The organism is Zobellia uliginosa (genome assembly GCF_900156625.1).
Classification (GTDB): domain Bacteria; phylum Bacteroidota; class Bacteroidia; order Flavobacteriales; family Flavobacteriaceae; genus Zobellia; species Zobellia uliginosa.
In genome coordinates this window covers 230687-288357 of sequence record NZ_FTOB01000004.1, presented here as the reverse complement: position 1 = coordinate 288357, position 57671 = coordinate 230687, and the positions used below count along the sequence as shown (strand labels likewise).

General features: G+C 45.2%; 37 protein-coding genes and 2 tRNA genes (2 of these 39 running past the window's edge). 20 read left to right on the top strand and 19 right to left on the bottom strand.

The features are described 5' to 3' along the window. Positions 1-107: the final stretch of a 2-amino-4-hydroxy-6-hydroxymethyldihydropteridine diphosphokinase gene (gene folK, locus BW980_RS13715; protein ID WP_076455786.1), read on the top strand. The gene continues 1039 nt to the left of window position 1, outside the view; the window shows 107 of its 1146 coding nt (coding positions 1040-1146); the start codon falls outside the window, past its left edge; it ends in the stop codon at positions 105-107. Here the strand turns inward: folK and BW980_RS13710 are convergent. Further along, positions 104-643: an RNA methyltransferase gene (locus BW980_RS13710; RefSeq protein WP_076455785.1), complete on the bottom strand. Its 540-nt coding sequence runs from the start codon at positions 641-643 to the stop codon at positions 104-106. The two genes, folK and BW980_RS13710, sit on opposite strands and share 4 nt — an antisense overlap. Positions 644-841: 198 nt before the next feature. Between BW980_RS13710 and mutS the strand changes: the two genes are divergently transcribed. The 12 genes from mutS to BW980_RS13650 all read left to right on the top strand — a co-directional run bounded on the left by mutS (position 842) and on the right by BW980_RS13650 (position 10663). After that, complete coding sequence (mutS, locus tag BW980_RS13705; protein WP_076456265.1) at positions 842-3424, top strand: DNA mismatch repair protein MutS; 2583 nt, start codon at positions 842-844, stop codon at positions 3422-3424. A 133-nt stretch (positions 3425-3557) separates the two neighbouring features. Further along, positions 3558-3630, top strand: a tRNA-Gly gene (locus tag BW980_RS13700). Between the two features lie 87 nt (positions 3631-3717). Beyond that, positions 3718-3801: transfer RNA gene (locus tag BW980_RS13695), tRNA-Leu, on the top strand. 315 nt (positions 3802-4116) lie between these two features. Further along, positions 4117-4617 (top strand): sulfatase-like hydrolase/transferase, encoded by a 501-nt coding sequence (locus BW980_RS13690; RefSeq protein WP_076455784.1) that lies wholly within the window; start codon positions 4117-4119, stop codon positions 4615-4617. A 17-nt stretch (positions 4618-4634) separates the two neighbouring features. Continuing rightward, positions 4635-5150 carry a glycoside hydrolase family 97 N-terminal domain-containing protein gene (locus tag BW980_RS13685; RefSeq protein ID WP_076455783.1) on the top strand — a complete coding sequence of 172 codons (516 nt, stop codon included), beginning with the start codon at positions 4635-4637 and terminating at the stop codon, positions 5148-5150. A 2-nt stretch (positions 5151-5152) separates the two neighbouring features. Next, the gene (locus BW980_RS13680) at positions 5153-6415 is read left to right on the top strand and encodes a DUF6786 family protein (RefSeq protein WP_076455782.1); all 1263 of its coding nucleotides are present in this window, start codon (positions 5153-5155) and stop codon (positions 6413-6415) included. Positions 6416-6419: 4 nt separating this feature from the next. Beyond that, positions 6420-6794 (top strand): glycoside hydrolase family protein, encoded by a 375-nt coding sequence (locus tag BW980_RS13675; protein ID WP_076455781.1) that lies wholly within the window; start codon positions 6420-6422, stop codon positions 6792-6794. Further along, complete coding sequence (locus tag BW980_RS22350) at positions 6764-7093, top strand: glycoside hydrolase family protein (protein WP_139327681.1); 330 nt, start codon at positions 6764-6766, stop codon at positions 7091-7093. Before BW980_RS13675 ends, BW980_RS22350 begins: the two co-directional genes overlap by 31 nt. Positions 7094-7623: 530 nt before the next feature. Beyond that, positions 7624-7815, top strand: coding sequence for a hypothetical protein (locus BW980_RS13665; protein ID WP_013993774.1), 192 nt, complete (start codon positions 7624-7626; stop codon positions 7813-7815). A gap of 54 nt (positions 7816-7869) precedes the next feature. Next, a complete protein-coding gene (gene proC, locus BW980_RS13660) occupies positions 7870-8685 on the top strand; it encodes a pyrroline-5-carboxylate reductase (RefSeq protein ID WP_076455779.1) in 816 nt (271 codons plus the stop codon). Further along, positions 8678-9463, top strand: a complete 786-nt coding sequence (gene proB, locus BW980_RS13655; RefSeq protein ID WP_076455778.1) for a glutamate 5-kinase — start codon at positions 8678-8680, stop codon at positions 9461-9463. The genes proC and proB overlap by 8 nt, the downstream gene beginning before the upstream one ends. Continuing rightward, the gene (locus tag BW980_RS13650) at positions 9464-10663 is read left to right on the top strand and encodes a glutamate-5-semialdehyde dehydrogenase (protein ID WP_076455777.1); all 1200 of its coding nucleotides are present in this window, start codon (positions 9464-9466) and stop codon (positions 10661-10663) included. A gap of 46 nt (positions 10664-10709) precedes the next feature. On the opposite strand, the gene BW980_RS13645 is transcribed toward BW980_RS13650, so the two are convergent. Next, on the bottom strand, positions 10710-29315 hold the full coding sequence (locus tag BW980_RS13645) for a malectin domain-containing carbohydrate-binding protein (protein ID WP_076455776.1): 18606 nt from the start codon (positions 29313-29315) through the stop codon (positions 10710-10712). 729 nt (positions 29316-30044) lie between these two features. On the opposite strand from BW980_RS13645, the gene BW980_RS13640 reads away from it, so the two are divergent. The 3 genes from BW980_RS13640 to BW980_RS13630 are packed head-to-tail and all read left to right on the top strand — an operon-like array spanning position 30045 to position 32334. After that, the gene (locus BW980_RS13640) at positions 30045-30344 is read left to right on the top strand and encodes a hypothetical protein (protein WP_076455775.1); all 300 of its coding nucleotides are present in this window, start codon (positions 30045-30047) and stop codon (positions 30342-30344) included. A 50-nt stretch (positions 30345-30394) separates the two neighbouring features. After that, positions 30395-31030: a SanA/YdcF family protein gene (locus BW980_RS13635; RefSeq protein ID WP_076455774.1), complete on the top strand. Its 636-nt coding sequence runs from the start codon at positions 30395-30397 to the stop codon at positions 31028-31030. Between the two features lie 53 nt (positions 31031-31083). After that, the gene (locus tag BW980_RS13630; RefSeq protein ID WP_076455773.1) at positions 31084-32334 is read left to right on the top strand and encodes an NRAMP family divalent metal transporter; all 1251 of its coding nucleotides are present in this window, start codon (positions 31084-31086) and stop codon (positions 32332-32334) included. A 29-nt stretch (positions 32335-32363) separates the two neighbouring features. Here the strand turns inward: BW980_RS13630 and BW980_RS13625 are convergent, their stop codons facing one another. From BW980_RS13625 to BW980_RS13595, 7 genes are all read right to left on the bottom strand, one after another. Further along, positions 32364-34301, bottom strand: coding sequence for an OmpA family protein (locus BW980_RS13625; RefSeq protein WP_076455772.1), 1938 nt, complete (start codon positions 34299-34301; stop codon positions 32364-32366). A 9-nt stretch (positions 34302-34310) separates the two neighbouring features. Then, the gene (locus BW980_RS13620) at positions 34311-35294 is read right to left on the bottom strand and encodes a PorP/SprF family type IX secretion system membrane protein (protein WP_076455771.1); all 984 of its coding nucleotides are present in this window, start codon (positions 35292-35294) and stop codon (positions 34311-34313) included. 8 nt (positions 35295-35302) lie between these two features. Continuing rightward, positions 35303-39007: a T9SS type B sorting domain-containing protein gene (locus BW980_RS13615; RefSeq protein WP_076455770.1), complete on the bottom strand. Its 3705-nt coding sequence runs from the start codon at positions 39005-39007 to the stop codon at positions 35303-35305. Between the two features lie 151 nt (positions 39008-39158). Continuing rightward, the gene (gene fabD / locus BW980_RS13610) at positions 39159-40046 is read right to left on the bottom strand and encodes an ACP S-malonyltransferase (protein WP_076455769.1); all 888 of its coding nucleotides are present in this window, start codon (positions 40044-40046) and stop codon (positions 39159-39161) included. Positions 40047-40116: 70 nt separating this feature from the next. After that, entirely contained in the window at positions 40117-40626 is a 510-nt protein-coding gene (locus tag BW980_RS13605; RefSeq protein WP_076455768.1) for a gamma carbonic anhydrase family protein, read from the bottom strand. 26 nt (positions 40627-40652) lie between these two features. Continuing rightward, positions 40653-41381, bottom strand: coding sequence for a LytR/AlgR family response regulator transcription factor (locus BW980_RS13600; RefSeq protein ID WP_076455767.1), 729 nt, complete (start codon positions 41379-41381; stop codon positions 40653-40655). A gap of 30 nt (positions 41382-41411) precedes the next feature. Next, positions 41412-43367, bottom strand: a complete 1956-nt coding sequence (locus tag BW980_RS13595) for a histidine kinase (RefSeq protein ID WP_076455766.1) — start codon at positions 43365-43367, stop codon at positions 41412-41414. A gap of 246 nt (positions 43368-43613) precedes the next feature. Between BW980_RS13595 and BW980_RS13590 the strand changes: the two genes are divergently transcribed. Beyond that, the gene (locus BW980_RS13590) at positions 43614-44801 is read left to right on the top strand and encodes a vWA domain-containing protein (protein ID WP_076455765.1); all 1188 of its coding nucleotides are present in this window, start codon (positions 43614-43616) and stop codon (positions 44799-44801) included. A gap of 79 nt (positions 44802-44880) precedes the next feature. On the opposite strand, the gene BW980_RS13585 is transcribed toward BW980_RS13590, so the two are convergent. Next, on the bottom strand, positions 44881-45894 hold the full coding sequence (locus tag BW980_RS13585) for a PorP/SprF family type IX secretion system membrane protein (RefSeq protein WP_076456264.1): 1014 nt from the start codon (positions 45892-45894) through the stop codon (positions 44881-44883). A gap of 133 nt (positions 45895-46027) precedes the next feature. Between BW980_RS13585 and BW980_RS13580 the strand changes: the two genes are divergently transcribed. The 3 genes from BW980_RS13580 (at position 46028) to BW980_RS13570 (ending at position 48292) form a co-directional block, all read left to right on the top strand. Next, positions 46028-46942, top strand: coding sequence for a NifU family protein (locus BW980_RS13580; RefSeq protein WP_076455764.1), 915 nt, complete (start codon positions 46028-46030; stop codon positions 46940-46942). Positions 46943-47025: 83 nt separating this feature from the next. After that, entirely contained in the window at positions 47026-47226 is a 201-nt protein-coding gene (locus BW980_RS13575) for a dodecin family protein (protein ID WP_076455763.1), read from the top strand. Positions 47227-47455: 229 nt separating this feature from the next. Next, entirely contained in the window at positions 47456-48292 is an 837-nt protein-coding gene (locus BW980_RS13570; protein ID WP_076455762.1) for a mechanosensitive ion channel family protein, read from the top strand. A 4-nt stretch (positions 48293-48296) separates the two neighbouring features. Here BW980_RS13570 and tsaB read toward each other — a convergent pair whose 3' ends face one another. The 9 genes from tsaB to BW980_RS13525 all read right to left on the bottom strand — a co-directional run. Further along, positions 48297-48971 (bottom strand): tRNA (adenosine(37)-N6)-threonylcarbamoyltransferase complex dimerization subunit type 1 TsaB, encoded by a 675-nt coding sequence (gene tsaB / locus BW980_RS13565; RefSeq protein WP_076455761.1) that lies wholly within the window; start codon positions 48969-48971, stop codon positions 48297-48299. A gap of 96 nt (positions 48972-49067) precedes the next feature. Continuing rightward, entirely contained in the window at positions 49068-50417 is a 1350-nt protein-coding gene (locus tag BW980_RS13560) for a TolC family protein (protein ID WP_076455760.1), read from the bottom strand. 31 nt (positions 50418-50448) lie between these two features. Beyond that, on the bottom strand, positions 50449-51591 hold the full coding sequence (locus BW980_RS13555; RefSeq protein WP_076455759.1) for an efflux RND transporter periplasmic adaptor subunit: 1143 nt from the start codon (positions 51589-51591) through the stop codon (positions 50449-50451). 62 nt (positions 51592-51653) lie between these two features. Then, complete coding sequence (locus BW980_RS13550) at positions 51654-52916, bottom strand: ABC transporter permease (protein ID WP_076455758.1); 1263 nt, start codon at positions 52914-52916, stop codon at positions 51654-51656. Position 52917: 1 nt separating this feature from the next. Next, entirely contained in the window at positions 52918-54147 is a 1230-nt protein-coding gene (locus tag BW980_RS13545) for an ABC transporter permease (RefSeq protein ID WP_076455757.1), read from the bottom strand. Beyond that, a complete protein-coding gene (locus tag BW980_RS13540; RefSeq protein WP_076455756.1) occupies positions 54137-54841 on the bottom strand; it encodes an ABC transporter ATP-binding protein in 705 nt (234 codons plus the stop codon). The genes BW980_RS13545 and BW980_RS13540 overlap by 11 nt, the downstream gene beginning before the upstream one ends. A 110-nt stretch (positions 54842-54951) precedes the next feature. Further along, the gene (locus tag BW980_RS13535; RefSeq protein WP_076455755.1) at positions 54952-56064 is read right to left on the bottom strand and encodes an efflux RND transporter periplasmic adaptor subunit; all 1113 of its coding nucleotides are present in this window, start codon (positions 56062-56064) and stop codon (positions 54952-54954) included. A gap of 63 nt (positions 56065-56127) precedes the next feature. Beyond that, complete coding sequence (locus BW980_RS13530; RefSeq protein WP_076455754.1) at positions 56128-57387, bottom strand: ABC transporter permease; 1260 nt, start codon at positions 57385-57387, stop codon at positions 56128-56130. 33 nt (positions 57388-57420) lie between these two features. Beyond that, positions 57421-57671: the 3' portion of an ABC transporter permease gene (locus BW980_RS13525; protein ID WP_076455753.1), read on the bottom strand. It continues 994 nt past the right edge of the window; 251 of the gene's 1245 nt are visible here — the last part of the coding sequence; its start codon lies beyond the right edge, outside the window; the stop codon is at positions 57421-57423.

The window sequence follows — 57671 nt, the reverse complement described above, 5'->3', positions numbered from 1 at the left end:
ACAACCTGATCATTGAATTGGGCGACCTTGATTTTGTGGAACGCAAAGAAGATTACGACACCATTATTGACAAGATCTCCAAGTTTGCCGTTCACTTGCCGAACTAGGCCTTTAAGGCATTTAGTTTAGACCACAGGTCCCATACCACCACGCCCACACTCACCGAAATATTCAAGGAGTGCTTGGTTCCGTACTGGGGAATCTCCACCACATTGTGACTGGCGTTCACCACCTCTTGCGACACCCCTTTTACTTCGTTCCCGAATACTAGGGCGTACTTTTTATCCGCATCTATTTCAAATGCGTTCAACATTACGGCATTTTCGGCCTGTTCAATAGCCAAGACCGTATACCCATCGGCTTTTAACGCTTCTACAAGCTCCACTGTATTTTCTTTATAGGCCCAATCCACACTTTCGGTAGCCCCAAGGGCCGTTTTTCTGATGTCTTTATGGGGCGGCTGTGCGGTAATACCACAGAGGTATATCTTTTCGACCAAAAAGGCATCGGAAGTTCTAAAGACCGAACCAATATTGTTCAAACTCCTGATATTGTCCAACACAATAACAACAGGGGTTTTATCGGCCTGTTTAAAGGCTTCGACATCTAATCGGTTCAATTCTTCGTTCTTAAGTTTTCGCATACTGTACCTCCGTTAAGGGAGTGTTTTAAAGGTTACCGATCCGGTAAAACGCCGAAGATAAACTTATCCTCAAATATCAACAATGGTTTATCTTCCCTTGAAAAAATAGTACTTTCGTTTTACGGACTTTCGCTGTAAAATTAAACTATTCAGATCGCTTTGGGAAAATCGCAAAAAACAAAAAAGGTTACACCTTTGATGAAACAGTACAACACCATCAAGACCAAGTATCCTGATGCCCTACTATTGTTTCGCGTAGGTGATTTCTATGAGACTTTTGGGGAAGATGCCGTAAGGGCCTCTAAAATTCTGGGCATTATACTCACCCATAGAAACAATGGTGGCGACCGTACCGAATTGGCGGGTTTTCCCCACCATTCGTTAAACACCTATTTACCCAAATTGGTAAAGGCCGGTGAACGCGTCGCAATTTGCGACCAGTTGGAAGACCCCAAAATGACCAAGACCATCGTAAAAAGGGGCGTTACGGAATTGGTTACCCCTGGCGTGGCCATGAACGACGATATTCTAAACGCAAAGTCTAACAACTTCCTTTGTGCCGTTCACTTTGGAAGAAAGCTCTTAGGGGTTTCCTTCGTTGATATTTCCACAGGGGAATTTCTCACTTCCGAAGGAACCGAAGAACAGATCGACAAACTCTTGCAGAACTTTGCCCCGAACGAGGTACTGGTCCCTAAAAAACACAAAAAGGAATTTCTTGAAGTTTTCGGAAATCGGTTCCATACCTTCTACATGGAAGATTGGGTCTTTCAGAACGACTATGCCCAAGAGACCCTTACCAACCATTTCAACACCAGCACCCTAAAAGGCTTCGGCGTTGACCATTTAGGGCACGGCATCATTGCTTCAGGCGTAGTCTTGCACTATCTTTCGGAAACGCAGCACCGGCAGTTGCAACACATCAACAGCCTAAAGCGCATTGCAGAAGAAGAGCATATTTGGATGGATCGTTTTACCATCAAAAACCTAGAGCTCTACCATTCTACCAACCAGAATGCGGTCACCCTTTTAAGCATCATAGACAAGACCTTGTCACCCATGGGCGGACGTATGCTCAAGCGATGGTTGGCACTTCCCTTAAAGAACATCGAAAAGATAAACCGCAGACACCAGGTAGTCTCTTATTTACACGATCATGACGACACCTTGCTAAAAATACAGCAACGGATCAAACAAATGGGCGACCTTGAGCGCCTCATATCAAAGGTGGCGACCGGAAAAGTAAATCCAAAAGAGATCGTACAGCTCAAAAATTCGCTCGAGGCCATCATCCCTATCAAACAACTAACGGCCCAAAGCAATGACGAGGCCCTTCAGCTTATTTCCGATCAATTGCACGCGTGCGATATGCTCCGCAACAAGATCAAGGAAATGATCAACGAAGAGGCTCCTGTACACATCCCTAAGGGCAAGACCATTGCCGATGGCTATTCCGATGAACTTGACGAACTCAGGGGCCTTGCCTTTTCGGGCAAGGACTATTTAGATAAAATGCTCGCCCGCGAAAGCGAACGCACGGGCATTACCTCATTAAAAATTGCCTCGAACAACGTTTTCGGCTACTACATTGAAGTACGGAACACACATAAAGACAAGGTGCCCGAAGAGTGGATCCGCAAACAGACCTTGGTCAATGCCGAGCGCTATATCACCGAAGAGCTAAAAGAATACGAATCAAAGATTCTGGGTGCCGAAGAACGCATTCTTAGCCTCGAACAACAATTGTTTTCGCAATTGGTGGTCTGGGCCCAAGAGTATATTGCCCCAGTACAGAACAACGCACAACAAATAGCCCAACTCGATTGTCTTTGCGGCTTTGCCCAGCTTGCCAAAGAGAACAATTACGCCAAGCCCGTCATTAACGAAACAACCGAAATCAACATCAAGAACGGTAGGCATCCGGTCATAGAAAAACAATTGCCCTTAGGAGAGGCTTACATTGCCAATGATGTGACCCTCAACCGAGACGAACAACAGATCATAATGATCACCGGACCCAATATGAGTGGTAAATCGGCCATACTGAGACAAACGGCCCTGATCGTACTCTTGGCCCAAATGGGCTCTTTTGTGCCGGCAGAAGCCGCCGAAATTGGCTATGTGGACAAAATTTTCACCCGTGTCGGGGCGAGCGACAACATTTCTATGGGCGAATCTACCTTTATGGTTGAAATGAACGAGACCGCCTCTATCTTGAACAACCTATCGGAGCGAAGTCTGGTCTTGCTCGACGAAATCGGAAGGGGCACAAGCACCTATGATGGTATTTCCATTGCCTGGGCCATTAGTGAATACCTACATGAGCATCCGGCACGGGCCAAGACCCTTTTTGCTACACACTATCACGAACTCAACGAAATGGCGACCACCTTTGAGCGCATCAAAAACTACAACGTTTCGGTAAAGGAATTAAAAGACAATGTACTTTTTCTTCGAAAATTGACCGAAGGCGGAAGCGAACATAGTTTCGGAATTCACGTGGCAAAAATGGCCGGAATGCCGTCCCAAGTAATCCGAAAGGCAAACAAAATCCTAAAAAAACTTGAAAAATCGCACTCAAGCGAAGAGCTCACCGATAAATTACAAAGTGCCCAAGACGAGATGCAATTGAGCTTCTTTAATTTAGACGACCCCTTGCTCGAACAGATAAAAGAGGAAATAACCCATCTCGATATCAACACCTTAACACCGGTCGAAGCCCTTATGAAACTCAATGAAATCAAACGATTATTGACCAAAAACAAGCAGGTTAGTTCGTAAATTTCCTACAGCAAAACCATCTGTTTTTTTATTTTTCAGATTTCATAAAAAATTTCTTTGCATTTTAGAGAATTGTATTAAATTTGCATCCGCATCTGTGAAAGATGTCACGTTCTTTACCTTTAATAACTATGCGAAAATAGCTCAGCTGGTAGAGCGCCACCTTGCCAAGGTGGAGGTCGCGGGTTCGAATCCCGTTTTTCGCTCAAAGAGCACAGATTTCATCTGTCTTTTGCTCGACATTATAAACGCTGCTTGTCGGCGTTTTTTTGTTAAAGACTTTACCAATAGCGGCTCGAGTGGTGGAATTGGTAGACACGTTGGACTTAAAATCCAATGGACATTAGTCCGTACGGGTTCAAGTCCCGTCTCGAGTACAGATGAGAAGCCAAGATTAATCGTCTTGGCTTTTTCTTTTTCCGCTTGTTTCAGTTTGAAAAACTTTCCTTCCCACCCATAAAATCTTCGTTAACCAGGAGAAATAAATTGAAACACACTTTCGATATGGGCGATTCCATTTCCCAAGAGCACCCTGCTTAAACACAAAATCACAAATAAAGAAATTGACGTTTATTCAAATTTTCCAAAAATCCAATGCATTATTCCTCCCTTTTTAACCCTAGTACTATATAAGTTTTCTTAAGTTAGTTGACAATATTGAATAATTACAAAAAAACAAACTAACAAAGAAGATGCTCACCAAGCAACCTACCACCCTCCTACTCCTTTTATCCTTTACGTTTATAGCTTGCGGACCCAGTTTCAGTCAAGATAAAAACCAAAAATTCGACCGTCCGAATATCATATACATCCTTGCCGATGATTTGGGCTATGGCGATGTTAAAAGTTTTAATCAAAAAGACAAAATCGCGACACCAAACCCCGATACCATGGCCGCCAATGGCATCAAGTTCACTGACGCACATAGCTCATCCGAAGTGTGGTATCCAACCCCATATGGCATTTTAACGGGGCGCTATAATTGGCGTAGTTCCCTAAAAAGTTTCGTTTTAAGCGGCTATTCAAAATCTTTGATCAAAGACGATATTGGCGAAAGCAAAAACCGAATCGAGAACAATCCTACAAAAGCCCTTAAAAACATAATAATGGACGGGCGGAGTACCCCTAGCACAAAGCACAAGAATGATGGTATGGAGGGCTGGAAGCAAATTGAAGGAATCGTAACCAAGTAACGTATTAAGTCCTGTTTATGAAAAACAAAAAATGGCTTATAAGGGGTTGGATCCTGTTCGTAACAAGCCTAACAAAGGCATGTAAAAAGTCTACCCATACGTTTATCCTAAAATCCCCAGACCAATCCATTGCACTCACACTTGCCAATACCGATGGTCTTTTAAGTTATTCTATCTTCCGGAACGGACAACAAAGGCTTAAAAATTCAGCGTTGTCGATTTTTCCGAATACAAAAGTAAAAGTAATGGAGACCAAGGTTACCTCTTTGACCGATACTTTGACCCCCGTTTGGGGGCAGTTCAGCAAAATTCAAGACACATATAATGAGCTAGGGGCGTCCCTAGATTATGAAGGTGTTCCGGCCACCCTCTATATTCGTGCCTATGACGGTGGCAGTACCTTCCGTTTTGTGACCGATGATTTTCCTATTGCTAAAAAACCTGCCTTTTTCATCGAATACGGACTCTCCGCTACCGACAAAACCTATATGCCGGCTGGGGAACACTACTATAATAAAAACTCAAAACAATAATTATGAATATAACTATCAGCCAACCGTACCTCATCCCCCTACTCCTTATCATGACCATGACCGCCTGTAAATCGGAGAAAAAAGAAACCCAAGCCCCGAAAGCTATAGATACCCTGGCCTTTACTCCTTACGAGGATGATTTAAGCTTTATGAAAACCTATACTCCGATAATAGAACTAACGGATTCATCGGGCAAGGCCAAAGTCGCCCTAGCCCCTAATCTACAAGGTCGGGTAATGACCAGTAGTTCATCAGGACCAAACGGACGAAGTTATGGGTGGATCAACAGGAAACTTTTTGAATCACAAGACACCCTAGAGCACATCAATGCCTTTGGTGGTGAAGAACGTTTTTGGCTAGGCCCCGAAGGCGGGCAATATTCTCTGTTTTTTAAAGAAGGAAATGAATTCAACTTAGAGAACTGGCAAACACCGAGGCTTATAGACTTAGAACCTTTCAATATAAAGAGTAGTGCCCCGAATAAGGTGGTATTTACAAAAAACGCCGCGTTGACCAATTATTCAGGATTTCAATTCGACTTGGGCATTGAACGCGAAATAACAATTTTATCCCCAAAAGAAATACAAAAAGAACTGGGTATAGGTACATTGGGGGAAACTAGGGCCGTGGCCTATAAAACCACAAATACCGTAACCAACACCGGAAAAGAGGACTGGAAAAAAGAATCCGGACTGGTATCGATATGGCTCTTGGGCATGTTCACCCCTTCTCCTAAAACCACCATTGTCATACCCTATATTTCGGGTGATGAAGACCATTTGGGCGCAGTCGTAAACGACACTTACTTTGGCAAAGTCCCGCCAGAACGATTGGTTGTTCGAGAAAATGTCCTCTATTTTAGCGGTGACGGACAGTATCGGAGCAAGATAGGCCTACCTCCCCTTCGCGCAAAAAACATAGCGGGTTCTTATGATACGGAAAACGGAATACTGACCATTTTAAAGTACAACAAACCCGAGGGCATAAGCGATTACGTAAATTCGATGTGGGAAATACAGGAACAACCGTACTCGGGAGATGTAATCAATTCCTATAACGACGGTGCCCCAGCTCCCGGAAAAGCCCCCCTTGGCTCTTTTTACGAACTGGAAACCTCCTCCCCTGCCTTGGCCCTAAAGGCCGGTGAGAATGGAACACATATCCAACACACCTTTCATATCGAAGGGAATGAAAATAGCTTGGCGCCCATAATAAAGCAAGTATTCGGAGTGACCATAGATGACATCAAAAAGGCCTTTAACTAAACCTATGGGAAGAAATCAAAAATCAAATCGCGCAGGGGCCCCAAAAAAAGGGATGCTCTATCCTATCAGCCTTTTAACGACAGCCCTATTTGTATTATCAAGCCGTAAGCAAACCAGTAAAAACGCAATCAAAAAACAAGAAACCGATACCCCCTTAAAATCGGTCCGATTTACCTACCAAGAAGTCAAGGACATTGGAAAAGACTCCCTTTTTAACAGACGCGACAATAGCGATATCATTCAAGTGAATGGCAGGTATTCTGTTCGGTATACCAAAATGGAGAGTCCCCAAACCGCAGGCTATTGGGGTTCTATCCGGTATGCGACTTCCGTAGACAAGGGTCTTACTTGGAAGGAAGAGGGCATGCACTGGGGCTAGGTCGTGAGGGGGAATTTGACAGCCAATCGGTTTTTACCCCCAATAGCTTGACTTGCGACGGGCGGTATCACCTGTATTATACAGGAGTGAAGCCTACCCCCGGAAATAAGGACCACATATTCGAAAACAATTCGGTAAACGATATAACCGCCATCGGACTTGCGGTAGCCGACCATCCGACAGGGCCTTTTAAGAGGGTGGAAAACAATCCCATACATGAAATCTCCCAAACACCGGAAGCCTTTGACAGCTATAGGATCGATGATGCCAAGGTATTAGTAAGGGACGATAAAATATAGCTCTATTATAAAGGGCTGTCCATTACCCATGGCGAGCAAGGGCCTTCAAAAACACAAATGGGCGTAGCTTACGCACAACGACCGGAAGGCCCCTATGTAAAACAACGGACTCCAATCTTTCGCCGATGGGGCAGGGAAAGAACTCCGTTCACACACCGAGCCGGCCCTCGTTCTTTTTTCCTCTTTTACCCCTAAAAATACTTCCTTCAATGCGGTGTTTTTTATCGCTCGTAGTCAGCCCCTCCCCAAACCAGCATGACTTAGTCGGTTTTAAAAGGGATATTTATGTAAGATTGTTTCCTACAAAACAAAAGTCCCTAAAAGTTTTACATTTTTTCAAAACCACCGTATTTATTAAAACTTCAAGCTTAGCATTGTCATATGTTTTCCTATAAAACAACTACACATATATTGAAATAACTTACATTTCAAGTAAGATAAAAATCTATTTAGACTACAATAACAAAATCTTAACACTTCATATTTGTAATAGCTATTCATTATGATATGTTACAAGCTAAATACATTTTATGAGGTTATTATATATCAAAAGAAAAACAAGAACAGAAAAACACTACAGTGAAAAAATGGGGGCCCTGACCACAAGGGTAACTTCTATCAAACGCTACTTTTTGGGGCTGCCCATCAGCACCCTGCAGAAATACCGTAAAACCTATTACGGCAAAATAAAGAACTACGACGACTGTCAACTCTTTATCTAAATACAACCACAAGACTTTACTTAGAAATTCACAAGAACTCCTTAAAACAAATTCATGAAAGTACTAGTAATCGGAGCCGGAAACATGGGATTGACCTATGCCGAAGGCATGTCTAAATCTAAATTGCTCAAAAAAAAGAACATTATGGTGCTAGACAGTTCCGAAGAGAAACTGAAAGAACTAAATGAAATGGCGCATTTCGATGCCTTTAAAAAATTGGAAGAATGTGTGCCCCAAGCAGACATCATCTTTATTGCGGTAAAACCCTACCACGCGAACGCCTTGTTCGAGACCATTAAACCTTTGGTCCACTCCGACCAAATCTTGATTTCCATTATGGCCGGCGTTACCATTGATGCCATTAAAACACATACGGGCCTGAACAAGATCGTTCGCGCCATGCCCAACTTACCGGCCAAAGTTGGCAAGGGACTCACCTCTTACACCTCGTCAAAGGAGGTTTCAAGAATAGAGCTTTTGACCGTGGAAAGCCTGTTAGACACTACGGGAAAGTCCATCAGGGTGAGCGATGAGAACTTTATAGACGCCTCTACGGGCATATCGGGCAGTGGCCCGGCCTATGTTTTCTATTTTATGCAAAGCATGATGGAGGCCGCCCTACAAATGGGCTTTTCGAAAAAAGTATCGAGTGTTTTGGTCAGCGAGACCTTTACCGGTGCCGTTGAGCTCTTCAACCAGAACAACCTTAGCCCTAATTCTTGGATGGACCGTGTGGCCAGTAAAGGAGGCACTACACAGGCGGCCCTAAACTCTATGGACGATAACAATGTCAGCGAACTGATCAAGGAAGCGGCTTTTGCGGCTTTTGAGCGTGCGGTAGAATTAGGCAAAGAGGAGAACTATGCATAAGGAACTCATCGTTATAAAGGTCGGCACCAACGTAATGACCAATAAAGACAATCGTATCGTACGCCCCGTACTCCGCCGGTTGGTAGAACAGATTGCCGAGCTCTATGAGCGCGGCATCATCACCATTTTGGTCTCTTCAGGTTCGGTAATTGCCGGCAAGGAAGTATTGGGCAATTCAAGTATTGAAAACGATACCCAGAGAAGACAGGTATATTCGGCCATCGGTCAACCGCGAATGATGCGCCTTTACTATAATATTTTTCATGATTACGGTATGAAATGTGCCCAAGTACTGCCCACTAAACGCGATTTTAGTCCGGGCGTACATCGCCAGAATATGATCAAGTGTTGTGAAGGCCTGTTAGCCGAAGGGGTCATTCCCATAGCCAATGAAGACGATGCGGTATCCGTTACTATGTCTATGTTTTCAGATAACGACGAGTTGGCCAGTTTGATCGCACAATTGATGAATGCGGATAAGTTGATCATCCTCACCGATATTGACGGACTTTACACTGGCCATCCGAATGCCGAAGACAGTGACCTTATTCCACATGTAGGACCAGAAGACAACTTTGAAGCCTATATCAAAGACAGTAACAAGGCTGCCGGTGAAGGCAGGGGCGGCATGGGCTCAAAACTAGACTATGCGCAGCAGGCGGCCGCCAACAGCATACCCACCTATATTGCCAACGGAAAAAAAGACCGTACGATAATCGATATTATAGACGGAAAAAACGTGGGGACCCGAGTGGCCCTCGAAAAACAGGAAGCATAAATGAAACTAATTGCAACGGATATAAAGAACAAGGTATTGGATTCCATGGTCCGTATTCTGAACGAAAACCGAACGGAACTACTGGAAGCCAACAAAAGAGACCTGGAACTTTTCAACAAAAACGACCAGGCCCTATATGAGCGGCTGATCGTAGACGACAAGAAAATAGAAGAAATGATCGGGGCGGTACAAAAAGTACGTTCGCAAGAGGACCCTGTAGGTAGGGATATTTCTGAGGAAGAATTACCGAACGGCTTAAAAGTGATTAACAAAACGGCGCCTTTTGGCACTATAATGATCATTTATGAATCTCGGCCCGACGTTACGATCGAAGCGGCCGTACTAGCTTTTAAAGCGAACAACAAAATTCTTTTAAAAGGAGGTAAGGAAGCGCTTCACAGCAATACCGTACTTGTCGATTTTTGGCATCGTGCCCTGAAGGAAAACGAACTTTCGACCGACTACATTCAACTGTTGAACCTCAACCGTGAAGAAACCCGGGCCTTCTTGAAAAAGCCCAACCAAAAGCTCGACCTAATCGTCCCCCGGGGAGGTGAGCGGTTGATCGCATTTGTAAAGGAACACGCTAGCTGCGCCGTATTGGTAAGTGGCAGGGGCAATAATTTTTTGTATGTTGACGAGCAGGCCGACTGGGAAATGAGCCTACAGGTCATATTAAATGCTAAAACCGCCAAGATATCGGCGTGTAATGCCTTGGATAAAATCCTTATCCACACCAATATTGAAGATTATTCGCAAAAAATGACGGATCTGGCGCGCATACTAAAAGAAAACGGAGTAAGCCTTTTGGTGGATGAAGGCGCGCAAAAAGTATTGAAGGAGGAAGCTTTAATCCCCGAAGCATCGGTTTGGAAAGAAGAGTTTTTAGCCCTGAAATGTTGCATTGGCACCGTAGAAAAAACCGAGGAGGCCATTGAAACCATCAATAACCACTCCGGAGGACATTCAGCGACCATTATGACACAAAACAAGGAAACCGCCCTACGGTTTATGGAGCAGGTAGATTGTGCTGCCGTCTACCAAAATGCCTCTACCCGTTTTACCGATGGCGGACAAATGGGAGTTGGGGCAGAATTGGCCATTAGCACCGATAAATTGCACCATCGCGGTCCATTGGGACTCAAACAGTTGGTGACCAATAAATATTACGTCTTCGGCGAAGGACAAATAAGGGAATAAAAAAAGGGAGCGATTAAATCGCTCCCTTTTCTTTTTTACTCCATATTTAGCGGTGGTCAACGATCAGTTTACGATCAAATACCTCTCCGTCGCTTATGGCTATTCGAAGGAAGTACACTCCGTTCGTTAAACCGGAAACGTTCAATTCGTATTCGTCCTCACCCGTTTTCAGAGCTTCTCCTTGGTGTACACCGATCAATCGGCCCGAGGCTTCATAAATGCGTACCTGTGCAATCTCGACCTCCGGGTTATCTAACCTTATTTTGGTTTGCACTACCGCGGGATTAGGGAACAGATGTACTGCATTAGGAACCTTTTCGCTATAGAACTGGGTATCGGCTATTGCTTCTACTTCTAAGTTTCCTGCGATAATTTGTTCTTCGAACGTTTTTCCACTACCTCCACAATTCGAGGCCGTACCCCCAAGACCGGAAGGCAGGTCGCCGGTTTTGGTCAAGAACAATTTATCGAGCCCCAGGCCATCTTCCCTGTGGCCAATTTCAATTTTATTGATACCCTCTATAAGCTCAAAACTTCGAGGTTTGCTCAATTGCTCGTTAAGGTGTACCCTATGCCATACGAATTCATTACTGGCAGGAATACTGTTCCATCGTACCCACGCCCCGTTGTTCACACGGATCCAGAAACTATCGTTGACACCAGACGGCGTCCTTACGAGTCCGAAAATAGCATAGGTACCTTCGCTTACCGACACATTGTAGGTCAATACCGCTGCCCCTATACTTCCCGAGGAAGAATTAAAGCCTGCGGGCGGCACTACATAATTGCCTCCTGATCGGGAAGAATCCTCGACAACGGTCCATCCCGAACCAAGCACACCACACTCCGCCTCTAACCAAACTTCTTCTTGGGCATCGTTATTTACCGTAACAGCGACCTCGTCAAAAGCGGTTCGGCCTTCATCATCCGTAACCGTAAGTCGCAGTACATATACTCCTTCGACCAAGAAAACGGCCTGTAACTCCAGTGTATTGCTATTGGTCAAAATGGCCGTATCCGGACCAGAAACCTGGGACCATTGGTAACTTACGGCCCCACCGTCAGGATCATGGCCGCTTCCCACCAAGCTGGTTTCATTGGCCGACAAATCGATTTCAATATCATCACCGGCATGGGCCACAGGATCGAACTGAAGTACGGCGCCGCTTCCTATGACCTCAATGGCCGACAGTTTGGGTTCATTTCTACCATCGCTGCCTTCCGCATCGAAGACCAAGTTCAACTGACCATCCTCGATAGTCGCATTAAAGCTTTTTATCACTATGGTCTCCGAACCTGATTCCGCAATAATATCAAAATCGTCGAGTATTTTAGCGCCTTCCATTTCTACGTCAAAGACACGTCTGCCTACAGCCCCCGAAGCCCCTCCTTGGGCGCCCCAAAAGATTTCGGCAAAATGGAGCACCACTTGATAGCTTCCGTTCGGAACAGGAATATCATAGGCAAAGACCGGTGGCAAGGCACTGCGTTCGGTTTTATACAACTGGGGTACATTGGCACTCGCATTGGTATACGCCTTGCCTCCCACAAAGTATTGGTCGGCCGCAAACACCTGACCGTTATGGGTCATTTCAGGTCCACCGGCATTGATCCGTAAGGCAAAGTCGTTGACAACGGGCTCATCTACCTGGATGGTGACCGTATGTGTATCGGTCTTCCCTTGGGCATCGGCAACGGTCAAACTGACCTCATACGCACCAGGATCAACAAAGGTATGAACGGGATTCATTTGTGTAGAACTACCGCCATCTTTAAAGTCCCATGTATAGGAGAGCACTTCCACGTCATCGATCGAGCCGCTACCGTTAAAGTTCACTTCTAGCGGTGCCACACCATTTAAAGGCGTTGCACTGGCAAAAGCGACCGGCCCTTCGTTGACGGCACCTACACTAACAATCTCAATGGCCGACAACTTGGGCTCGTTTCGCCCATCCGGTGCATTGGCATCAAAACCAAGGTTTAGCACGCCGTCGACAAGGGTTACGTCAAACGTTCGGGTCACCACGGTCTGTGGTCCCACTTCATCGAAGATATCGTAATCGTCCAAAATGGTATTTCCTTCCATGACCACATCGAACACACGTTTTCCTACAGCACCCGATCTTCCACCTGTAGCCCCCCAGAAAATCTCTGCAAAATGTAAGGTTACCTGATATTCACCGTTTGCCAATGGAATGTCATAGCCAAAATTAGGAGGCAGCGCACTACGTTCGGTCTTGTATAATTCAGGTACTTCGGCACTGGTATTCGTATAAGATTTACCTCCTACAAAATCACGGTCTGCCACGTACACCTCACCATTATGGGTCAATTGTGGCCCTCCCGCATTGATTCGCAAGGCAAAATCACCTACTACCACCGGCTCTGCGACCACCACGGTCAGGGTTTCCTGATCAGTAAGTCCTTCTGAATCCGTCACCGTTAAGCTTACGGTATAGGTTCCTTCAGTGTTATAAACATAGACCGGATCAGCTAGCGATGACGTATCACCGTTTCCGAACGACCATGCGAAATTTAGGTTTTCCGCACCATCGTCATCAGTTGAATTGCTTCCTGTAAAACTCACCTCCAAAGGAGCTTCCCCATTTAAGGGAGTAGCCGTAGCCACGGCCTCGGGTGCCTCGTTCGCTGCTTCAACGACGATAGTCACCACATCCACACCAACTTCACCTTCCTCATCGGCAACGGTAAGGGTAACATCAAAACTCCCTGCATTGGTAAATGTATGTTCAACAAGAGCTCCTGAACCATTTGCCGTGCCATCCCCAAAGTTCCAAGAATAGCTTACAATATTTTTATCGTCACTAGAACCATTGCCATCAAAACTCACGACCAAAGGAGCCGTTCCTGTAGAAACATTTGTCCCTATGGATGCGTATGGTGCCTGGTTCTCTTGTGTTTCTTCCTGAACACTTACATTCTCGAATACTGCCGTCGTAAGTTCATCATCGTTATGGGAAGTGGTGGCCAGGCCTACAAAGATCGTTTGGTCCATAGGCAAGACCTTCGATCCGACGAGGGTCCAATTTCCATTTGTTTCAGAAACATATCCGGTAAAGGTATTACCCAATCGCACCAATCGCACATAGTGGGGGAAGCCTCCCGGAACCGATTGTGGCGTTGTAAAGTTGGCACTACCCATTGCCGCACCCTTTAGAGGACGATCTTGGAAACTATGTCCTACACCTCCCAAATTATTGGGATTGGGCGAGATAATCATTTGGGCAAGAACCGAATTGGCCTCCAGATCATTCCTCATCATGACCCCTGCTTTGGCCCAGACACTGGTTGCCTCCAAACTCATTACTTGCGCAACGATTTCACCGTCACCGGTCAACTCCCTATATACGAAATGGAACTCATCGGCACTGCCCCAAATATCGGCACCTGAAGCACTGACCTCATATCTACCGTTCTCAAAACAGGTTTCTCCCGCTATTTGAACCGAGCCTATATCGTTATTGGCCCAAGCATCAGGCAATGCACAAGGAAGAAGCGCATCATCTTTACTTAATATCTCAATACCCGATAGTTTGGGTTGATCGATACCATTGGCGCCCCCTGCATCAAAATGCATATTTAGAACACCGTCTTGTACCACAACCTCGAACGTTCGTACCACTGGGCTTTCCGGACCTGATACAAGATTAATATCAAAATCATCAAGCACGGTGCTTCCTTCCAAAGAAACATCAAAAACACGCTTTCCTATGCCTCCGGAGCCTCCACTTGTAGCACCCCAATAAATTTCGGCAAAGTGCAGGGTCACCTCGTAGGTACCATTCTCCAAGGGAAGGTTATAATCAAATACAGGTGGGCTAGCACTACGCTCCGTCTGGTACAACTCAGGCACCAATGCATTCGCATTTTCAAATACCTTACCGCCAACGAAGCCTTGATCCTGTACAAAGGTTTCCCCTTGGTAAACAAGCTCTGGGCCACCTACGTTAATCCTCAAGGCAAAGTCGGACACCACAGCCTCTTTGGCCTCTACCTGTACCGTAACCGCATCTACCAAATCACCTTCATCGGTAACCGTCAAGGAGACATCATAAACACCTGCTAAGGCATAGGAATGGTTTACAATGGCCGTAGTAGCCGTATTTCCATCCCCAAAATCCCAGAGATAGCCGAGCGATCCTTCGAGGTCGTTCGACGCACTACCGTCAAAATTAAACGATAGGGAGTTGGCCCCGTTCAATGGTGTGACTGCGGCAACAGCGGTGGGCCCTGTATTAGGTGGAGCCGAAACCGTAATCGTCGTCGATGCCGTTCCTATTAAATTCCCATCATCTATAACGGTAAGGACGACTGTGTAAACACCAACCGAGGTAAAGGTGTGGCTCGTATCGGGATCGGTACTATTTGCCGTCCCATCTCCAAAATTCCACTCGTATCGTAACGTAGCCGGATTTTCATCGGTCGACCCACTGCCCACAAACTCAACATACAAGGCAGCCTCCCCTTCTTGTACACTGCTTTGAAGCATGGCTACCGGAGCTTGATTCTGAGGGGTAACGGTTATGGAAACCGTTGCCGTAGCCGACAGTCCCGTTTCATCTTCAATCGTGTACTCAAAACTATCGGAACCGACATAACCATCGTCGGGCGTATACAAAACGGAGAGCCCATCGCCTTGAAGCACGGCTTCACCATTTTGAGGTGTATCTACGGTAACAATCGTAATGGCCTGACCATTAGGCTCCGTATCGTTCGCCAACAAGCCTTCCAAAAGAATGGCCGTATCTTGAGTTGTTTCTATATCATCACCCACGGCAAGCGGAGCTTCGTTAATAGCGACCGTCAAGGTTGTGCTGGCCGTAAGACCATTGAGGTCTACCGCGTTCAACACCACGGGCACGCTACCCATAGCATCTATGGGTGCCGTACCCGAAACCGTAGCGGCCTGGGCGTCATAGGTCATCCAAGCCGGAAGGCTTCCCCCGTTTACCGTAGCTGTTACGGTCAACTCATTACCCGCATATCCTTTGTCAAAATACGAGGCGACATCTATACTGAACGCCTCCCCTGCATTGGCCAAGTACTCTTGGTCGGGCTGCGCCGTCGGTACGGCCTGAGGACGGATGTTTATGAAATAAAAAGTATTATCGTTCCAATCACAATTTGCCGATCCCGCACCGCAACCGTTCTGAACAAAATCTTGCAATACGATATATTCGTTCGGAACTATATTGCCATTGTGGTCGATTACCTTGTAAACCCTCGCCCCCAACAAGTCAGGTCTACGTCCTGAAATATTGTTTCCTCCAGTCGTTAGGTAATTGGCAACCGCAATTCTAAAAGGCTCGGAAATCGAATTACTTGTATCAAAATTGATTACTCCCGAACTATTCTTGGGCAATAAGGTCTGGTAGTTGCTTCCCGTATGCGAAAAACTGATTCCACCAACGGTTTCCGTACCCTCGACCTCAACAAATCGGGCTCCGTTTGAACCGCTACCGTGTAAGGCCGATAATTGAATACCGATAACCGGTTGATTTGGGTCTGCCTGAACAAAAGCATCGCTCAAAATCAAATCCCCTTCATATCCAGCCTCAATATTTGCCGCAATAGGAAAATTGGAACTTGGTCTATAGGTAAGATTATTGGGCGGGGTAATGCTTCCCTCATCGTTAACAATACTCAACATACTAGATTGGAAACCAAAGGCATCGAAAACTTCCTGGGCATTGATTTCGTCCCCTCCTTCAGGCTGGGGCGCGTAACCTCCGTGAAGCACGGCGGTACTGTTCAACGCATTGTCCGCACTCGAAACAATTTCGATATCTTCTACAAAAATGCCATTGTTGCCACTTCCCGTAGTCGCTATAAAGGTGATATCTACATCGGCATAACTTCCTGACGGAATCGTTATAGGCAATTGGGCCGTGTTCCCGTTCGCATCGAGTAATTCAAAGGTATAGTCGTTGGCGTCGGATATATTGACTTCGGTCACGACTAAATCACCCGTACCCGTATTATTCAAGCGCATGACATTTGTATCATGAAATTGAGCGGAGCCCGGACTGCCCAAGCGATAAAAGGTATAATAATCATCTGCCGGAAAACCTCTATCGGTACCCGGTACCTTGGTCATATTTTCTATGGCCAACAAAGCACCCGTTGGGGTTTCTATAGTAAAGTTGTACGTCTTGGCAAAACTATTACCATTGTTATCCTCGGCCGTAACGACAAGGATATGGTCTCCTTCGTCGGCTATATCGAATGCATCGGTATAGCTTTCAACCGGCGCCCCATCAAGCACATATTCTATAAAGGCTATTCCTCCACTTCCGCTTTCATCGGTAGCCTCTAGAGCGATATTTACCGCTCCCCTAAACACATCGGGAGCTCTTTCATTTCCATTGAATGTCGCCAAAATAGTTGGAGGTAACAAGGAGCTGTCAATAGGGGCCAATCGAATATAGCTCACCTTGGCGTTATCTCCGGCGGGAGCCAAAGACAATCGTAGCAGACCATCGGTTACCTCTACCCGTTCGGTATTTTGGAAACTATCAAAATTCTCGGGAACGATACTTTCTTGATCATAATCGACCACAACAACCCCATTTACCTCTAAGACATGGTTGCTGTCCGCATAATCGGGATCACCGGCAACACCAATATTCACTGAGTATATACCATTAGGCACCTCTACTATCCAATCGCGAAGCGGATAGGTATTGGCCGACCTATGGCCTATAATGGAAAAGGTTTTCACCAAGGCATCGTCGTTCGCACCTGTATTTCTATTCCTTGCATTGGCGGCGGCATCGGCCGGGGTAAGCGTACCTGGTATGACCCACCCATAGTTAAGGTCTCCGAGAACGGTATTTTGTACGCCATAAGGGGCACCGACATCATCGATATATCCCTCTGGGGATACCTCCAATTCATCCGGGTCCTGAAAATTGAACTGATAGGTATAGACCAACTCGTTGGTAATTTCCAAGGCAATGCTTACAGCGTCACTTTCATAGTTTGCCGCCGAAGCGCTGATCGTAGCCACATAAGACCCGATGGGCAAACCTGAAACATCGACGCCCACTTCAAATGCCGTACCCATTTCAAAGGTATCGGGAAGAACGACCCATTCTTCGGTGCTTTGCAAGTTTATTTCTGATGAGGTAATCCCTCCGTTACCATTTAATGTCAATGATTGTAGAGGCACGTTCTCTTGTTTGATCGAAGTAAAGAAACCCATATCCTCCTTATCAAAATCCAAGGCCAGTATGCCACTTTCGAAAGGAATTACATTATCGATAATAAACATATAATCTTGATAATCGCCATTGGAGGCATCCTCAAAAGCTATGAGGTAGCTATTTTCAACGGCATTTCCTTCCCTATCATTTACGGGATATATCCTAACCCTATGGGCCACTCCCCCGGTATTAATTGCATCTTCGGTATAATTGAACCTACCGAAGGATTGCGATTCCACATAGAATCCGAATACCGCGCCTTGGGGATCAAAGGTGTCGGTACCTGAGGCAATGGGGGGAAATAGGGTCTGTGCATTTGCTATATCATCTGCCAGCACCCCTACTTCATGGGTGACCACAGTTCCATCGTTGGTATACCAGCCGAAAGGCAATTCTTCCCTTGGGGAATAGCGTCCAACGGGAGTAACCTTAACGGGTTGCTCGGATGCCTTCACCCATCTTTCCACTTCTACCTCATCACCTACAGGAGCAGGATCCGTGGAGCTGGACAAGGAGGTCCATCCTACGGATATACCAATACCCAAAGCATCGACAACATCTTGCAAGGCAGGTTCCTGACCTCCTTCAAAACCGGATTTTTTCAAGGCGTGCAATCCTATTTCAAGACTGGGGGTATCTGTATCATCACTTTCTAAAGTAAGTACAGCATCTTGATAACCTAAGTCCGTTCCGTCTAAACTGGGCGTATAGGTCAACGTATATATTTGACTTTCCCCTGGGTTTAGCGTTACGGATCCGGAGGGTTGAACAGCACTGAATTGACTTGCGAAAGTACCTGTTAGGCTTGCACTCGAAATATGCAGCACGGCATTACCGTCATTGCTTATCTCTACCGTTTTTGTATCGGTGTTGCTTCCTTCGTTGTTCGTTGTCGCTTCAAAAATGAGCTCATCGGGAGTAGCCACTATGGATGGCCCCATGCTTGCCGGGGTGGCCGCCCTTAGCAGGGTCAATCGAGCAGTTCCGTTATTGTCGCGGTCGTATTCCGAAATATAGATATTCCCTGTTGTGGGATCTTCCACCACATCCAATGGGTCATCAAAACCACTAAGTCCCGGAATACTACTATAGGCTTCGGCAATATCGCCGCTTGATTTGGGGTCCAATACCAATAAGTCGTCCTGTCCGCTAAAACGGACTACCATAAGAAGGCCCTGTAATTTTCCTTCAAAGGCATCACTCTTATATTCTATGGCCCCGTTGGGCGATTTGTTCTTTCCAAAATCAAATGCAGGTTCACGATAATTTGGATCCGGAGCCAAATCATCGGGGTATTTGCCCACATCGGTATAGGAGGCCTCCACCTGACCGGGTAATCCACTGTATGAAATACCACCGTGGTTCAAGATGAACTCACCCCTATAAGGATTGGGGTGGCCATGATACGATCCTCCCTTGGTCTTGAACAACCAATCTTTCTGTGTTTCGCCACCTAGTAATTTAGGAGCATTGGGAATTGTGCTCAAGCCATCGATACGCCTTGCCAACGGATAATCAGAAGTTGAAGGCGAATTGGGCGAACTATTATTATTACCGGCGGTTCCGTTGGTAGGCACATATAACCAACCATTGGAATGCCATACCAGGTCATAGGCATTACGAATACCCGATGCGAATATGGTCAAGGGGGAATTGGTCGCATACGGATTATAGGTAGCATCACTCATTTGCAGACTACCGTTTGGAGCGGCGTTGATTACCGAAATATCGTCGGTAGTATACACGCTCAAGGGTAGGCTATTGGGCAATTTGTCCAATTCCAACTTTAAGATAGCCGCGGCCAAAAGGCGTTCGGGCCTATTGCCCCAATTGCCATCGGGGCTACCCCCTGCCGAGTTACTACCTTGGCTGATATATAAATCGCCTTGGGCATCAAAAGCTATACTGTTGGTCAAGTGATCGTTTACCGACCTGGGCAAATGGATAACAAGATCTTCTACCGTAGACAAATCCGGTCCGGTCAAACGCGACAGTTTACCATCCCATTCCGGTCCGCCCGAAATAGAGGCCTTGCTATGGGTTACATAGGCAATAAGATTATCGGCAGTGGATGCGGGATCGAATGCCAAACCAATGATCAATCGGTCATCGTTGCCCCTAGCGCCCGTTTCAGGATGGGGCGAGCCTTGTAAGGGTGGACTTAAAATCTCTAAATTGCTCAAAGTGCCATCAATGGCCATATCCCACCTATAAATTTGGCCATCTGAATTAAAGTTGCCAATGGTACTGGCATACAACTTACCATCGGGCCCGATGACCAAACTCGAAAAACGTTGGTTATCTACACCGGGGCCTAAATTGGCCACACCCGAAACCTTGATGAATTCAACTCCTGTCAAATCTCGGATAGGTATGGTTCCATCATCGAGTTCACCCGTTTCAAATGTAGATTCAAAAGCGCGGAAGGGTATTCTATCATTTAAATCGCCCCTTCGGTTTGCCTCAATGTCACTCGTAAGAACAAAGCGATAGGTCGTAAATTCCTTTAATTCTTGAATCGGAGTCAAGGTAATGGCGTCTCCCCCTCCCGTATCATTAGAATTGGAAGGCACCACGACATCTCCGCCCGCGGTAACCTCAAATAGGTTGATATTGCCCGCAAGGGTGTTATTATCTATCTCATAATCATCAGGAACGATAACCTCAACGTTGATCTGAAAATCTTCAATTCTCACATCGTTGGCATTATCGGCGGGATTAACATTAGCGAAATACGGCTGGACAACACCACTGCCTTGGGTAATTTCCAAAGAGTTCAATTTTGTATTGAAACCACCGGAAGCATCTATGGTAAGTCTACCGTCGGTAACCGTTACATCGGCCACTCCCGAGGTGAACCTGGTAGAAGCGCCCTCGACCCCGGTGGGCGAATACCTATTTATGGCATTGACACCTTCAATGTTTATGGTATGAAAAGGTTCCGTACCCGCCTGACCATCAACATTAGGATCACCTACACCTACGGCCACCGTGTAATTTCCATTGGGTATTTCCATTTCCCAAATACCCTCTTGCCCCTCAGGCTTTACATTTTGATACTGCATATGTATTAGGGTATTTTGCAAAATATCTACCCCCGCAACTCCTCTATTACGAGCCCTTTCGGAGAGGTCCAAGCCCGTTGTTCCGTCAGTAGCCAACCAACCGTAACTATATCCATTACCTCGATCGGCATAGGCCAAACCGGAATCTACCAGATACCCTGAAGGTGGTACGTCTTCAGGAAGCGAAAAATTAATCTTCACCGGCTCAAAGGCCACTACATCATCGGAAACTATCCTAAAAAGTTCAAAAGTATGATTTACATTGGCCGTGGCCTCCCTTCGTTTTGTATTGAAGATACCCGCGAAAGACAAGTCATCATAAGAAGAATTCCCGGCAACAAAACCCGAGGGCAGCGGCAAAGAACCCACTTCAACCTCGGCTCCACCGTTCAAGGAGTAATATCCGACAAGTAGGTTGTTTTCAATATCGACGAATAACCGTAGACCTACGTTGCTCGAATGTAAGTCCGTAATATCATCGGCCTTTATAGATTGTGAGGTTGCCGAAAGCCCTGCTACCTCAGCCAGTAATTCTACCCTATTACCATTTGAAGCCACCAGCTTTACATAGTTATCCTCATCGAGACCGAACCACAATCCGGCCTGCTCGGAATTATTGGAGCCATCGCTATATGGATTCACCAAGGAGGTTTCTATACTAAAACTTCCGTAGCTATCGGCATCGACGGCTACCCCCAAGGTATTGATCTGTGAATTTACATCTGTACTCGTCCCAGCACCTGGACCATTACGCAGATAGGCGATACCATTCGCGGCATTTAGAACCAGATTGCCATTGGACAAGCTTATCCTACCGGGTTCATACCCCGGAACATTTAGATTATAAGGGGTGCCATCTACCGCAAGCCTTGCCGAGGGATTATCGACCATGGTAAAGCCTGTATTGGCCAATCCGCCTTCGGTCCCATCAAAATTCAAAGAGAAGGGCAAGTTTACTTCAAGCTCGTCACATTCTAAAATACTAATAGGGGAACAAGCAAGGCTAGGGGCATCGTCAAAGGGTTTGATGTTTCTGACAATGACGACAATGTCTTGGTAGTCAAACCCGGAAACATGTTCCTCCGTTGCAATAATATAGGCATTCTCTTCCCCAGGAAGCTCATATACCCTCACATGATGCGGAATGGCATCGGCGAATGTATTGAGGGCATCTTCGCTAAACAAATGTCGGTCGCCAAAGAATGGCCATCGACTATAGAAACCAAAACTCACCGCTCCTGGGTCAAACTCGGTTGCCCCCACGATCGGAGCGTTAAGCGTCTGTCCGTTACTCGCGGGACTATTGGAAACTGTAAACAATTCTGACGTAGTATTCGCATCGCCACTAACATACCATCCAAATGCCACTACCGGAGTGGTATTGGTAGGACCGTATAAACTTAACAATTCAACCGTAACCGGTGCATCAACGGCCCTTTCAAATTTTTGAACGGCCACTTCATCACCTAAAATATCATTATAACCGCTGCCATTCGGCAAATTGATAAGGTTGGTCGTCGGATCGGTATCTCCCACATTTACGGCGCCATCGCCCAAATGGGTATCCAATATCCACTGTAATGAAGGCTCATTATTTCCTCCCAGTCCCGTTTTACCCAGACCGTTCAATGACACGACTACGGGTTCGGCATTGGTGCCCGTCAAGGTCAATTCCGCCGATTTAGGTCCGTTCGATGTGGGTGTAAACACCACCTGGAACGAGGCCGAATTCTGGGCATTTATCGAAGTGGGCAATCCGACAATCGAAAACTGATCTTGGTCTGCCCCCGAAATTTGGGCCTGGACATCCATCAAACTGGCATTTCCTAAATTGGACAACAAAATCTCGCTCGTGAAAGATCCCGAATTGGAAATAGCATCACCTGTTACCTTTTCCGTATCCAATACGATAAGTGGTGTAGGCGAAGCCTGATTACTAGGTTTCAGCAATACGATTTGGCTTCTTCCATAGTCCGATACATATATATTTCCGTTAGAGGTATCCTCTACTAAATCTAGGGGATCTTGAAAACCTGTAAATCCAGGTATTCCCTCCTTAAAGGTCGATATATCCCCTCCTGGTCCGTCAGGCACCAAGGCGATGATATCACTGCCCCCACTGTAACGAACGACCAATAAGGCACCTTTTAAGTTTCCGTTTTCGGCATTACTCCGATATTCGATAACCCCGTTGGGCGATTTATTGAATTCAAAATCAAAGGCCGCCCCCCTATAATTTTCATCAGGTTGCACTCCGTCATAGGCCGATTTACTAACATCTATATCACCCCGGTTCAAAGCAAATTCACCTCGGAACGGATTCGGATGACCGTAATACCCCATAGTGGTATTAGGGTTAATCCTGAACAACCAATCGCGCTGTACATTGTTTCCGTTCGAAAAAGGAACAACAGGGTACAAAGGATTGCTATGATCATAGAACGAACCATCGGGCCGTCTTGTGCCATCAATAGATGCCGGAGCATTGCTACCTCCAGCAGTTCCGTTTGCCGGAACGTACAATTGCCCATTGGAATGCCATACCAAGTCGTAGGCATTACGAATACCTGTAGCGAACAATTTTAAAGGTGCATTTACGTAATACGGATTGTACAAGCCATCCAAGGTCGGGGAATTGACATCCACGTTATTTATCGCCATGGCATCCCTTGTGGTCCGTACGTTCAAGGGTAGCGTAGCCGGTAGAAGGGAAAGATCCAATCTAAGGGTTGCAGCCGTCAATAAACTTTCTTCCCTATTGCCCCAAGAGTTATCGGGTTTCCCCGCGGCGCTATTACTCCCTTGGTTAAAATAAATCACATTGGGTTCACCAGGCCTAAACGTAAGACTATTGGTCAAGTGATCTTTGGTCGACCGGGGTAAATCGGTCACCAGTAATTGTTCGTTTTCTAGGTTGGCCCCAGTGAGTTTAGATATTTTCCCATCCCAATCCGGAGCGCTATTCAAGCCTCCCGAATCGTGGGAAACGTAGGCAATCAAGTTAGATGAGGTAGCCGCAGGATCAAAAACAAGCCCCACGGAAGTGCGACTTCCCCCATAAGCGGTTTTCCAAGCCGTAAGTACTTCCTCATCGGTCAAGGTTCCGTCCGTATCGATGTTCCATCGGTGAATATCCCCAGAGATTTCCAATCCGTACAACTTGTCATCAGGTCCTATGGTAAGGGTCGAATATTTTCCATTTGACCCCACGACGCCCGCATTGGTAAATGAAACGTTGTCTAAATCGGTAACCGGTCCGGCATTTCCATCACCTGTAGTAAATGAAGAAGTAAAGAATTCGAAAGGTTCGCCTACCAAATCCAACACCCCATCAATTTCAAAAACATAAACGGTATTGGCCTCCAATGGAAGGTTCGGCACCAAATTAATGGCATCGCCACCACCGGTTCCATTAACACTGGCCCCGATAGGGGTAGTGCTCCCCTGTTTAAACAAGCGTACCGTAGCATTGGTTATGGTCGTATTATCAACCCCCGCATTACCATTGGTATCGGAGTTTGGAAGAAAGAGGTTATTGGCGGAAACACTAGTGCTCACCGATACCCCCGTAGCTCCGTCAGGAGGGGTTATCCCGACTACCTTTGGGGTCTGTATCCCCACAGAAGTGGCCACGATCTGCACACTATTGATTTTTGTATTCTTACCGGATCCGCCCAAGGGATCAAGGGTCAATCTATTATCGCTAACATTTACTATGGCGCTTTCCGATGTAAACCTAGAACTTGCACCGGCCGTACCCGTAGGCACATAGTCATTTACCAAAGTTACCCCTTCGGCATTTATCCTATGGGCGGGAGTATTCGACGCAGGAGTATCGACATCGGGGTCACCTACGAAAACCGTTACCAAATAATCGCCGTTCGGCACTTCAATTTCCCATTTGGCATCGGCCAGATAACCATTGGAAGCGTTGGAGGAAACATCTCCATATTGCATATGTATCAAGGTGTTGTTCAACTCACTCACCCCTGAGACGACCCTGTTTCTCCCATTTTTGGTCAAATCGGCGGGCTGTGATGTAGTTGCATCCAACCATCCATATGAAAAACCATTGCCCCTATCCGCATAGGCATCACCCCCATCTTTTTCATAACCTGCCGGAGCGGCCGTAGCCTGATCTGAAAAATTAATGTTTACCGCAAAATCATTGACCGCTTCGGTAATTTCCAAATTGATCGTCATTTCCGCATTGGCATAGCCCAAATCAGGTTGATCGCTTGCAAAAACGGTGGTCCCGTAGGTGCCTACGGGAATATCCGAGCGAACCTCAAATTCTATTTCGCCCAATACCGGATCCGTTGGCAAGATCAACCACGAAGCCGCATCGGGATCATCGGAAAGCACAAAAGTAGGGTTACCCGAGCTGGCAGAAACGCTAACACTCTGCGTAGCGATATCGGAGCCCTGTTCCCCGCTAAAATTCAACTCGTTGATATCGAAGGAAAGAACTAAGGGTTCTGGCTCCCCTTCTACGGCAAAATCTTTAAATAGGGCCGTAATGCTTTGGTCGACATCCGCTCTTCTGTGTGTGGTGAATATACCGGCAAAGTTCAATAGCTGTGCCTGATTTTCGGTATCGTAGGTACTTCCTGAAAAATAACTGGCCGGTACGGACAAACTGTTCGTTCCGCCTTGGGAGACCAAGACTTCGGTTCCCCCGTCAAGTGAATAATACCCCGAAACCGTATTATTTACGGGGTCAAATTCCATACGCAGCTTAATATCACCCGTATTTGATGCCAAACTACCCGTATTCAATTCAAAGTAGGCCGTTTGTGAGGAAGTCCCATCCATATTCTCTAAATGCAGCTGAACTTTCCTGGTGGTGTTCCCCGTTTTTGCGACCGCCAATTTTACGATATGGTCTTCATCAAGCCCATACCAAATACCTGCCTGTTGTGAATTATTTCCGGCACTGACGGAAAAATCGGGATTTTCGAGAGTAGCCGATACGCTGAATACGGTTGACGGTACGGGCAAACCAAGGCCCAAGGCATTCATTTGTGAATTGGTCTCCGTACTATTCGGTGCGCCCTGAGCGGGCAACTGACTGTAAAAAATACCTTTAGTACTTGTTATTGAGAGTCCGGAAGCATCCCGTCCCACAAGACTGGGGGCGTATCCGGTTATATTTTCATCGGCAAGGCCGTCGTCAGAAACCAACCTGGCACTCGGTTCCAACACCATGGTAAAGCCCGAGTCGGACAATTTGCCATTCGCTATGGTAAAATCGAGCGATAAGGGCAGTGATGCTTCCAATTGATCACAAGGCAACGAACTCAAGGGGCTACAGGGCGAGGCCTCAACCACGTCATCAATATTGACCGTGATTTGGGCAGAAACCGTATTCGTTCCATCACCGACCTCGACCGTAAGTACATATTGCGCTACGGTTTCGGCATCCAAGGGAATTAAGGTAGTCAGTTCCCCATTGTTGGGATCTATGGCAAAGGTTCCATTATCGTTACCTGCGGTAATCGCGTAGGTCAAAGGGTCTGAATCGGATGCCACTACGGTGGCGATGGAAGTCCCCACAGGAGCATCTTCCGCGATAGAAAATTCTTGATCTTCTATAAGGGGAGCCGTATTCAATTCTTCGGTCACTACTACGGAATAATCCGAAGCGAGGCGTATCCCTCCAATTTTAGCATCGTTGGTACCCACCGAACTGATGAACAAGCGATCGATCTTGGGGGTTCCCTCTACTGTATGGCTTCCTGCCGAGGTCCATACTGTCTGGGACAAATCGAGCTTAGGTTCAATGGTCCAGGAATAGTTAATAGTACCTGCCCCATCCCATTCGCCTTTTACCACAAACTGGAAGGTCTTATCAGAATCTACCGGTAAATTTCCGTTATCGGAACCGGGACCTCCCAAGCCAATTCGGGCTATAAGGCCACTATTGCCATCACTGGCCACCTGTTCCCTTACCCATTGATCTCCGGGCACATCATCCGCGATGAGAATAGCGGTACGGACGCGGTTGCTTACGCTACCCACCTTAAAATAGGTACTAAAATAAAACGGCTGGTCGGCCTCCAAGGTTATCGGGGCTTCCGTTAAAGGTATCAAGTCGTGCGTATGGGCCCCATTGGAAAAATCAAGGGACTGGGTGGTGTTTGGGGTAATGCCTTCCCCTAAAACCGGTATGCCTACATCGGCAGGCTTCTCTTTGAGCCATTGCGTGGGTGCCACCTCATGTAAGTTACCCAAGGCATAGGCATCAAAATCATCTACAAAGGAAAATGATAAAGGCACAACCGACGTAACCGTCAAGTCAATATCCAATACGGCCGGAACAAACCCCTTTGCCGTAGCAATAACCTGTGCGCTTCGGGCATCCCCAACTACGAGGGAAGTTCCGTCCATAGTAAATTCGTATGATCCGATATCACTTTTTTCAGGAAGGGTAAGCCAACCGTTAGTAGTGGTTTCGTCAACATTATCATTAATGGCCAAACCAATATCAACGGCACCTGTGCCGGCCAACTCGGCGACAAAGCTTGTGCTTGCCCCCGTTTCTAGGGTTTGGTCCGCCGTAGCCGGAGTAAAGGCCAATATTCCGTTTACGGGGCTTGCGGTAGTTTCCACCACATCGATATGCGTGATTTTGGAGTTAAATCCACCTGTTCCATCAACTGTCAACAGGCCATCGGATACCTGTACCACCATAGTGGAAATACGTACTTCCTGCTCGGCGGGAGCAAAAGCGGAAATAATGGAATACCCTTCAACGGTAGCACTGTGCCGGCTATCGGTATTCCCCTCGGCCTTATCCCCAAGTCCTATGGTTACCTCATAGACGCCGTTAGGAATTTCCATTTCCCAGAACAGTTCGTTCTTTCGGGCCTGGGTGTTGCCCCAACCTGAAATATTGTCCCCTTGAAAATGCACGAGGGTCCCTTCCAATTTTTCCTGAAGTGGAGCTGCATTATAATTCGATATATTCCCTAATCGCATACGACCGACCCCAGTGGAGTTGCCCGCAACTTCCTCTGAAGCATCATAAGGATTACCTGAAGCGGCCAGTTTCCAACCATAGCCGTAGCTATTCCCATTCAAGTCAACGGCAGCATTACCAAAGGCTTTTCCGTAGTCGGCCAAATATCCGGCAGGAGGAATTGTCTCGCTAGGGTTATCCTGAAAATTGATATGGGCCTCAAAGGGAAGTTCTTCCTTAACTACTATCACCGACCAATCTTGGGTCGTAGCGCCATCTTCCGCCGTAACGATGTAGGACACCGGACCATTACTAAAATCAACGGGCACTCCAGATGCCGGAGTACTATTGGCCCCCGAAGAAAGTGTAATCTGCGGGGCCAAGGCCGTTAGGTCTGTAGTACTACCCACTTCTATGTTTATGGTATGCGCTTCGGTATCTATTAGCGCATCCCCAGTCTCGTCTAGGAGTACAAAAGTTAAAATGTCGGTTTCAGAATTGGCCAAGACGATTTCTTCAATAGAAAAATCCTTATACGAAACTACCATGTTTCCAGAAGTCGCCCTTCTTGTGGAGGTCATGATTCCGGCATAGGTCAAAGCAGCGCTTGCCCCATCGTTATCGTGGTCGACCCCAGTAAAAAATGAAGTCGGTGTCGTCATAAAATCAGCAGCCCCCGTTACTTGAAGCATTTCACCTCCGTCTAAACTGTAATAGCCCCTTACCGAGTTATCGGAAGGGTCGACCACAAGTTTGAACCCTATGGAAGCTACCGTACTGGCCTCGAAGACCGAAGTATTGAACTCCGACAGGATCAAATTTGCCGAATTTGCTGGATTGGTCTGCTCTAGGAGCATCTGTATTTTTTGCTCGGTAGCAGAACTTTTTACGACTACCAATTTTACATAATTGTCTTCATTGAGCCCCAACCATATACCCGCCTGTTGCGAATTGTTACCCGCCGTACCTGTAAAATCGGGTTGGTCTATGGTAGCGGAGACCTCTATTACATCACTTCCTATGGAGAATCCGGTGCCAAGGGCGTTCACTTGGGAATTGGTAAGCGTACTATTGGGACTCCCCGAGAGTTGGCTGTAATTTATCCCTTTGGTCGCCGTAACGTTTAGGCTTCCGCCACTAATCGAAATATGGTCAGATAAGAGTCCGGGCACGTTCGGGTCGGCACCAAGATCATCTGCCGCCAATCGGGAAGATGGTGGATCTACCATGGTAAATCCGGAATTGAGAATCCCTGTATCCGAACCGTCAAAACTTAGATTCAAAGGCAATTCAGATGCTATTTCTGCACAGTTTAAGGTACTAATAGGGGCACACGGGGTCTGCCCAAAAGTAAATGTGGTCAACAAAACCAATACGGTCAGGAGAGTAATTTTTTTCATACGCTAATGTGTAAAGTTGATTTGGAATTGAGATTTTGAAGACGAAGCGGGGGAGCTTCGCTAGTTTGGGGGAGGAAAACAAATGGGGGAGAAAAATGAGCATAAATACTCGACCGGTAGATATACCGGATAAAGTTGGTGGGGGTAGATATTAGGGTAATCGGTAACGTTCCGAAATGACGGAAAACGTCACTCCAGACACTTGGTTTGGTCTGCTTCATTTTTAATAGGTTGGTTTGGTCAAACAACTACTAAAATCCAAGCAAAGTGGGAAAAATAAAAAGTAAGAATTCGTGGGGTTAATTGTTTTAAACCTAAGCGATTTTTTTGGATTACTTCGATAACATAAATTTAAAATGGCTGATATACAACCTTTTATCGACGAAATGCATAGTGGTCGTTTTACCGCATAAAATCAATAATGTTTTTTCTTACACTATATATTCATTTTTCTTATTTTAGTAAGGTATAATTACCTCGAGTTATGATGAAAAAAAATAATCGAGGGTATATTTTCTCTATTACAAACCTTAAAACAACGCCAAATTGCAAGTCAACATCATTATCGTATCATCAAAAATCAGCCAATGAAACAAAAAAAATTGCACCACTCATCGAAAAAAGGTGTGTGTTTCGCAATTATTGACGTTACTATCTGTATCACGATTTACTGTATTCATTCGGCAAGCCTATTTTTTTAAACCGGGCGTCGCCCATAATTATAGCCATATGTCCATAAACCTCACCCCAACATCGAACAGGCCTGAAAAGAAAACATATGAACAGCATACGGAGCTCCTATTGGAAAAGCTACACCAATTGAAACATAGGTTTCAATCTTCTTATTACGCCCATTCAGACGGCAAAAAATATGAGAAGGCCCGAAACTTTAATATACGCTTGAGCAACATTCTGTTCAAGGTGAACCAACTGTTGGGTACTTTTGAGACGGCACAGCAAAAAAACTACACCCTTATCGACAACGAGATCCAAAAACTTGAACGAGAACTAAACGAGCTAATCTGCTAACGCCCGAAGTGGATTTCTTTTGACTATATTTATGGTCTACATAGAACTATATGAGAAAAAACTACTACAAAATAGGTGGAGCCCTTGTTGCATCCCTTTTTCTACTTATATTTTTATGTAATCTCATCATAAGTTCATCGGCTGAAGGAAAAACTTTTAACAGCCTTGAAGCCGTTCCAAAGAATAGGGTGGGTATTGTACTCGGAACTTCGAAAAAATTAATTGGAGGGCTTCCAAACCCGTATTACACCTTCCGAATAAAAGCTACCCTTGAGCTTTATCAGGCCCGAAAAATAGATTTTGTTTTGGTCAGTGGCGACAATGGCACACGTTACTACAACGAACCGAATACCATAAAAAAGGATTTGATATCGAAGGGCATCCCTGCGGAAAAAATATTCTTAGACTTCGCCGGATTTAGGACCTTGGATTCAATGGTCCGCGCCAAAGAGGTTTTTGGGTTAAACGATGTAACGGTTATATCCCAAGAATTCCATAATCAACGCGCCATCTACCTGGCCGAGAAGAAAGGTCTAAAGGCTATTGGTTACAATGCAAAAAGTATTAGTGGCAGACAGGGCCTAAAGGTTCGCTTACGTGAATATTTAGCGAGGGTCAAAGTTTTTATCGACTTGCTGTTCAACACACAGCCCAAATTCTTTGGCGAGCGGGTTGAAATTAATTAACACCTTATTTTCAGCGAAAAAGATGTATTTTGTACATCTTATTTTTAACAAAAGTGTCAAAACTAAGAGTACTTCTAAAAAACCTCGGACCCGGACTACTTTTCGCCAGTATGGCGATAGGTACGTCGCATCTGGTACTGTCTACCAAGGCCGGTGCCCAATACGGCTGGGTCATGGTCATACCCATTTTGCTCGCCAATGTTTTCAAATACCCTTTTTTTGAATTTGGCGTACGCTATACCAATGTTACCGGAAAAACCTTGACCGAAGGCTACCTCAACCGTGGAAAAACCTATCTGTGGTTTTACGGTTTTATTACCTTGGTGTCGACCTTTACCATTTTGGCGGCACTTTATACGGTGACGGCCGGGCTATTCATTAACCTTTTAAAGGTATCGCATATTTCCATAGATAGGGTCGCCTTGGCCCTATTCTGCTTTATCAGCATACTGTTGATCATTGGCAAATATCGGTTTATGGAAGTTTCGCTAAAATTTATCGTTTCACTCCTCTTTATTGCCCTGTTAGCAACAACGGCAGTGGTGATTTTTAAGGGCAACGTAGAGCCGATACCCGATTTCACCCCACCGACCCTATTCGACAATGTGGGCATTCTTTTTCTGATCAGCCTAATGGGATGGATGCCGACGACGGTTGAAGCCTCAAGCTGGGTCAGCCTTTGGAGTGTAGAGAAATGGAAGACCCAAGCAAAGCCTTCCCTTTCCGAATCATTACAAGAATTTAGGGTAGGCTATTATACGACCTGCCTACTAGCCCTATTCTTTCTGACTATCGGATGTATGACGCTTTACGGCACTCAAACCGAACTCAGCGGGAACGCCGTTACCTTTGCCGATCAAATCGTACAGCTGTTTACCGCGCACATTGGTCCATGGGCCTATATTCTGATTGCGGTAGCGGCTTTTGCTACCATGTTCAGTACGTGTATGACCGCCCATGATGCCATCGCCAGGGTCAGTATCGACATACTTGAACTCGGGCTCCCACGCTTAAAGCTGTCGGGAAACAAACGTATTTTTGCCGTAGGAGTAATCGTTTTGGCCCTTGTAAACTATATTGTGGTCAGTTCCTTTAGTGCCAATATGGGACAATTGGTTTCCCTAGCGACATTCGTGTCTTTCGTGGTAGCCCCCATTGTAGGCTATATGAACCTAAAAAACGTTATGAGCGATGAAATACCGCAGGCCAACCGGCCTAAAAGAGGGCTGAGGATTCTTACCTATGCGGGCATCTTGTTCTTATCGCTCTTCTCGGTCTATTACTTCTATATCGTAGTCTTTTAATCGCAAGGGAAGGAGTAAGGCCCTTTTTCCTACTGGCTTAACTCCTCATAGTTTTCTATGACAAAAAGCGTTCTCAAGTTTTGTTTATGAAGAAAATCTAGACAATACACTCCGTTGGTACAATTGTTCAAGATTTTCTCTTCCCCGTATCCTACCGCTTTGGTAATATTGCTCGGTGAAACGCCTTTGTTCAACAAATACTTCTTTATATTCTCCGATCGCTTTTGAGAGAGTCGCTTATTGGTGCTATTACTTCCCCGACTATCGGTGTGAGTTTCGATGGCAATCTTTAGACGTGGAAACCTTTTGATGGCATCTACCACCTTATCAAGTTCAGGTGCCATCTCCAAGGTAACATCGCTCCTTCCCGAAGCAAAGTAAAAGTTGTTGGTATGCAGTACTTTCTTCCCTTCCTTTTCCCTAACAATATCGTCAAAGGAGAGTAACTCTATTTGCAATGGCTGTTTCTGTATTTCGGCCAGCTGTTTTGGATTGTAGCTTTCCTTAAAGGTCGAATAACCGTTTTTTACAACTTCCAAGGAAACCATATCGGTATAGGGTATTTCCACCTTGTAATGACCATTCTTAGCGGAGACGGTCTTACTTAAGACCTCTCCTTGGTAATCGAGTACACGGACTTCAACATCGGCTATAGGTTCTTCGTAAGGCGGTTTTACTACTTCGCCTTTAAAAATCAAGGTTTTGGGACCTGGCTTTTCTGCAATTTTAAAGCCGTAAATGTCGTCGTTGCCTTTTCCTCCCGGTCTATTGGAAGAAAAATACCCCATAAGCTCGTGTCCCTCGCCCGGCCTAATGATAAAACCGAACTCATCGTATTTTGAATTTATACCTTGCCCTAAGTTTACAGGAATACTGAAATCATCTCCGGGTTCTATATTACTACGGTAAACATCCATACCTCCATAACCGTAAAATATATCGGAAGAAAAAAAGAGGCTATTATCAAACACAAAGGGTGCTATTTCGTTACCTGGCGTATTGATCCTTGGCCCTAAATTGATAGGCTCCGACATAACTTGACCGTTGTTGGTCACCACATAATACAGATCAGTGCCCCCATAACTATCCTCAAAATTAGCGGCAAAGTACAGACGCTCGTTTTTATCATCGTAAAATGGATAGTAGAAGGAAGTACTCAAATCGCGCAATAAAAAACGGAACAGACCGCCCTCATAAGCCATACCTATGGACAAGGCGTTCTTTCCCTTTTCATCGAAGGTCAAGTTCTTACCGTCGGCATTTGAAAGCACGTAATACGTACCACCTGTCGCTTCGGAATAAAAGGGTGTAGATTTATGGAACGGCGAATCGGGAATGCCTTTATACAAGCTCACATTATCGAGGTTCCCCCCCTTTTCAATATCGGCTTCGTAAATATCAAGGTAGGACTCGCCCGAAGGACCGTAAACCCGTTTCGATTTGTTCTTTCTACCACTACTGAACAACAGTTTATCGTTGTAAAAGGCTGGTGAGAAATCTGAAAACACACTATTGGTATTCAGGTTAAACACAAAGAATCCCGCAGCCTCTGTTTCCTTTTTTTCCCGTAAGAGGTAATTGAACTCGGCGTTTTCCACCAACTCACTCGCAAGCTCATTGCTTTTTGATTTCAAAAAGGCCCTTATCCTTTCTTGTTCCGAGATTTTACCGAAACTCTGCAACATCTTATTAAAACGATGGGCAGACATAATGGTATCGTTCTTATGGATATCAAGGTATATTTTTGAAGCCTTGTTGTACTCACCGGTCTTAAAATACGAATCGGCCAGGTTCAACAATTGATGGTTGGTAATGAACTTACCCGATTGCATTTGCTTCTTATACTCCTTAATTGCCTCTTCGTAGGCATAACCATAGAAGTATCTATCGCCCTTAGATGTCAGTTCCTGACCAAAGGAAGACCCTATGGACAAGCTAAATAATAATATGAAGATTCTGAATTTCATAGTCTAATATTAGAAAAATCTAGGCGTATCGATTTGTTTTGGTTTTCCTTTCAAGCTCTTTCCGCTTCCGCCGGAGCCATCTCCCCTACCCAAATAAAACTTGAGAATCACTTCATGCGAACCGCTACTGAACTCCCCAAGTGGATTGGTATTGTAGTCATACGAGTATCCGATAAAACTACCGTTGGTTATCTGAAAACCTACGAGTCCGCTCACGGCGCTCCCCAATCGGTACGAGGCTCCCATGGTAAACCTATCGTTGAACAAAAAGTTGGCACTAAGGTTTGTGTTCACAGGTGCCCCACTGATGTAGTTGATCAAGAAAGCCGGTTTAAACTTAAGGGTTTCCGAAAAATCGAAAACGTAGCCCCCAATAAAGTTGAACTGCAGTTTGTCTTCTATGATCGTGGCCACCTCATCGTTGTAGATTCCGTCGGTCAAAAAGTTCGGTATCGACGCCCCTAGGTACCAGATATCGTCTTCGTATAAAAAGAACCCTGCACCAATGGTCGGATAGAACTTGGAAATGGTCTCACGGCCCAAAATAGGCTCGCCCGGATTTTCAAAGGTACCTTTTGAAAAGTCAACGTTCAAAAAAGAGCCACCGGCATCCATACCAAAGGAAAGCTTCGTATTGTCAGAAACATTAAATTGGTACGAATAGGCCAATTCAACATAGGTCTGGGTAGACGGCCCTAACTGGTCGCTTATAATATTAAAACCGAGTCCGTTCTTTTCGTTGGCAAAGGGTATATTGGTACCCAAACGAATGGTACGCGGCGAACCTTCGATATCAAGCCATTGGGCCCGATAGGTCGCGGCAATTTCCGGATTCTGCACCGACCCCACATAAGCTGGGTTGAAGCTTCCGATATTATACATATACTGCGTATACTGAGGTTCTTTTTGAGCAAAGCTGTTTGCCGATATAAACAATACACCTATAGTAAAGCAGATGTAACCGTAAAAGGATTTTAGTATTCTATTCTGCATTATCCGTATTATCTTATAAGCTGGATCCAGCCTTTTTTAGTGGTTGTGGTCTCAAAACCTTCTACTTCTTCCTCTAAGGTTAAATTTAAAACATAGAAATAAGTGCCGTCGGGCGCTTCTTTCCCTTTCCATGTTCCGTCCCAAATAACATCGCTAGTCATTTGATCTCCTTCAAAAACCACTTTACCATACCTGTTAAATATTTTGATATCGTAGACGAGGTCTACCAATCTCGATTCTAACTCCCTATTGATCTTCAATACATCGTTGGTTCCGTCATTGTTGGGCGAAAATTGATTGAAGACTATGCCCAATTCCGCAGTTGCTCTTTCCGAAACATTTACTGTGGCCGTAGCCCTGTTGTTATCGTAATTTCCTTCACTTTCGGCCGGAGACGACCTTGTTATTTCCGCGGTGTTCTCAAAAGTACCGGCGATAGGAAGCGCCACCCTAATTTCAAGAACGGCAACCTCGTTCCTTATCAGTTCCGGTATACTCCAAATTCCCGTTTCAGGTATATACTCGCCTTTATCGGCAGTACTACTGATATATACCAAACCACTATTTTCATCAAAGGAAACGGTATCGCGAACTACTATTCGAGAAACCGCATCTTCATTCGATTCGTTCGTCACCCTTATGGTAAAGATTACTTCTTGGCCTAGCAATGGGTTTACCCTACTCAAGTTTCGGTAAGGTCGTTGAATACCCAAGGTATCATCTTCCTTTACTATCCTCGCAAATTTTTCCAATACCAAATCGATGCCTTCGGGCAAATCAATATTCAAAGTCACCTCAGCAGTATCGTTATCAGGATTATCATCTACTGGAAAGGACTGTAGTAATTCGGCACGGTTGGTATAAGGTCCGCCATCAAGTACTTCTACAGTTAGGGTCATAGTGGCGGTACCCCCTTCGGATATCTCAGGAATGGTCCACTCACCTGTAGTCAAGAGGTAACTACCTTCGGAGGTATTATGACCTTTATAGTCGAATCCTTCTTCCAACATCTCCCCTATGGTAACGTTCCGAGCAATTCTATTGGATAGATTGTTTACCGTAATGGTAAAAATAACCTCATCGCCCGCAATGGCCTCGGCCTTATCAACCGTTTTCACCACTTCAAGATCAATGGGTGTCGGGTCACAGTTTCCGTTGTTGATGTCGGGATCACAAGCGTCTAAGGGATTGGTTCCATCGGCTTCTTCTTGTCCATCGGTAATTCCATCACCATCGGTATCACATAATCCGTTGGAATTATCGGGTATACATGGATTATCGTTTCCGGGATCCAATTGATCCACAACCCCGTCCAAATCAGAATCCAAATCATTGGAATCCAAGGCATCGATTATACCGTCGCCATCTTCGTCTAAGGGATTGGTAGGATCATCACCGACTTCGTCCCCATCGTTTATGCCATCACCATCGGTATCGGGATTGTCGGGATCGGTTCCTAGGCTAGCTTCCACTCCTCCTAACAATCCATCACCATCATCGTCGGTATCACAACTGCTGACGGCGATAGAAACTTGGGCCGTTTCATTTTCACAAGGTGCCTGGGCCCCTGTTGTTGTATAGGTAAATACATAAGTACCGCTAGGCACTCCTTGAAAATCTACTACATTATCGGCATTTGGACTCACATTAACAGGGCCGTCGGACCATGCCCAAGTACCCGCACTGGCGATAACCGAAAACGTATTGTCTAAGTCAAAAGTAGTACTACCATATCTTTCGTCATTACAAGAAGATGCGTCCTCTGGGCTACCTGCGGTAACGGCAGGATTAACCGTAGCTATCACCTCGGTTCTTTCAGAGATACAACCATTGGCTTCGGCCTCTACAAAATAAGAAGCGGTACGCGTCAAATTATTAATAGCAAAACTTGCCCCCGTGCCTAAGCGCGAACCACCCGTGGCACTTGCATACCAATTAATGGTAGCATCTTCCGTTGCGGTAGCGGTGAGAACGACCCGGCCCGGCCCACATCTACTGTCCCCTTCGGTATCCGTAATTTCCGGTGTTGGGTTTTGCACCAAGGATATGGCCCGTACCGGCCCAGCACATTCCAGTGCCGTGTCATAGTAAAACGCATAATACGTTCCAGGCAAGGGATTGGCTATCCTATTGGGCGGAACAGGAGTATCTACTGGATTCCCTGCATTCGTTGCCCATCGTAAAACGGTACCTGCTGGGGCGTTGCCTTGGATATAGTCTGTTAAGGAAGTGGTAATCTCATCACAAAAATCAGTAGGAATGCTCGCATTTACAGCGGGAGCTACCTTGGCCGCACATTTATTACAATCTTCAACGGTAATAGTTACCTGTGTAGACTCGTTTTCACAAGGAGCTATGGCTCCCGTCGTAGTATAGGTATACACATAAGTACCGGCCGTTTTACCACTAAACTCGACACGGTCATTGCCCCCTACCGGCTGAACCGTCTCAGGTCCTGAAGAATAGCTCCAAGTACCGGGGGCTTCTCCCGTAATCAAAGTACCAAGGTTTACGGCGGTATCCCCAAAATCACCATCGGTGTTATTACACAGCGTAGTCGCGGTAGTAGTACCCGGAGATGGCGGAGTGCTAATAGTTATACTAACCGGATCACTACTGGCGGTATAACATGAATTGTCGTTCGCCCAATATACGGCGTAATAGGTACCCGACGCGGTAACCGCGGCGTTGGCCAACAAATTACCGACCGCCGTTGGGTTGGCCGTTGTACTCCACCTCAGTGAACTACCCGCAGGGGCACTTGCGGCACCACCTACGACAAAAGTATTTAAATTGACACTTGTACTGGGCGGATTACAAAAAGTCGTCGGCCTCGCTCCATTGATGGTAGGCGGGGTATCCCCGGCCACACAGTCATTATCAAGAATAGTAACCGTTCTTCCCGCATTACCCGGCTGGTTGACTGAAAACAGGGTAGCATTACTAGGGTTACCCAATCGAAGGATTGCGGTTTCGCTGGGTTCGGGATCCGTATCGTCAATTACATCGATAAACAGGTTGACCTGGTTTACCCCGGCCGGAAAAGAAAGTTGGCCTTGGGTAAGATTGGTCACCGTTCGAACCGCATAATCGACATTTCGGGTGGCGGTACTTGCAGCAATAAAAGAATAGGGCACCGTAATGGGCGCTCCCGTTCCGTTGGCCTTATCCAATTTCACTACATATTGCCCCCAATTGGCCGCACCTGGCGCCTCTACTTCGGCGGCATTCGCATCCAGTCTTTCCAAGGTAAAGGTCCCTTGGTCGTCATCGCCAATGTTGATGGTAACGAAATTGTTGTTCGGATCAATGGTACCTCCATCACCATCAGTTAGGGTAACCACCAAAGTTTCCGTCCCTTCGACCAAGTCGTCTTGAGCGATATTGACATCAACGGTTTCCGAGGCATTTAAGAAGTTTAAAGTTACATTACCAGATAGGACCTGATAATCAACGCCCGCAGTGGCCGTACTACCTATCACACTGTATTTCACCTCATTGACAACCCCAAAGATATTAGGGCTCCTTGATATCGTAAAACTTGCCCCGTTAGGAATCCCATCGGTCTCGGCCGCTAGGTTATCCGACGAAGTAATGGAAATGGTCTGGGCCATCAGCGATTGGCCGGAACAAAGTAGAACCAACAATAAAAATGCGTTGCCAATGGTTCTCAGGTCATTGACAGAACAAAGTATTTTCTTTTTCAATTTCATAACTGTCCTTTGAATACAAATTCAATACACAGCAAATAAAGTAGGTCGTGGCTAAATGGGCGTCAATATTACTAAAAAAATCGTCCTCAACCTTAAATTAAGGGTTAAATCAAGGTTTTACGGACAAACTACATAATATACGGAATAAAGATCAACTCGGGATATCTGCCGATCGACTTTCTGTTCCCGGAACAATTTTTCTTACCAGTCCTTGAAGCACTTTACCAGGGCCGACCTCGATAAACAGGGAAGCTCCGTCCTTCACCATTTGCTCCACACTTTGCGTCCATTTTACGGGAGCGGTCAATTGTGAAATCAAGTTCTTCTGAATTTCCGCGGAATCGCTCACAGCAACGGTAGTTACATTCTGATAAACCGGGCATTTCGGACTAGCAAAAGTCGTATTCTCTATGGCCGCTGCCAGTTCTTCCCGGGCAGGCTCCATCAAGGGAGAGTGAAAGGCGCCACCTACGGGTAGTACCAAAGCCCTTCTAGCTCCCGCTTCCTTCATTTTCGCGCACGCTTTTTCAATAGCTTCCACCTCACCCGAAATCACCAATTGTCCGGGGCAGTTATAGTTCGCGGCAACAACAATACCTGGTGTCTCCTCACATATTTTCTCTACAAGGGCATCCTCCAAACCTAAAACCGCCGCCATAGTACTGGGTTGAAGCTCACAGGCCTTTTGCATGGCCAAGGCACGTTGCGATACCAATTTTAAACCATCTTCAAAACTTAAGGTTCCATTGGCCACCAAAGCGGAAAATTCCCCTAAAGAGTGACCGGCCACCATATCCGGCTTAAAACTGTCTCCCATTACCTTACTTAAAATAACCGAATGTAAAAAAATAGCCGGTTGCGTAACCTTGGTCCGCTTCAAGTCTTCAGGCGTACCTTCGAACATTATATCCGTTATAGGAAAACCAAGGATATCATTGGCCTGTTCAAAGAGTTCTTGGGCCAAGGGATAGTTCTCGTAGAGGTCTAACCCCATACCTACAAATTGCGCTCCTTGTCCGGGAAATATATATGCATTCATTATTTTTATTTTTTAGTGGGTGCAAAAATAGCAAATAAAGTTCAAGTGCCAACCTCGGCCTTAAAGCGTCCTATTCTTTGAACCAAGCCGAGTAGGTGACGTAATTGTTTGCAATACGATCGATCTCGCCCGAACTGAGTTCCGGACTTATATCTTTTATCTTTTTTGCCGGTGTACCGGCAAAGACGCTTCCGGCCGGCACATGGGTGCCTTTGGTCAACACCGCTCCCGCAGCTATAATGCTATTGCTCTCTACCACACAATCATCCATAATGATGCTTCCCATTCCTACCAGCACATTATCCTTTAAGGTACACCCATGAACAATGGCGTTATGCCCTATGGAAACATTATTACCGATAGTGGTGGGCGATTTTTGATAGGTACAGTGCACTATGGCCCCGTCTTGCACATTGACCTTGTTGCCCATTTTTATATAGTGCACATCGCCCCGAAGTACGGCATTGAACCAAATACTGCACTGGTCGCCCACACTTACCTCTCCCACAATGGTCGCATTTTCGGCAATGAAACAATCGTCTCCGAATTCTGGGGTCTTTCCGTTAATCGTTTTTATCATCTTCGTGTTTTATTCTTCTACCTTCTTTAAAAATACGCCAAAAGCTCTTTCTTTTTCGAAGCCGAGACCAATAGTTCCTTTCCGTTCGAAACCACTACACTGCCGCCTTTTCCCTTTCTGTACTTGACCACCTCTTCTACGTTTACCAAATACGATTTGTGAATACGGGCAAACGAAAAATCGGCCAAGGCCTCTTCAAAATACTTTAAAGTCTTGCTCACTAAAATCTTTTTGTTCTCTAAATAGATCTCGGTATAATTATCATCGGCCTTGCAATAAAGAATATCGGCCACGTTCAATACCTGAAACCCATCTTGCTGTGGTAGGGTTATCTTTCCTTGTACCGATTTCAACTTAGGCTGTAAGACCTTATCTTCGAGTTCGTTCTCCTTTTGTTTGATTTCCTGAACATACTCCACTGCCTTTACGAGCTCGTCGATATTTATGGGTTTCATAAGGTAATAGGCCGCATGGCTGTTCAGGGCATCCATGGCATATTGGTTATAGGCCGTTACAAAAACGGTTTCAAAGGAACGGTCGGGCAATTCATCAAGAAGGTCAAAGGCATTTCCAAAAGGCATTTCCACATCTAAAAAAACAAGGTCAAGATCGTTTTTGGAAATAAGGTCAAGTCCTTCTTGGATGGACGCCGCCTCTCCCAAGAGCTTAACGTTTGTACAATATTTTCCGAGATAGTTACGCAATATCTCCCGGCTATTGGCTTCGTCTTCAACAAGTATGGCATTTAGAGTCATAGTAGCTATTTTTTTTTAGGAAGGCCCCGATTAATCTTTACGAAGCACAAATATCACTTTCGTGCCCGAACCATCGGTCGTGAGGTCGGAAATAGTGACATCTACCTTGTTTTTGTACATATCGTTAAGAATGGCAATTCGTTTTTTGATATTGCCCATCCCTTTCGATTTTTGTTTTTTCTGGTTCTGCGTCTTCAATTGTCCGGATTTCTTTCTACCGATACCATCATCGGTTATCACGATCTCTACGGATGTCGAACCCTTTGGTCGCACATCGATTTTCAAGAGGCCCTTATCTTCCTTATAACGGAGTCCATGCCAAATGGCATTTTCAATATAGGGCTGCAAGAGCATGGGCGGAATTTCAAATGCCGACACATCGATCTTCTTATCTACATTCAATTGATAATCGAACTTATCGGGAAATCGGGAATGCTCTAATTTCACATACAGCTCCAACTGTTCCAATTCCTTGGCCAGCGGGATAAAGTCCTCTTCTGAATTCTCAAGCACCGAACGCATCAAAGTAGAAAATTCGCTCAGAAAGCGGTTGGCACTACGTTCATCGCTCTTGGCGATATAATTGTTGACCGAATTGAGCGCGTTAAAGATAAAGTGGGGATTCATCTGCGACCGCAAAGACTTTAAGGCCAATAGGTTATTTGCCAGTTTCTGCTGCTGATTGCTCCTATAGAAGAAAAAGGCGGCCAGCCCCAAGAGGATCATTCCGAAAATAAGGGAATAGATGATCCACCTTTGGCGCTTGTTGCTTTCCTGAATCAATTGCTGTTCGGTCAAGGCCAGGTCGTACTTACTTTGAGAAAGTTCGCGTTCTTGCTCCAGTCCCGAAATACGGTTTTGCCGCATTGAGATTTCCCTATTGAAACGCGCCGCCTGGGCAATCTCCTGTTCTTTTCGCACATATAGGGTATCTACCAAGGACACATAGCTCCGATAGGTCTCAAAGGCCTTGGGATAGTCCCCCTTATATTCAAAAACCTCCGACAATTTTCTTGTGGCGTCTTTTTGAACCACAAGGTCGTTTTCAGAATCGGCGGTTTCAATACTTTCCTTTAAGTAGGGAATGGCCTCATCATATTTATCTTGGGCGATGTAGGCATTGGCGATTTTATAATTAATGCGTTGCGGGGTGATAGAATCCAACTCGTCCCTTGCTTCGCGTTTGGCCGTTTTCCCCTTGGGAAGCGTTTTTAGTTCGCTAAGACTTTTTTTCCGCAATTCAATTTCGGCACCATATAGGTTCTTTTGATTGTAAAAATCGGCTACTTTTTCCTTTTCCTGAACGGCGCGCTTGGGCTCCAAGCTTTCGGTAAGTTGCAGCGAGCTATTGTAATATGCACCGGCCTCTACCAATTTATCATCTTGCGCATAGGTATCGGCGATCTTTGAATTCAGGTCGGCCAATTTGGGTGTTATCTGGTTCTTTTTGGCCACTATGAGTCCTTCTTCAAAAAAAGCAAGGGCCTTCTCCACTTGACCCAAACCGCGATAGGCATCACCTAGGCTTTCGTTCAAACGTACTTTTTGATAGGGCACCAGTCCTTCAATTTTCAACAGAGGCAGGAGTGTCGTTTCCGCTTCCGAAAACTGCTTGTTCTGAATATATGCTTCCGCTAAAAGTAGGGTCGTTCGTGTAGATCTATAGGCTTCTAAGGCATCTTTGTAATTCGTAATGGCCAAATCGTATTGGTTGTGGTATTGGTAAACCTCCCCTAGGGCGACCAAAGACTCGGAAAGCGATTTCTTATCGGCCCGCTTGCCCAGAACGGCAATGGAATTGGTGATATAATCAATACTCCTTTCTATATCGCTTCGCTTATAGACATTGGCCGAATCGAGATAGACTTGGTGCAGATTGCTTTGGGGCTTGGCCATTTTACCACGCCGCAGCTCCTTCTGCCCCCATACACTTATAGTGGAGCATCCTATAAAAAGAAAAAGCAATATGTGGCGAATTGAACCCATTTGATTATTTGTACAACGTAAACTTAATCGAATTATGCGTCACTAAAAAACCTACCTCTTCCCTAATTTCCCAAAAAATCACCTTTCGTAAAGGCTTTACGCATTCAAAAGAAGCGTTCCCTCTTTGAAACCGCCATTTCGCTCAAAGCCGGTTTTATACGAAATAAGTTGCTTCTACTTTTACCCCATCAACAACGAATAACACGAATAAATACCCCCTCTAAACAGGGCCTTAAAAAAATAATTATGAAACACACAAAACAGATTCTCGGATTAGCCTTTATGTCATTCGCCCTTACAGCCATGTACGGCTGCGAACCAAAGGCCAAAAAAACGACAGCGGCACCGGTAATGGCCCAAGCCCTTAATACCCCAGGGAAGGACAAGCCCAAAAACAACACGGTCAAAATTGCCCTATTATTGGATACCAGTAATAGCATGGACGGACTTATCAATCAGGCTAAATCACAGCTTTGGGACATTGTAAACAAGTTCACCCACGCCAAATGCGGCAACGAGCAACGGCCAGAATTACAAATTGCGCTCTACCAATATGGAAACGACAACCTATCTTCCAATGAAGGATACATTCAACAAGTATTGAACTTTAGTGGCGACCTTGATGAAATTTCGGAAAAACTGTTTTCATTGACGACCAACGGAGGCGAGGAATTCTGCGGGGAAGTCATACACACCTCATTAAAGCAACTAGACTGGGGCAATAATCCCGATAACCTGAAAATGATTTTCATTGCCGGCAACGAACCCTTTAACCAAGGCAAGCTCAATTACAAAGATGCGGTGACCAACGCCAAGGAAAAAGACATAGTGGTCAACACCATCTTTTGCGGCAACTACGAACAAGGCATCAATACCGAATGGAAGAGCGGCGCTACCTTAACGGGAGGGGAATACATAGCCATAGACCACAACAGAAAGGTAGTCCATATCGACACGCCTTACGATGATGTTATCATTAAACTGAATTCAAAACTGAACCAGACCTACATTTCGTACGGAGCCCTGGGAAGTGCCAAAATGGAGAAACAACGCGTACAAGACGACAATGCCTACGAACTTGAGGAAGCCGTTGCGGTCAAACGCGCCGTCAGCAAAAGCTCTCGATTGTACAACAACAAACAATGGGACCTGGTAGATGCCTCCAAAGACGAGAGCTTTAATATTTCCGAAATCAAAAAGGAAGAACTCCCCAAAGAATTAAAGGGCAAATCAGAAACCGAAATAAAGGCTTATATCGAAGAAAAAAAATCAGATCGCGCCAAGATTCAAGCCGAGATCCAAGAGTTGAACGCCAAACGCGAGAAGTTCATTGCCGCACAACAGCAAGAAGGCGAAAAAGGAGAACTTGAAAATGCCATGTTGGAAGCCATCAAAAAGCAAGCTGCCAAGAAAGACTATAAGTGGGAAGAATAATCAGTTCCTATACCCAAACAAAAAGCATCCCGAAGTTTCGGGATGCTTTTTTTATATTTTCTACTTGGATTATACCGCTCTACTGTGCCGCAGGGCAATAACAATCATACTTGCGTTCCTTTTGACCAAAATCGTAGCCCAATGTTATCTGGTGAAATCCTCCGCTATCAAAACGGATATCCCCCGTTTGGTACGAGTAATTGTACGACACCATAAAGTTGCCGATGTTGGCCCCTACAATCGGTGTAAACAACTGCAAGCGCTGTTCTCCAAAACTATCGGAAGTAGCAAACTGGGCACTATCAAAACTTCTACGGTATGAGAGTCCGCCCCAAATACGTCCAAAATCGACATCCTTGTAGACCTTGGCATTTAAATCTATGGTTTTCTCTTCAGTGAATTCACTTAACTGAAACAATACCGAAGGCTCGAATTGCCACTCCTGCTTCCCGAAAACATATCCTACCGAAAACAAATACCGGCGTAAGTTATCGATAACAGGTATATTATCATTTGCCTTTCCATAACGATAAAGGTTACGCTTGCTCCCCAACAGATTGGTCACTGCCACATGGGCATAAAATTCCATTAAGTTGTATGAAAAGCCCAGATCAATATTAAAATAGCCCTCGCTCAGTTTTATACCGGCAATGGCATCATCGGGCCCAACCGAAACAAATTCAGATTCATCGAGACTACTTTGCAAATAGGTCGGACTCAGGCCAAATGAAAGCTGGTTCAAATTACGACCGTCACCACCCAGTTTTAAATGATGGGCATATGTAGCCTTAAAACCGGTTTGCGAATGATACCCATTGGCATCATTAAAAAAGATAGCCCCTACCCCGCTGTTACTTTCACCAATTCTAAAATTGGCATTGATGGTCTGCAGATTGGGAGCGTCTTCAACACTGAACCACTGCATTCTTGCGGTGGCCCTAATCTTCCCCCCATCACTGATACCCGCCATAGACGGATAAACAAGGTAATAGTTGTCGGAGAGGTAATCAAAGTATACGGGTATGCCCTCTTGAGCGTTCGATGGGATTGCAAAAACGAGGGACGCCAGCAAGAGCAGGAAACGGTGTTTCATCGGTTTAATATAGAGGATGATTATTTTATCGACTAAATATAACATATAACGGACGAAACGCAACATTATTATATCCCCGTTTCAATACACACCGTTCAAAAATAGGTTGTATTTTTACAAAAATTTTGACACCATGAAGGAGTATACGATTACGGTTGTTAAGACCAACAACCCCGCAATTCTTAAATTCGAGACAAATCATTTTTTGACCAAGAACAAGAATTACGAATTCAAAAACATAGATGAGGCGAAAAATTCACCTTTGGCCCAACAACTCTTTTACCTTCCGTTTATCAAAACGGTATATATCTCCGGCAACTTTATCGGGCTTGAACGCTACGACATCGTTACTTGGGACGACGTAAAAGACGAAGTGGCCCAACAGCTGGTAGATTATCTAAATGCAGGGGAACCCATTGTAAACGAAGTCGAGGAAACTGTCAAAAAAGTGGCCATTACGGTATATGCCGAAGTTACCCCCAATCCATCGGTAATGAAATTCGTGGCCAACAAACCAATTGTTCCCACCGCCTTTGAATTCAAAAACATAGATGAGGCCAAAAATTCAGAATTGGCCAAGCAACTATTTACCTTTCCGTTCGTAAAAGAGGTTTTCTTTGACCTGAACTACGTATCGGTAAGTAAGTACGATGTTGCGGAATGGGAAGACGTAACCATGCAATTGCGCGAACACATACGGGAATACCTGGCCAATGGCAACGAAGCCGTTTCCGAGGATGCCATAGCGGCAACAAAGGAAGCAACCGATACTACTTCGGCTCCTACCCAAGCAACACCGGAACTAGACGATACCTCCCAGCAGATCGTAGATATTCTAGAAGAGTACGTAAAACCGGCGGTAGCCAGTGACGGCGGTAATATTCTCTTTCAATCGTACGAAGAGGAAAGCAAAACCGTAAACGTAATTTTACAAGGAGCATGTAGCGGTTGTCCTTCTTCAACCTTTACCCTCAAAAACGGTATCGAGACCATGCTTAAAAATATGATGGGGGACAAAGTGAACGAAGTGGTCGCCCTAAACGGCTAATGAACTAATTTTTATAGGTTTAGAATCAACAAACCTGTCCGATATTTTCGTAATTTAAAGCGAACTATAAAATATAATGTATTATGGCAGTTTTAAAAGTTATAGAAGTATTGGCGAACTCTGACAAAGGTTGGGAAGACGCGGCAAAGCAAGCCGTTGATCAGGCCTCTAAATCAGTAAAGAACATCAAGTCGGTTTACATCAACGAGCAAAGTGCTACGGTAAAAGATGGTAAACTGGACAATTATCGTGTAAACGTCAAGATCACTTTCGAGGTCAATTAAGCACGAAACATTTCTTTTAAAAAGGCGCTGCACTTCATGCAGCGTCTTTTTTTTTGATTCCAAGCACAAACCCCGATCATAAAAAGTGCCGCCCCTCTAATTTTGGGCACATATGAACAAAGTATTGCCGCATTCGATTTACAAGCCCTCCATTAACAATAGTTTAATGGTTTGCATTTGACCGAAACCCCTGTATTTAGTAAGTTGCGCCCTCATAAAAAGCATATAAATGGAAGAATTCGCGAACTATCAAGAACATATAGACAAGGCCATAGAATGGGCTTGGAAAGTACTACCCGATGTGATCATGGCCACCATTATTTTGGTCTTCGGCCTATGGATCATTCGTTTTATAAATAAAATGGTCCGTAAGTTTTTCGAGAAGAAAGATTACGACCTGGCTTTGGAAAGCTTTTTACAGAGTTTTATAAACATCGCCCTTAAGGTACTGCTCTTTGTTCTGGTAGTAACCCAGCTTGGTGTTAAATCATCGTCATTGATTGCCATTATCGGTGCGGCCGGTCTTGCTATTGGACTTGCCCTTCAAGGGTCGCTTTCCAACTTTGCAGGGGGCGTACTCATTTTGCTCTTTAAGCCTTTTAAAATTGGGGATTTTATTTCCGCTCAAGGCATAGACGGTACGGTAAAGGAAATTACCATCTTCTACACCAAATTGACCACCTTCGGCAACCAATTGGCCATTATACCCAATGGCGAACTATCGAACAACAATGTCATCAACTATAGCGCCATGCCTACACGAAGGGACAACATTAAAGTAGGGATAGGCTACAACTCAAATATCAAGACCGCCAAAGAAATCATGCTCGACATCTGCGCAAAAAACGAGAACGTTCTAAAAGACCCAATGCCCGAAGTATATGTAGATGGATTGGGAGACAGTTCGGTAGACCTGACCTTGCGATATTGGGCCGAGAACCCGGTGTTTTGGGCTGCACATTTCTTTATTATCGAAGAAATCAAAAGACGATTTGACGAAGCGGGAATAGAAATACCTTTTCCACAGCGCGACGTGCACGTCAAGGGACAAGCGATAGAGGCTTAACCCCCTATTTCTTTTTCTGTTGCAAAATAAAATCCTTTAGGTAATACGGTTCAAAGTAAGCGACATCTTCAAAATCGCTTGCTTTGAACTTTTTATATGATAATTGGGCCATTTCGTTTGCCGACGGCACTATGGTGGTATCGAATGTAAGCTTAGGGTGAGATAATAGCGTTTTACACTTTTCCGCTCCGCTGCCTATCAAAACCACCTTTCCTTTTTGTAAAAAACCCGAAAATGAATTCTCACCTATAATCTCGGCTTCGGTCGGTCTCACTTGATTTTTATCCTTATCGAAAACGGCCGAATAAACTTCCATACGCCGGGCGTCGAGCACAGGAATGATATAATCGATATCGTTTGAAGTTACCTGTGCAGCCATACTGGTCAGGGTAGCGATCGAGATCAAGGGTACCTCTAAGGCAAAACACAGCCCCTTGGCCGCCGAAACCCCGATACGCAGGCCCGTATAAGACCCTGGGCCTTTACTCACGGCGATGGCATCAAGCTCCGACACATCTATATTGACCTCCCTTAAAACATCTTGTACAAAGACGTGTAATTGTTCTGAATGTGAATAATTGGGCGTATCATGCTCTTTGATGGCCAATATACGTCCGTCTTTGGCCACACTGACCGAACAATTGGTAGTGGCGGTCTCTAAGTTTAAGATTATGCTCATAAGGGTACAAAGATAGGTGAGACGCTTGAAATTAGCACATAAAAAAACCTGTTCGACACGAGGCCGAACAGATTTTCAATTTCTAAGTACAAATCCCTATTTAAGCTCTAGGGGCAGTCCGAAATAGAACTCCAGTACCTTAAGTCTAAAAATATAATCGTATTTGGTACGGATCAATTCCGCTTCGGCATTGTCTACCCTTGATTGGGCCTGGCTAAAATCGAAGGCATTCATAAGACCAACCTCGTAGCGTTCCTTTGAATACTCATACGCCAATCTTCTGGCCTCTAAAGTTTTTTGGGCAGCTTCATAAGCCTTCGAAAAACTTTTCACATCTACATAAGCCTGGTTGATATTGGTCTCAAGATCCAACTTTTCTTGCTCAAGCTGCAGCTTGGCTTTCTCGACATTGATCTGCGAGCGCTTGATGTTGTTTCTCACCCCAAAGCCATTGAATATGGGAATATCCAACCGCAAGCCATAAGAAATACCATCATTGATCCACAATTGGTTGACAAAGCTTTCAGCCGGAACAAAGGCGCCCGTAGTATTAAATCCGCCCTGATCCGAATACCGGGTATTATAGTTAAAAAAAGCTCCCAGGGTAGGATAAATAGCTCCTTTGGCGATATCGAGATCCTTCTCCGCCAAATCGATATTCGACTTCGAAAACTTAATATCGTTTCTAAAGGTCACGGCCTCGGCAAAAATCTCTTTGGGCGATTTTGTAAGAACTTCGGAAGGAGGCACTTCAAAATCGGCATCCAACACATCAAAGTTCTCGTAATCGGTTATTTGAAGCAGTTGCGCCAAGTTGATACGGGAAATCAACACTTGGTTCTGCGTATTGACAATCTGCTGTTCGAGGTTGGCTGCGGTAGCTTCGACCTCTAACAGATCTCCCTTGGGAAGCACGCCCGCTTCTACCAATTCCTTAGTGCGCTTTAGGTCCTGTTCGGTTACGGCAAATTGGGCCTCGAAGACTTTAAGCGACTCTTTGTTCGACAATATCTGTAAATAGGCATTGGCCACGTTTAAACGAATGTCATCCTTTAAATCGTCTAAACGATATTGATTGGACAAGGCATTCAGCTTGGCACGATTGAGCCTATGGAAATTGCGCAATCCGTCAAAAAGTGTCAAAGAAGAGGTCAGGCCTCCGTTGGCGGACAGAATTGTTGAAGTTACCGGTTCATTGGTGGTAGGATCGAACGATAGTCCCGTACTACCTGTCATACTTGAAGATCCGTTTAAATCGGGCAATAGGGCCCCAAGCGCATCCGACTTATCTATTTGTGCGTTTTTCAAATCGAGCTCGTACTGTTCTACGGTAAGGTTATGCTCAACGGCATACGCCACGCATTCCTCTAACGTCCATTTTTTATGCTGGGCGGAAATAGCACCGATCGAGCACAAAAACAGTACGATTGTTAATTTAAGATTCATGTTTTGATTTTTTGATTATGATTGATGATTGTTACTCTTCACTTTTTTCCTCTTCCCCTTCTTCGTCTTCCCCTTTCTTGATAGGTTCGGTTTTGTTCCACACCTTTACCTTGTCAGATTCCGACAAGCCGGAAACGATCTCAACGTTTACCCCATCTGAAATTCCTATCTCTATATCCCTTCTTTCAAACTTCTGGTCGCCCGTTTCTATCTCAACATAGGGTTTATCGGTCTTTTTATCAAACTGCAACAAGGCCTCGGGAATGACTAAAACGTCATCTTTTTTCTCTAGGACCAATGAAGCATTGGCACTGTACCCCGCCCTGATAAACACGCCTTCCTTAACCTCTACATCACCTTCGATCTTAAACTGTACCGCACCTGTTTCCTCGATTCCCTTCGGTGCTATAAAACGAAGTTTTGCATCAAGCTCAGTCCCTTCGACGGCCCCAAGACTGATTTTTAAGGGGGTACCGACCTCTAACTTGGCCACTTCACCCTCATCGACCTTTCCTTCAAATATCATCTTGCTCAAATCGGCAATGGTGGCAATGGTAGTACCATCGTTAAAGTTGTTACTTTCAATGACCTGATCGCCTTCTTCTACCGGTATTTCCAAAATAGTGCCCTCTACCGTGGCGCGTATATTGGTATTCGCGCTGGTAGAGCCCCCGGCAGAGCCCTGTCGGATAATCTGATAATCGGCCCTTGCATTTTGAAGTTCTTGTTGGGCCTGGTCGTACTGAAGTTGCAAGCTGTTAAAATCTTGACTCGATATCACTCCCTTATCGAACAAGGCCTTGTTTCTATTGTACTCGATCGTCACATTGTTAAGGGCCAGCTCGGCATTTCTGACCCTGCCCCTAGATTGGTTGAGAGCCTGCTCGTTTGGTACGACCTTAATGGTCGCGATCAAATCTCCTGACTTCACCTTTTGGCCTTCCTCCAAAAATATCTTCTGGATGATACCGGAAATTTGTGGTTTGATCTCTACCTCATCTTCGGGCACTACCTTGCCCGTAGCCACCGTTTTCTTTTCAATGTTCGATATAAAAGGCGTTTGGGTCTCGTAGGTAACCGCATCCTTGCTATTCGATTTTATAAAAAAGGCCGCGGCCCATAAAGCGCCTAGTACCAAAATACCAATTAAGATATATTTTACGATCTTGTTCATTTCTTAGGAGTATTTGTTATCTATTGGTTTTGTTCTTATTCGTTTTGTTACACAATTGTCCATCATTCTTCCCGTAGGGCATCAATCGGTTTGATACTCACCGCCCTTTGGGCCGGTATGAGCCCGATTAAAGTTCCCAACACCACCATAATGACCAAGGCTCCTATGACGTAGGGTATGGGCACGGTAGGGTTGGTATATGGAAAATCGATATCCTGTGTCATACTATTGATTCCCGCCAAAGCCAGTGCCCCTAGAATGATCCCCATGATACCGGCAATTACGGTCAAAAAGACCGATTCAAGAATAATCTGGTTACGCACCTCGGCAGGTGTAGCCCCCAAGGCCCTTCGTACACCTAGTTCCTTTGTCCTTTCCTTTACCGAGATCAGTAGAATATTACCAATGCCGATAACCCCCGCCAAAATAGTGGCAATACCAACGATCAATGATAGAAAGGTTATGCCATCGGCAAAGCCTACGATTTTATTGAACTGCTCCCCTAGGTTGAACGAACCGAAGGCCCGATCATCATCGGGGTGTACATGATGAATATTCTTTAATAGGTTTTTAATGTTCTCCTCGACCTTTACCACATCGGCATCATCATAGGCCGCAATGGAAAACCACCCAACGTTATCACCTGTATTGTATAATTTTTTGAAGGTAGTAAAGGGAATAAAAATATCTCCGTCACCCCCAAAGCCGCCACTAGCTTCGTACTTATGGACCCCGATTACCTGAAAATAGACATTGTCGATTTTAAAGTAGCCCCCAATCGGGTTTTCGTCCGCGTCAAAAAGTTCCTTTTGTGTACGCTCGCCGATTACGGCCACTTTTCGCGCCTGCTCAATGTCTTCGTCATTGATAAACCGACCACCGTCGTAAATTTTCTTGGGTGCTATTTTCGTAAAGGCAGGATAGTCTCCGAACAGGGAATAGCTTCCCGTTTTGTTTTTACGACCAATATTTGCAGGAGGGGCCCCAAAAAAACCCCGCACATTACGTGGGGCGATATATTGCACTTCGGGAATACGGTTCTCGATCATTACCGCATCATCAATTTTCAACTGCATCTGTCTGCCCGTCTTGTAGCCTTCGTTCGGCATACTCGTGCTTTGTGCCCAAACGAACATACTGTTTCTTGCAATGGTCTCGAACATACTCTCAAAACCATTATCCATGCCCTTGGCAGCACCGGAAAGGGCGATATAAATAAAGATTCCCCAGAGAACCCCTACCACGGTAATAACGGTCCGCATCTTGTTCTTACTGATGGAACCGAAAATTTCTTGCCAAGTATTTCTATCGAATATAAATCGCATATTATTCGTCTCTTAGGGCTACAATGGGTTTGATCCGGGCGGCACGCCGAGCCGGCACATAACCGGCAATAGCTCCGAAAATAATAAGAACAATGGTAGCCGAAATGGCAATGCTCGTGTCTATATAGGGATTGGTAATAAAAAAGTCCTTTAGTTTCTCCCCCAAGGAACTTAAAATGGCAATTCCTATGAGCATGCCTACAAAACCCGAAACCGTAGTAATAAACACCGATTCCAACAAAATAGTTCCGATTACGGCCTTGGGTGTAGCGCCGAGGGCTTTTCGTATACCCAATTCCTTCGTACGCTCCTTGACCACAAAAACCATAATATTACTGATGCCGATAATCCCGGCGATAATGGTTCCGAAGGCCACAAAACCCACTATAATCTGCAACACCCGTGCAAACTGTTGGTTTTGCTTCAACTGATCGGCTATATTTCTGATAAAGATACCGTTCTGGTCTTTTGGATTGATGAATTTTTTGGAACGTAGAAACTTATCAAGGCTCTTATCTAGGGCCATGGCACCGGCATAGCCGATTTCAGGTTTAAACCCTACGACGATCTGGTTGATCTTGTCGGTATTCTTTTCGATCAATTGGCGTGTGGTATACGGTATATAGACAATGCGTTCCTCATTATCACCGCCATCATCTTGAAAGACCCCAATCACCTTAAAAGAGCTTCCTCCCACATCGATATACTTGCCTATGGAATTTTTGGACCCAAAAAGATCTTGTTCTACCAAACGGCCGATTACCGCATACTTGGTCTTATTCTTTATATCGAGTTCGTTCAGGTAACGGCCCTTCATCATGATGGTCATCTCACTAAACTGGTGTGCCGGTCCCACCGCTTGCGTTCTATAGCTATTTGATTCATTCATATAGCTAACGGTATCTTGACGGGTTATTCTTGGGCTAATGTACTCTACGAACAAGGGAAAGTTTTTCTCTATATCCTCTAGGTCACTATTGTCGAATTCAATAGTCCGATTGGACTTATACCCTTTGTAAGGCATGGTCGTCCTTCCAGGAAATACAAAGAGAACATTGGTAGCATCATCCCCGAAAAAATCGTCAAAAGTATTGATGAGTCCGTTTCCGAAACCAAAGAGCACCACAAAGATGAGAATACCGAGAGCCACGGTAAACCCCGACAAAAACGTACGGAGTTTGTTTTTCTGAATTGTCTCGAAAATTTCTTTCCAGTTGTCCCTACTTAACATATTGAGCGGCCCTAACCTGTTCTACTTTTTTGTCTTCAACAATTACGCCGTCCTTTAAATGTACGATACGTTTGCACATATGGGCAATGTCTTCCTCGTGTGTTACAACGAGGATCGTATTTCCCTCGTCATTTATATTTTGAATAAGGTCCATTACCTCATAAGAGGTTTTACTATCCAAAGCACCCGTAGGCTCATCGGCCAAGAGCACCTTGGGCTCGGCAGCCATGGCACGGGCAATGGCGACACGTTGTTTTTGTCCACCCGAAAGTTCGTTGGGCAAGTGGGTGGCCCATTCTTTTAAGCCTACCTGCTCTAAATACTTCAACGCCTTTTCTTCGCGCTCTTTTCGGGGCACTTTTTGGTAATATAGCGGCAAGGCCACGTTTTCCATGGCACTTTTGTAGTTGATCAAATTAAAAGACTGGAAAATAAAACCCAAGAATTTATTCCGATACTTGGCCGCCTTGGTCTCGTTCAGGTTCTTGATAGGAACCCCATCTAAAGTATACGAACCGGAATCGGCCTCGTCCAACATTCCCAAAATGTTCAAAAGGGTAGATTTTCCCGAACCAGAAGAACCCATTATAGCTACAAGCTCACCCTCAGCAATACTAAAATTCAATCCTTTTAAAACATGCAAGGAGTTGCTTCCCATTTTATAGGATTTGTGAAGGTCTTTAATTTCTATCATGGTGGTTTTGTTAATTGTATTCGGAATTCTCAAAAACAATATGGAAATAGGACAACTAAGTTGCCCAATTGTTACAAGAAGTACTCCAAATTTTCTGTTAAAAAAATATATTAGCCTTTCTCTTCTTCTTTTTCGATGGCATTCCACACCTTAATCTCGTCCGACTCCGCAATGCCCGATTTCACCTCTACGAAGATACCATCACTAATACCCAGTTCAATATCACGTCGCTCAAAGTTCTGGTCTCCGTTGGCAATCTCCACAAAAGGAGCTTTGGTCTTATCATCGAACCGCACCAAGGCTTCCTTAATGGCAAGCACACTATCGGCCCTTCCCAGAATAACCGATGCATTGGCACTGAGTCCCGCCCGAATAAAAACAGAATCTTGTTTCTTCAAGGTACCCTTGATCTCAAATTGAATGGCGCCGTTCTCTTCCTTCCCCTTAGGGGCGATATAATCAAGAACTGCGTCAAAGGTCTTCCCTTCCAATGCGCCCACGGTAATTTCAAGGGGGAGGTTTTCCTTTATTTTTCCTACTTCACTTTCATCGACCTTTCCTTCAAAAATCATTTTATCGATATCGGCTATGGCGGCAATAGTCGTTCCTTCATTAAAATTATTGCTCTCTATGACCTGGTTTCCGACTTCCACCGGAACCTCTAGCACCATACCGCTTACGGTAGCCCGTATTTGGGTATTTGCGGCGTTCCCATATCCCTTTGCCGTTCCCGTCTTTACAATATCGTAGCGCTTATTGGCTGCTGCATACGCTTGTTTGGCCTGGCTATAAGCTACCTCGGCCCGTTCCAAATCGACCTTAGAGATGACGCCTTTGGCAAAAAGCCCCTTTTGGCGTTCAAGGTTTCGGAGCTGGTCATCTAAGTTAATTTTAGCCTCATCGATATTGTTTCTGGCATCATTAAGGGCACTTAGGTTGGGCACTACTTTTATTCTACAGAGCAGATCGCCCGACTTCACATAATCGCCCCCTTCTACAAACACCTCTTCGATTACCCCTGAAATATTGGGCTTGATCAATACTTCCTCTAAGGGAAGTATACTACCGGTGGCCACCGTTTTCTTTACGATAGTCTTCTTAACGGCCTTTTCGGTTTCGTAGACCACGGGGTCTTCGGCATTCTTTTGATAGAGGTAATACATAGATCCGCCAAAGGCTATCACTATGAACAAAAGAACGATTCTAGTTACTGATTTTTTCATTTTTTACGATTGATTGATGTTACTCTATTTGTTCTAGTTAAAACTTCCTATTTAGATTTACTATCATTCCGTTCGGAGGGCATCTATCGGCCTCACTTTAATGGCACTCTGGGCAGGAATGAATCCCGCTAGGAGTCCTGATACAATAAGAATGAACAAGGCCCCTATTACCACCCCCAAACTTACACTGGGGTTTAAGAACATATCTACCGGCCCGTTCATGTCCAACAATGTGTTTACCCCATATATAAAGAGGGCCCCCAATGTAATACCGGCCATACCGGAGATAATGGTCAAAAAAATAGACTCCATTAAAATCTGTAATTTAATAGACCAAGGATCCTCGCCCAAGGCCCTGCGAATACCAATTTCCTTAGTACGTTCCTTTACCACTATGAGCATAATATTACTCACCCCTATAACGCCTGAGAGCAAGACCAAAATTCCCACGAAATAGGCAATAAAGCGCAAGGCCCCAAAAAGGCTCTGTACCCTTTGAAACTGCTCGTAAAGATCAAAATGCCCCACGGCCCTTTGGTCGTCGGGGTGTACTTTATGGTTTTCCTTGACCACGGCCATTATCTTATCCTTTATACTCGTTATGGAGGTACCATCGTTGGCGGTTATGGCCATCCACCCTACATCATTTCCTCGATTAAAGGCTTGGGAAAAGGTGGTAAACGGTACATATATTTCTTTCTGCGCCTCTTCGCCATCGCCGTCGTTGCTTTTTTTCTTATAGGTACCGACCACCATAAAATTGACACCTTGAATTTTAATGAAGCTCCCAAGTACCTCTTCTCCCTTATCGTAAAGTCCGGCCCGCACCCCTTCTCCAATAATGGCAATCTTTCGTTTCTCCCTAATGTCATTATAATTCAGAAAACGCCCCGAAGTCATGGTCATAGGATCTTGCTGGCTGATTTCAGGATAATCGCCATACACATTATAGGCCCCGGTCTTTATACCGCGTACCACATTGTTGGTCCCGTTAAAACCACCAAGTTGATTTCTTGGGGAAATAAACCTTAAGTTGGGCACCTTGTCCCTAATGGCCTGCACGTCTTCAACTTTAAAAAGAAAACTTCTGTTCTTAGGAAGCCCCTTATAAGGCTTGGTCGTGCTTCTTGACCACATAAACATGGTGTTGGTGGCAATATCACCAAAGTCTTGCATAATTCCATTTTCAAGTCCCTTGCCTGCGGAAAGCAACAATATCAAAATGAATATGCCCCAAAAAACGCCAAAGGCCGTCAATACGGTCCTGAACCAATTGCTGGTCAATACTTCCAAAATTTCTTTCCAACGGTCTCTATTGAACATGATTACAAAATCAAAAGATTAATAAGCTTGATATTATTCGTCTCTCAATGCGTCTATGGTATGAATATTTGCGGCTCGCCATGCCGGAAAAAATCCCGCTACGGCTCCGGCCAGTACCAAAACGAATACCGTAGAAATGGCCACGGTAAAATTCACGGATGGATTCACGATATAATCTACCTCTATATGTGGACCGAGAAACTCCAAAAGACCCATACTGAATATGAGTCCCGCAAATCCCGATATGGCCGTAATAAAAATAGACTCATGTAAGATCATTCCAA

Excerpts from the sequence above, each read along its gene's own strand:
- BW980_RS13600 (WP_076455767.1), bottom strand. The coding sequence starts at position 41,381 with ATGACTCTAAATGCCATACTTGTTGAAGACGAAGCCAATAGCCGGGAG.
- BW980_RS13535 (WP_076455755.1), bottom strand. The coding sequence starts at position 56,064 with ATGAAAAAATCAGTAACTAGAATCGTTCTTTTGTTCATAGTGATAGCC.
- BW980_RS13585 (WP_076456264.1), bottom strand. The coding sequence starts at position 45,894 with ATGAAACACCGTTTCCTGCTCTTGCTGGCGTCCCTCGTTTTTGCAATC.
- BW980_RS13560 (WP_076455760.1), bottom strand. The coding sequence starts at position 50,417 with ATGAATCTTAAATTAACAATCGTACTGTTTTTGTGCTCGATCGGTGCT.
- fabD (WP_076455769.1), bottom strand. The coding sequence starts at position 40,046 with ATGAATGCATATATATTTCCCGGACAAGGAGCGCAATTTGTAGGTATG.
- BW980_RS13620 (WP_076455771.1), bottom strand. The coding sequence starts at position 35,294 with ATGCAGAATAGAATACTAAAATCCTTTTACGGTTACATCTGCTTTACT.
- BW980_RS13590 (WP_076455765.1), top strand. The coding sequence starts at position 43,614 with ATGAAACACACAAAACAGATTCTCGGATTAGCCTTTATGTCATTCGCC.
- BW980_RS13690 (WP_076455784.1), top strand. The coding sequence starts at position 4,117 with ATGCTCACCAAGCAACCTACCACCCTCCTACTCCTTTTATCCTTTACG.
- BW980_RS13605 (WP_076455768.1), bottom strand. The coding sequence starts at position 40,626 with ATGATAAAAACGATTAACGGAAAGACCCCAGAATTCGGAGACGATTGT.
- BW980_RS13595 (WP_076455766.1), bottom strand. The coding sequence starts at position 43,367 with ATGGGTTCAATTCGCCACATATTGCTTTTTCTTTTTATAGGATGCTCC.
- BW980_RS13580 (WP_076455764.1), top strand. The coding sequence starts at position 46,028 with ATGAAGGAGTATACGATTACGGTTGTTAAGACCAACAACCCCGCAATT.
- BW980_RS13640 (WP_076455775.1), top strand. The coding sequence starts at position 30,045 with ATGTCCATAAACCTCACCCCAACATCGAACAGGCCTGAAAAGAAAACA.
- tsaB (WP_076455761.1), bottom strand. The coding sequence starts at position 48,971 with ATGAGCATAATCTTAAACTTAGAGACCGCCACTACCAATTGTTCGGTC.
- BW980_RS13540 (WP_076455756.1), bottom strand. The coding sequence starts at position 54,841 with ATGATAGAAATTAAAGACCTTCACAAATCCTATAAAATGGGAAGCAAC.
- BW980_RS13615 (WP_076455770.1), bottom strand. The coding sequence starts at position 39,007 with ATGAAATTGAAAAAGAAAATACTTTGTTCTGTCAATGACCTGAGAACC.
- BW980_RS13545 (WP_076455757.1), bottom strand. The coding sequence starts at position 54,147 with ATGTTAAGTAGGGACAACTGGAAAGAAATTTTCGAGACAATTCAGAAA.
- BW980_RS13575 (WP_076455763.1), top strand. The coding sequence starts at position 47,026 with ATGGCAGTTTTAAAAGTTATAGAAGTATTGGCGAACTCTGACAAAGGT.
- BW980_RS13675 (WP_076455781.1), top strand. The coding sequence starts at position 6,420 with ATGGGAAGAAATCAAAAATCAAATCGCGCAGGGGCCCCAAAAAAAGGG.
- proC (WP_076455779.1), top strand. The coding sequence starts at position 7,870 with ATGAAAGTACTAGTAATCGGAGCCGGAAACATGGGATTGACCTATGCC.
- BW980_RS13685 (WP_076455783.1), top strand. The coding sequence starts at position 4,635 with ATGAAAAACAAAAAATGGCTTATAAGGGGTTGGATCCTGTTCGTAACA.
- BW980_RS13625 (WP_076455772.1), bottom strand. The coding sequence starts at position 34,301 with ATGAAATTCAGAATCTTCATATTATTATTTAGCTTGTCCATAGGGTCT.
- BW980_RS13665 (WP_013993774.1), top strand. The coding sequence starts at position 7,624 with ATGAGGTTATTATATATCAAAAGAAAAACAAGAACAGAAAAACACTAC.
- mutS (WP_076456265.1), top strand. The coding sequence starts at position 842 with ATGAAACAGTACAACACCATCAAGACCAAGTATCCTGATGCCCTACTA.
- BW980_RS13710 (WP_076455785.1), bottom strand. The coding sequence starts at position 643 with ATGCGAAAACTTAAGAACGAAGAATTGAACCGATTAGATGTCGAAGCC.
- proB (WP_076455778.1), top strand. The coding sequence starts at position 8,678 with ATGCATAAGGAACTCATCGTTATAAAGGTCGGCACCAACGTAATGACC.
- BW980_RS13635 (WP_076455774.1), top strand. The coding sequence starts at position 30,395 with ATGAGAAAAAACTACTACAAAATAGGTGGAGCCCTTGTTGCATCCCTT.
- BW980_RS13680 (WP_076455782.1), top strand. The coding sequence starts at position 5,153 with ATGAATATAACTATCAGCCAACCGTACCTCATCCCCCTACTCCTTATC.
- BW980_RS13645 (WP_076455776.1), bottom strand. The coding sequence starts at position 29,315 with ATGAAAAAAATTACTCTCCTGACCGTATTGGTTTTGTTGACCACATTT.
- BW980_RS13650 (WP_076455777.1), top strand. The coding sequence starts at position 9,464 with ATGAAACTAATTGCAACGGATATAAAGAACAAGGTATTGGATTCCATG.
- BW980_RS13570 (WP_076455762.1), top strand. The coding sequence starts at position 47,456 with ATGGAAGAATTCGCGAACTATCAAGAACATATAGACAAGGCCATAGAA.
- BW980_RS13530 (WP_076455754.1), bottom strand. The coding sequence starts at position 57,387 with ATGTTCAATAGAGACCGTTGGAAAGAAATTTTGGAAGTATTGACCAGC.
- BW980_RS13555 (WP_076455759.1), bottom strand. The coding sequence starts at position 51,591 with ATGAACAAGATCGTAAAATATATCTTAATTGGTATTTTGGTACTAGGC.
- BW980_RS13550 (WP_076455758.1), bottom strand. The coding sequence starts at position 52,916 with ATGCGATTTATATTCGATAGAAATACTTGGCAAGAAATTTTCGGTTCC.